Genomic DNA, 55438 nt, shown 5'->3' on the forward strand with positions numbered 1-55438 from the left:
GTTCTTCCATGCACGCCGACCGGCCAGCAAGATCGTTCGAGGCATCCCCCGCCAGCCCCACCCACCGAACACTGTCCGGTTCACCACCACGCTCTCATAGCCTCGGCGCCTGGACGGGACTTGTTGACAAGCTGACCAGCACGCAGCGCCACGAAGTCAGCGTCGCCCCACGCCTTGCACGTGAGGTCCGGTCTGCACCGCTCGACCAAACCAGCCAGGCGTTCCCTACCTCATCCTCGAGGGCGCCACACCACGGTCAGTTCGCAGCAGGGGAAGCCGTGTCGTCGGCCTTGAAATCGAAATTGATCTGGTCTCCGTCTACAGAGGACACCGTGACCGATACGCCCAAGGTGCTGCCGTCGTCCGCTGCGAGCTTGCACCGGGTGGTGGTACCGACCTTGCCGACAATGTCCTCGGGACAAGTGATGAGCGGCTTTGGCCGGCCTGTTGTGGCGGCAAGTCTTTCGGCGAGTATGCCGGCCAGCTTGTTCGCAGACATTTTCGGCGTGGACTTTTCAACGCTGACCGAGGCTGAGCAGCCGATGAGCAACACGCTGGTGGCAACGGCCGAGAGGATCGAAGTCGCCGCGGACAACCGGGTCATGTTCATGGTGGACTCCGATCCAGCCGGTCATGACAAGAAACGCAGGAAGCATACGTGGCAAGGGTGCTCGGGGCAGGTGGCAGCCTCCACCTGCCCCCGGGGCGGTTCAGTAGGGTCGGGGACTGACGCGGTGGTCCGTGAGGGCTCCGTTTCCAGCTCCCGCCCGTCAAACCGTGCATGCGCTTCTCGCGCACACGGCTTACCGACATCGTTCACCGGCTGGCATGCGCTGCCACCCTGCGTACGTTCCCGGACAGGCGGAACACCCTGAGTCGGTTGAACCAGGCGCCGTCATGGCGCTCGCCCTAATGGTGGCCGGGGATGCCGCGCTTGCGATTGTCGAAGATCGCGAGTCGCTCGTGGACGTAGCTGTCGATCGTGAAAAACTTCCCGGCCGAGTTGCCCCAGCGGAAGTACGCTGGCCAGCCCCGCAGCACGGGCCGGCCTCTTCCGTAGCTGGTGAGATCGCACCGGAAGCACTCGTCGCCCCCAAGCACTGGTCAGGAGACGCAGCCACCGCCTACACCACGTCGGTCAAGGGCCAGCCAGCCGCTGCCACTCAGATCGAGACAAGCGCCGACAAGATCGCCGGAGCGCTCAACATCTGTGCGGTCGCCGGCATGGCGTTCTACGTGGCGCTCGGCGCGATCCTTGCGAAGTTCATCACCGTCACCATCGCAGCCATCGCGGCCCTGGGGTCCGTGGTGTTCTCCTGGGCCGGCGCTGTCATGATCGTTGAAGAGGCTGGCGTGAACGCGGCGTTGATCACCGCCGCTGTCGCCGCGCTGGTAGCGGTCATCGGGGCCCAGGCGCAGCAGATGGCGATCATTGAGGGGGAGGCGGTGGACAACAGCGCGTTCCCTGGTGGTCATTGGCCTGACGCCCTGGCTTGATGCCCGGCAGCGGCCAAGTTTCCATCCGATCCGCCCATACTCCAGCCACCGGAAGGCGGCAAGTACATGTACGGACCCCGTGCGGCGATGTGGGGCCTGGCGGGATTCTTTTTCTTCCTGGCCTTCCTGTCCATCGCCAACTGGCCGATGGTGCTTGGCGAGATGTTCTTCGTCGTTGCAATCATGCTTGTGGGGAGTGCGGAGGTGTATTCCGACCGTAGAAGGAGGCGCGAAGAGTTCGATCGCCAGTTCGCGAGCTTTGACGACTTCTTCCAGGCAGTCGACAAAGAAGCGCTGCTCCGGATCCGCGAGGAGCGAGGGGTGGCGGTCGCAGTGCGCGAACTGCGGCGCCAGTATCCGTCGGTCTCGCTCGCTACGGCGGCCCAGCTGGTCAAAAAGCTTTGAGAGGGTGCCACTCACCAGCCCGGCGGACTCAGGGGCGGTGCTTTTGGTTGTGGTGCCGGCGCAGCAGGACGTTGGCGTCCGTTTCCGCGCTGCCGTCGTACTCCGCCCGCGCGGCCTCCCGTAGTCCGTCCAGTTCCGTGCACGTCGCACAGCCGCGCACCGGAAGCGGCGGGCGGCTCGTGTCGCCGGCCGACCGGGTGCGTGCGTTCGCCGCTGTCACCCCGGCGCTCAGCCGCTCCCGGGCCGTCGCCGGGCGCAGCGCCGCGGGGTCGGCCTGCCACTCCCGGCCCCCGCCGACGGGGCGCAGCATCGCGTACGGCCCCGACCGGTCCTGGTAGGCGCCGACCTTGCCCGTCGCCGGGTCGTAGAGGAGCGTTCCGCGCTCGGGGGACTTGGCCGTCATGGGTGCGTTCCTTTCCGCCAACGCCTGCGCGCCGCGTGACAAGTGGACTACGCTGCGTGTTCCGACGTAATGAGCATGGCCGCTGAGCAGGGCCGGAACGCCGTGGACGAGATCTTCTGCACCGCCGGCCGGCGCTCCTTCCACACCTTCCACGGCCGTCTTCCACGTAAGGAGCGCTATGCCGCCGCGACGGGTGATCACGGGACGCAGCCAGGAACCGAGGAAGCGGTTCGCCGAGGAACTCCGGTTACTGCGCACCGAGCGGGGCGAGAGCCTGCGGAAGCTCGGAGAGGTGCTGGGCTGGGACTGGTCCCTGTTCGGAAAGATGGAGAGCGGCCAGACCCTGGGCAGCCCCGAGGTGGTCCAGGCCCTGGACCAGCACTACGGAACCCCCGGGCTGCTGCTGGCACTGTGGGAGCTGGCGGTGGGGGACCCCACGCAGTTCAAGGAGCAGTACCGGCGGTACATGCTGCTGGAGGCCGAGGCGGTGAGCCTGTGGCAATACTCGGTGAGCATCGTTCCAGGGCTGCTTCAGACGGACGGGTACGCACGTGAGGTCCTCGCGCTGGGCGGCGCCAGGGGCAAGGTGCTGGACCAGCAGGTCGAAGCCCGCACGGGGCGACAGAAGCTGCTGGAGGGGGACGAGGCACCACCATTCCGTGCGCTCCTCGCCGAGACGGTGCTGCGCTCCCCGCTGCGCGACGTGGAGGAGTGGCGGGACCAACTGGAGTACCTGTCGGAGGTCTCGGAGCGCCCGAACATCACCATCCAGGTCCTGCCGCAGGAAACCGGGCTACATGGCCTGGTTAGCACCGATGTGATGTTCCTGCGGCTGCTGGACGGCAAGGCTGTGGCATACACGGAGAATGCCCACCGGGGTGAACTGATCGAAGAAAACAGCTCAGTTGAACTCCTGCAACGTGCGTACGATGCGATGCGTGACCTGGCTCTGAACCCGGCCGAGTCGCGGAAGTTCATCCTGCGGATGTTGGAGGAAATGCCGTGCGAGCCATCGACCTGAGCACCGCGACGTGGCGCAAGAGCAGCTACAGCAATCCGGACGGCGGCGAGTGCGTCGAGGTCTCCGAAGATTTCCTGGCAGGCGCCGACTGGCGCAAGAGCTCCTACAGCAATCCGGACGGCGGCAACTGCGTAGAGGTCGCTAAGAACCTCCCCTCCGTCGTCCCCGTCCGTGACAGCAAGGACCCCGCCCGCGGCGCCCTCGTCTTCGAGGCCGCCGCGTGGTCCCGCTTCATAGACGACGTCAAGCGCTGACCCCGAGCGGCGCGACCCCTCACCGAGAGTCCCGGGTTCCGGCCACGTAAGCTGGGACCTGGCTCTTGTGTACCCATCCTCGCTCAAGGAGCACCCCGTGGAGATCTTCTTCGAAACCCTGCTGGTCCTGGTCTGCGTCGGCGTGCTCGCCTTCGCCGGGCTGGCCGTGAAGAAGCTGTACCAGGGCCAGCGCTGACCTCCGCATACCCGACGCACACGACGAAAAGCTGCTCATGATCGAGATCCCGTCCGACCTCCACAAGGACCTCGTCCCGCTCGCCTTCCTGCTCGGCACCTGGGCGGGCGCGGGCGTGCACGACTTCCCCGGCTCCGAGAAGGGCAACTTCGGGCAGGAGGTCTCCTTCACCCACGACGGCCGGGACTTCCTGGAGTACCACTCCCACACGTGGCTGCTGGACGCCGACGGGAGCAAGGTCAGGCCGCTGGAGTCCGAGTCCGGCTTCTGGCGGATCGACAAGGCCCGCGACGTCGAGGTCACCATGGTCCGCGACGACGGGGTCGTCGAGGTCTGGTACGGCGAGCTGGCCGAGAAGAAACCACAGGTCGACATCGCCACGGACGCCGTCGCCCGGACGGCGGCCTCGGGTCCCTACACCGGCGGCAAGCGGCTGTACGGGTACGTCAACAGCGACCTGATGTGGGTCGGCGAGAAGCAGACCCCGGAGGTCCCGCTGCGCCCCTACATGTCGGCGCACCTGAAGAAGGTCGTCACCCCGGAGGACGTCGAGCGCTGGGCCAGGGCCCTCCCGGACGACCTCCCGGACGACGGAATCGCCTTCTTCAAATAGATCCAGGCAGATCCAGACCCACGAGCGATTCGCCGGTCGCTCTCCCAGGGCCTCGCGGACCGTACCGCGGGGCCCTGTTTCGTCCCCCCTGGGGGCTCCGAAAGCCGTGCCCCGGGCGGCATGCACAGGCAGAGGCGGACCCAGGGCGTACCGACCAAGGTAGCAAGCCGTAGCGCACGGTGCACCGGCGTGGGACGCATTGTTTCCGTGACGAACGTCCAGGTCATCAGGGCGCGCGCGGCCGACGGGGTGATCCCCTCGGTGAGCGCGGGAACCCTGGGCGATCTGCCGGTGCTGCCGCCGCCGGCGGAACAGGCGCCGCGGCGGCTTCGGGTGGCGGAAAACCGCCCCGGAGAGCGGCTTCGTGTAGCCGCATACCCGCACGGGACGGAATAGTCCTCACCATGGTTCCGCAGCCGTTGTCCAGTTCCTCGCCCCCCGCCGCAGACGTGCTTCGGCAGCGTTACGCGGACCGGCTCCCGGACTCGATCGACGATCTCACCGGGCCGACGCATGGCCAGGTCGCGCTGCCGCTGCATATCGCCTGGTCCGGCCTGCGCACCTATGATCTTGACCGTCCGCGCCAGGGCATGAGCCTGTACCGTACGGTCCTCGCCGAGGGGCAGAGGGACGACCTCATCGCCTTCCTCGACCGGGGGCTGTTGACGGAGCACTGGCCTGTCCTGCGCACCCTCATCAGCAGGCACATCCGCACCGTGTGGGAAGAAGCCTTTCCCGAGCTCGCCCACCGGGCGTCCACCGCGGCGTGAACCTCAGCGCACTGCAGGTGCCCCTGCCGTGCTCGCCGACGTATCGCCAAGCGGTGTGTTGACGGCGGGTCGCGACGCGGGCCCCCGGTCCTACACTGGGTGCTGTGGTGAGCACCGACTGGAAGAGCGATCTGCGGCAGCGCGGCTACCGGCTGACCCCGCAGCGGCAACTCGTGCTCGAAGCCGTGGACACCCTGGAGCACGCGACCCCCGACGACATCCTCATAGAGGTGAGGAAGACCGCGTCCGGGGTCAACATCTCCACCGTCTACCGCACCCTGGAGCTGCTGGAGGAGCTGGGGCTGGTCAGCCATGCCCATCTGGGGCACGGCGCGCCCACGTACCACCTCGCGGACCGGCACCACCACATCCACCTGGTCTGCCGCGACTGCACCAACGTGATCGAGGCCGATCTGGAGGTCGCCGCCGAGTTCATCGCCAAGCTGCGCGAGACGTTCGGTTTCGACACGGACATGAAACACTTCGCGATCTTCGGCCGGTGTGAGGACTGTTCACTGAAGAGTTCAAATACCGCGTCGTAGGCTTGGATCCATGAAGAGTCCCCTGCTGTCCCTGCCCGGCGCCGTCCCCGCCGAGGGTGTGGACGAAGGCGTCGCCGCCCACTACGGCGACTTGTTCCGCGAGCAGCGAGCCCTCGCCGAGGGCTCCGGATTCGTGGACCTCTCGCACCGCGGTGTCCTGACCGTCAGCGGCGAGGACCGGCTGAGCTGGCTGCACCTGCTGCTCACCCAGCACGTCAGCGAACTGCCCCCGCACCAGGCCACCGAGGCCCTCGTCCTCTCCGCGCACGGCCACATCGAGCACGCGCTGTACCTGGTCGACGACGGCGAGACGGTCTGGGCCCATGTGGAGCCCGGCACCCAGGACGCGCTGATCGCGTACCTGGAGTCGATGAAGTTCTTCTACCGCGTCGAAGTCGCCGACCGCACGGACGAGTTCGCGGTCGTGCACCTGCCCGCCGGTTCGATCGCCGAGGCCCCCGAGGGCGTCCTGGTCCGCGAGACGCCGTACGGCCGCGACCTCTTCCTGCCGCGCGGGGACCTTGAGTCCTACGCCGGGAAGAACGGCCCCGCGGCCGGCCTTCTGGCGTACGAGGCGCTGCGGGTCGAGCAGCACCGGCCCCGCCTCGGCTTCGAGACCGACCACCGCACCATCCCGCACGAACTGGGCTGGATCGGGACGGCCGTGCACCTTCAGAAGGGCTGCTACCGCGGTCAGGAGACGGTCGCGCGGGTCCAGAACCTGGGCAAGCCGCCGCGCCGCCTGGTCTTTCTGCACCTCGACGGCAGCGAGGTGCATCTGCCGCCGCACGGCACCGAGCTGCGGCTCGCGGACGAGGGCCCCGAGGGCCGCAAGATCGGGTTCGTGACGACGTCGGTACGCCACCACGAACTGGGCCCCGTCGCTCTCGCCCTGGTCAAGCGGAACATCCCGGTGGACGCCCCGCTCATGGCGGACTCGACGGCTGCGGCGCAGGAAGTCGTCGTGGAGCCGTAGGACCCGGATCTCCGGGCGCCGCAGGGATCGGGTCTCCGGGTGCCTAGGACCCGGGTCTCCGGGCGCCGCAGGGCTCAGATCTCCAGGAGCACGGTGAACGGGCCGTCGTTCGTCAGCGACACGCGCATCCGCGCACCGAACCGGCCCGTCGCCACCGTCGCGCCCAGGGCGCGCAACCGGGCGACCACCTCCTCGACGAGGGGCTCGGCGACATCGCCCGGGGCGGCCGCGTTCCAGGTGGGGCGGCGGCCCTTGCGGGCGTCGCCGTAGAGCGTGAACTGGCTGATCACCAGCAGCGGCGCGTCGATGTCGGAGCAGGACTTCTCGTCGTGCAGCATGCGGATCGACCACAGTTTGCGGGCGAGCTGGGCCGCCTTCTCCTTGGTGTCCTCGTGCGTGACCCCGACGAGCACGCACAGCCCCTCGCCGTCGATCTCGCCGACCGTCTCGCCGTCCACGACGACGCTCGCGCCGTCCACTCTCTGCACCACCGCACGCATGGGGTCCATGATGCCGTGCGGCCGAAACGCGCTGCGCGGGTGCCCGGGAGAGCGTTCCAAGACCCACCGGCAGGAACCAGGCAGGAACCGGACCGGTGATCTCTTATGAGGGCATTCTTATTGCCCCTTAACGCCTCCATCCGGGGCAGATCGGTGGCACTCGGTCACGTGAGGGCGGCACGGGGTGGCACGATGCGTCTGTCGCGGCCCATCCATGGGGGGTGCCGCGCTGGTCGAGGGGACGGTAGAGGTACATGAGCACATCGAGTACCGGGCAGCCGCCCGGGGTTGTGGCGCCCGCCCTGTCGGACGTCCTGGCACAGCACCGGCCGCCCGTGCAGCGCACGGACAGCCCCCTGGCCGTCGATCCGCCCGGGCACGATCTGTCCGCGCTGCGGCTGAGTGAACTGCGCGCCGTGCGCCGGGACGCCCAGCGGGACGAGGCCGATCTCAGCTACGTACGGCGGCTGCTCCAGGGCCGTATCGACATCCTGCGGGCGGAGCTGGCACGGCGCGGCGGCCGGGCGGCCCCCGAGGGCGTCATGGAGCGGCTCGCGGAGATCCTCAAGGACACGCCCGCCCGCCAGCGCTCCTCCGCCCGCCATGTGACGCTCGGCACACCGCACGGAGAGGAGTACCGGCGGCTGGCGTCCCGGATGCTCAGCGAGGTCGAGCTGTCGGACCTCCAGGCGCGCACGGACGAGGAGTTGGGCGCGGGGATGATCCGGCTCGTGGGGTACGAGCGGCAGGTCTCCCGGCGGCGGCAGCACCTGCAGCGCACGGCCGATGATTGCAGTGCGGAAATCGCACGCAGGTACCGTGAAGGAGAAGCGCAAGTAGACGACCTGCTCATGTGACGTGAGGGCCCCGGCGAACCCGGGGCCCCGAGTGTGCACGGGGGTGTTCGCCCCGGCCGGAGAACCTCCGGGCCGGGCGTCGCCGGGCGGGTCCCCGTCCCGGAGGCCACCGCCCATGTCGACGTCCGCCCAGCCCACCTCGTCCGCCGAGCCCACCACGTCCGTTCCGTCCCCCGCGCCCCCGGTGCTCGCCGAGGTGGTGCGCTCCGGGTTCGTGGAGGGGCGGCACCGCGGAAGCCTGGTGCTGCTGGCCGCCGACGGTTCCGTGGAGTTCGCGCTCGGGGACGCGACGGCACCGGTCTTCCCCCGCTCCGCCAACAAGCCGATGCAGGCGGCCGGGGTGCTGCGCGCGGGGCTGGAGCTGGCCGGGGAGCGCCTGGCGCTCGCCGCCGCGAGCCACTCGGGCGAGGCGTTCCACCGGGAGCTGGTGCGGCGGATGCTGACGGAGCACGACCTGAGCGCCGAGCAGCTCCAGTGCCCGCCGGACCTGCCGCTGGACCCGGCGGAGGCGGAGGCGTATCTGGCGTCGGGGGCCGTGCGGGAGCGGATCACCATGAACTGCTCCGGCAAGCACACGGCGATGCTGGCGGCGTGCGCGCTGCGGGACTGGCCGCTGGACTCCTACCTCGACCCCGCGCACCCGCTGCAGCGGCTGATCCACTCGGTGGTGGAGGAGGCGGCCGGTGAGCCGGTGGCGGCGACCGGCACGGACGGCTGCGGTGCCCCGCTCATGGCGATCAGCCTCGTCGGCCTGGCCCGGGCCTTCCGCTCCTTCGTTCTCGCGGCACCGGGCACGGCGGAACGCCGGGTGGCGGACGCGATGCGCGCGCACCCGGAGTACGTGGCCGGCACCCGGCGGCCCGACACCTGGCTGATGCGCGAGATTCCCGGCGCCCTGTCGAAGATGGGCGCGGAGGCCGTCCAGGCGGTGGCGCTGCCCGAGGGCCGGGCCCTCGCGTTCAAGGTGGACGACGGCGGCACCCGGACGCTGGGCCCGGTCCTCGCCCGGGCCCTGACCCTGATGGGAGTGGACGCCCCGGTGGTGGCCCGGATCGGCCGGGCACCCCTGCTGGGCGGAGACCGGGAGGTCGGCGGGATACACGCGGTCTTCTAGTCGGGCCGCCTGACGAAGCCCTGTCAGGGGGTGTGGCTGTTATCGTCCCTCGCATGGCTGAACTGCTCGCTCCCACCGGACGGTTGCATTCCTCGTGGCTCACGGCGCGTGACGAGTGGCAGCCCGGTGCTCACCAGGACGGGGCCGGGCTGCGTCTGGTCGGTGACGACGACCTCGACAGCCCGGAGGGGTTCGCCTCGTGGGTCGAGCGACTGCGACAGCAATCGGACCGGTCGCTGCCCGTCGGGGAAGGACGCGTCCACGCCACCCACTGGTGGATCGTCGACGGCGAGACGTACCTGGGGGCCATCGACCTTCGGCACTATCTGAACGCCTTTCTGCTGGAAGGCGGCGGACACATCGGCTACAGCGTTCGGCCTTCTGCCAGGAGACGCGGACTGGCCACGTGGGCGCTGGAAGCGGTTCTGCTCAAGGCGCCGACGCTCGGTCTGGACCGGGTCCTCCTCACCTGTGACGAGGGCAACGTCGGCTCGGCGCGCACCATCGAAAGCAACGGCGGCGTCCTCGAAGACGTACGCAGCACCGCATCCGGGGTCAAGCGCCGCTACTGGATCACGCTCGATGACGCTGGGCACAGCCGTTCATCGATGGCCGCGACGAGGACGGCCGCCTCGTAGCGGACGGCTGGTTTGTGGTACCTGGTGGCCACGGCGCGTGGTCTTCCAGCCACCCGCCGGCCGGCCCCGGACCAGTCGTAAATTCACACGACGCCCGGGCCCGCCGACCCCTAGCGTGGCCGCATGAGCCACGCTGAGGACATCGACGTACGGAGCATCACCGAGCCCGATATCAAGGAGTGGAGCCGCGCCTTGAACGCCGGCTTTCTCCGGCCTCCGGGTCTCTCCGATCACGACGTCGCCGACCTCGCCACGCGCCTCACCCTGTCCCGCACCCTCGGCGCCTTCGACACCGGCGCCCCCCGCTCCCCGGACGGGGGGACCCCGATCGTGGCCACCTTCCGCTCCTTCCCCCAGGAGCTGACCGCGGTCGGCGGCGCCCCCGTCCAAGCCGACGCGATCACCAACGTCTCCGTCACGGCCACGCACCGCCGCCGTGGTCTGCTGAGCCGCATGATGGCCCTCGACCTCGCCGCCGCGAAGGAACGCGGTGACGTCGTCGCCACGCTCATCGCCGCGGAGTACCCGATCTACGGCCGCTTCGGCTTCGGTCCGGCCACCCACACCGCCCAGTGGTCCGTCGACATCCCCCGCACCGGCCTCGACCGCCACCGCCCCGTCCCGGACGACGGCGGCCGTATCGACCTCGTCGACGGCGCCGACGTCCGCAGGCTGGGCCCGGGGCTGCATGAGCGCCTCCGCGGCGGCCAGGCCGGCGCCATCGACCGCTCCGAGCGCTGGTGGCGGTTCATCACGGGCGCGATCCGCTTGGACGCCCGGCCCTGGACCGAGCCGTTCCACGCCGTGTACCGCGGGCCCTCCGGTGAGGTGGAGGGCCTGGTCAGCTATGTGTGCGAGAACCGGTGGGGCGACGACAAGCGGCCCGGTGGCGAGGTGACCGTCAAGAGCCTGATCGCGACAGGGCCGGCCGCCGAGCGTGCCCTGTGGCACTACCTCTGCTCGATCGACTGGGTCACGACGGTACGGACGGACGACCGCGCCCCGGACGACCTGCTGCCGCACCTTCTGCCCGATCCCCGTGCCGCCCGTCTCGTCACGCACGCGGACTGGCTGTGGGTGCGGATCCTGGATGTCGTACGGGCCCTGGAGGCACGGACGTACGACACCGCCGGCACGCTCGTCCTGGAGGTCGTGGACAAGGCGGGGCTGGCCGGCGGCCGTTACCGGCTTCAGGCCGGACCGGACGGCGCGCAGTGCACGCCGACCGGCCAGGAGCCCCAACTGACCCTGCCGGTAGGTGAGTTGGCGGCCCTGTGGCTGGGTGACGAGTCCGCCGTGCGGCTCGCGGCGCTCGGGCGGCTGAGCGAACAGCAAAAGGGCGTCGCCTCCGTGGCCGACGCCCTGCTGCGTACGTCCAGGCGGCCGTGGTGCCCGGACTCCTTCTGAGCCGTCGCAGGCTCGCTCGCGGATGGTGCTCCTTCCCGTGCGGTGGTGGCTGCCGTGCTGTGCATCCGTAGCTATTCGGTTGTGAGCTGTTCGGTTGTGGTGGTGCGGGTGGTGCAGGCCGACCGGGCTCCCGGCTCCCCTCCGGAAGGGAGCCCGGTCGGCCGGACTGCCGGAGCCTGAACCTCCGGTCAGCCGGGCTGGGCGAGCGGCGTCACGACGTCACGGTGACCAACCTTCCCAAAATGTGACCATGTCACTCAAGACCGCTCAAGTTTGCTCAACTTCTGTCGAAGTTGGCGACCAACTTCGACTTACTTATCTCCACTTGGAGTCGTCTCATAACCACCTTCCACTGAACTGCCAAAAGATGGCGTGAAGTTGTAACGTTTGGCCGTGGAAGCGGAACACGCTGACGCCCATGGGCGGATGAGGTCACCACAGCCACAGAGGTCCCACCACGACGTGGCCGAAGCACTGCGCAGCCGGATCAGATCCGGGGTGCTGCGACCGGGCCAGCGGATGCCCACTCAGGCCGAGCTGGCGGACGAGTTCGGCGTGGAGCGGGGTGCCGTACGCCAGGCGCTGCGCATCCTGCAGTCGGAGCATCTGCTCACCGATGTCTCCCGGGGAAGCCCGGCGACCGTGGCGCGGCAGGCGGTCGAGGCGCCGGCCGGACCCGGGGACCCGCCCCAGCCCACGACGGTGGCGCTCGCCCCGCGGATATCCGCCGCGTTCACCGCACCGCACGTGAAGATCGACGCCCTGTGCCTGACCTCGGTATCGCTGACCCTGGCGATGGGCGGGCCGCTGCGCGAGATTCACGCGGGACGCATAAAACCGGCCAGAGTCGATGTGCGCGTGCTGCTGCCGAGCGGCCGGATCGACCTGGCGTTCCCCACCCCGGTGGAGGGCCCGGACGACGACCGGCTGCACGGGCGCTGGCTGGCGCAGCGCAACGCACAGGGCCACGTCCTGCGGCACAACCTGCTGGCGCTGCGCCGTACGCACGGCATCGACGTGCACGTCTCCTTCCGCGCGCTGCCCTTCACCCCGCCCGTCAAGCTCTACCTCCTCAACGGGTCGGAGGCGCTGTTCGCCTACTACACGCTGACGCGCCACGGCCACGAGATCGACCAGAAACACCTGGACGTGTACGACGCCGAGGGCACGCGGTCCCTGCTGTTCTGCTTCGCGCGGGGGCCGGACCTGCTGGACACGACGTTCGTGGAGCAGTCGCACGCGTGGTTCGACGCCCTCTGGGAAACGATCACCACGGACCTGACACTCTCCTGATGACCTCTGATACGACGCGGACCATGCCGGTGACAGCAGAGACCGAGAGACTGCGCGAGCTGGTCGAGAGCGCACGCTTCGTGCTCTTCGACTTCGACGGACCGATCTGCCATCTGTTCGCGCGCCACCCGGCGGCCGAGGTCGCACGGGCGATGAAGGAGTGGCTGCGCGGGCAGGGACTGGGCCCGCTGCTGACCGAGGAGGAGAGCGCGCAGCCCGACCCCCAGGTGCTGCTGCGCACGGTCCACCGGCGGCACCCGGGGAGCGATCTCGTGGCCGAGCTGGAGGAGATGCTCACCCGGCACGAGTTGAGGGCCGTCCCCAGCGCCATGCCCACCCCGTACGCCGATCCGCTCATCCGCACCTGGACCGCGTGCGGCGCCCGGCTCGCGATCACCACCAACAACTCGGCGCGTACGGCCTCCGCGTATCTGGCCGGCCGGGGACTCGTCGGCTGCTTCGCCCCGCACATCTACGGCCGTACACACGCACTCCACCAGCTGAAGCCGGACCCGTACCACCTGAACCGGGCCCTGCGGGCGATGGGCGCGGCCTTGGGGAACAGTGTGATGATCGGGGACGCACCGTCCGATCTGCGGGCCGCGGAGCAGGCCGGGGTGCCGTTCCTCGGCTACGCGCGCAACGAGGAGAAGGAGGCGCGCCTGCGCGAGGCGGGCGCGGAGGTGATCGTGCGCTCGCTGGAGGCGGTGCTGTGGATTCTGCGGGGGCGGGCCCGGGCCGGGCGCCGCACAGGGCCGGCTGCGTGAACAGCGCGGCGAGGACGAACGCGGCGTGATCCGAGGGTGCGGGCACGAAGGAATCAGCCATCTGCGGGGAATGACTATCTGCAGATGATGCGCGAGAGGAAGCACGCCTTCCACCAGCTCTGCCAAGTTGGTGACCAACTCTCCCTTAACTGTCCTTAGTTGGTCGTGAGTAATAAGCGAGTCTTAAACAACTCCTTCTAGATGGACGGAGGTTGTAACGTTTGGTCGTGACCCAGGAGAACGTCGTAGCGAACGGCAGCAGAAGGTCTTCACCTCGGGAGATCGCCGACGCGCTGCGGTCCCGTATCCGTACCGGCGACCTGAAGGCCGGCGACCGGCTGCCCACCCAGGCCGAGTTGGCCGAGGAGTTCGGGGTGGAGCGGGGCGCGGTCCGCCAGGCCGTGCGCGCCCTCCATGAGGAAGGCCTGCTCAGCAACGTCAGCAAGGGCAGCCCGCCACGGGTCGCCGGACCCCCGCCGGTCAGCGACGAGCCGCAGCCGACGATGGTCGCACTGGCGCCGAGGCTCACGGAGGCGTTCGCGGCGCCGCATGTCCGCATCGACGCGGCCTGCCTGACCGCCGAGACGCTGATGCTGGCCCTCAGCGAACCGGTACGGCAGATCCACGAGGACCGTATCCGCCCCCAGTCGATCGACGTGCGGATCCTCCTGCCCTCCCGGGAGATCAACCTCGCGTTCCCGATCTCCGTCACGAGCCCCGGCGACGAGGACCCGGTCCACCAGCGCTGGCTCGAGCAGCGCAACGCCCAGGGGCACGTCCTGCGCCACAACCTCCAGGCCCTGCGCGCGACGCACGGCATCGACGTCCGGGTGACCTTCCGCGCCCTGCCCTTCACCCCGCCCGTGAAGCTCTACCTCCTCAACGGCGCGGAGGCCCTGATCGCGTACTACATGCTCACCAAGCGGGAGGAGGAGGTGGGGAGCCGGACCCTGGAGATGTACGACACCCTGGGTGCCAAGTCGCTCCTCTTCTCCTTCGAGCGCCGGACGGGCACCCGGGACGCCGCGTTCGTGGAGCAGTCCCAGAAGTGGTTCGACGCCCTCTGGGAAACCATCACCACGGACCTGACACTCTCCTAATGACCCTTGATACGACACAGACTGATCAAAACGCGGAAGAGACGGAAGAGACGGAAGGGAACGAGCAGGTGCGGGAACTGATCGGTCCCGTGCGTTTCGTGCTCTTCGATTTCGACGGGCCGGTCTGCCGCCTGTTCGCGCGGCACTCGGCCGAGGGTATTGCGAAGGACCTGGTCGAGTGGCTGGCGGGGCGGGGGCTGCAGGACCTGCTGACGGAGGAGGAACGCGTCCACCCGGATCCCATGGCCGTCCTCCACGCGGTGAACCGCCGGCGCCCGCACAGCGATCTGGTGGCCGAACTGGAGGAGCGGCTCACCCGGCAGGAGCTCAAGGCGGTGGTCTCCGCCCGGCCCACCGCCTACGCGGATCCGCTGATCCGGACCTGGGCCGCCCGTGGGGCGAGACTGGCCATCACGACGAACAACTCGCCGCGGACCGCCGCCGGCTACCTCGCCGACCGCGGCCTGACCGGCTGCTTCGCCCCCCATGTCTATGGCCGCACCCGTGATCTGCACCAGCTCAAGCCGGACCCGCACTGCCTCAACCGTGCCCTCGGCGCGCTGGGCGCCTCGCTGTCCTCCGCCCTGATGATCGGCGACACCCCCTCCGATCTTTACGCGGCCCGGCAGGCCGGGGTGCCGTTCCTCGGCTACGCGGGCAGCGGCCGCCAGAAGGAGGCGCTGCGGGAGGCGGGAGCCGAGTGCGTCCTGGTCTCGCTCGAACCGGTGCTGCGGATCCTGCGCGAACGCATCTGACGCGCGCGCAGGGCTCCGTGTTCATGGAGAGCATGCGGGGGTGGTTCGACTCCCGCCGACCGCTGCCGGCCGAGGAGATCCGACCTGCGCCCCGGGCCTGTGCGGGCTCACGGCGCGTGCACCTTCCGAGTGCCGCGAGCGCCCGAATCCGCGGGGAATGCCGTGCCCGTTCTTCGGTATGGGGACCGATGCCCTAGGGTGTGCCCACCTCGTTCGCGGCGCATGAACATCGAGGATGCCGCACAGTCATGCAGGAGTCATCGTTGGGCGGTCCGCCACAGCCTGACCACCGCGCTCTCGGGCGGTCGCCGGACGACGCGTACGCAAGGTTTCTGCGCTACGCCCGGGCACTGGGCTCCTTCGACCGCGGCCATCACCACCTGAACTACACGGTGAGGCCGCTGACCGAGCAGGACTCCGCTCTGGTGGCGGGAGACGACGGCGCGGCGGTCACGGTGCGGCAGCGGATCCCGTCCGCGCTGCCCGTGGCCATCAGGACCTGGCAGGACGAGTCAGAGATCCTCGACGCGGTCCGGGGCGTCCTGCCGCACGTGCCGCGCTGTCTGGCCAGGCACCAGGACATCGTCGTACTCAGTCACGTCGAGGGCGTCCCCCTGTCGAGCATCCGCCCCGACGGCACCCCGCTGGACTCCGGCCTCATCACCGCCCTGGCGGGCCTGCTCGCGGACATGACCCAGGTACCGCGACGGCACCTGCCGCCGCTGCCCGTGTCCTGGCCGCGGTCCAGCCGGGACGGCAGGGCCTTTCTGCGCGCCCTCGCCCGTGCGGCGGAGGAGCAGATCAGAGTGCGCAACTGGCCCCGGTTCGGCGGTCTGTTCGCGATGCTGGGCATCCCCGAGGACGCCATGGTCCGCTTCGCGGAACGGGTGCCCGCGCTCATCAGCCGCCCCTTCAGCCTGCTCCACACCGATCTGCACCGGGACAACGTCATCGTGTCCCTCCCCGGTGATCGGCCGCTGGTCTGCGTCGACTGGGAGCTGGCCACGTACGGCGATCCCCTGCACGACCTCGCCACCCACCTGGTGCGCATGCGGTACCCGAGCCATCAGGGGGACGAGGTCGTCGAAACCTGGCGCACGGTCATGGGGGAGCGGCGCGGCAGGGCCGTCCACGGACTCGACCGGGACCTGAAGCACTATCTGGCCTTCGAACGCGCCCAGTCCGTCTATCCGGACGTGATGCGCGCCGCCGAGTCGCTCGGCGACTCCTTCGACCAGCGTGACCTGGATGCCGCCACCCAGGCGGTGCACGGGGCGCTGGTGGCGGCGCAGGAGCCGCTGTGTCTGAAGAACGTGCCGGACGAGCGGCAGATCGAACGCGTCCTCTTCCGGTGGAACGAGTCCCACAGCGTCCGGCCCCGCCGGGAACACACCACGTCCCAGCTCGTCTGGGAGCGCGACCAGCGGGTTCCCCTCCGTCCGGACTTCCCCCTCTGGGCGGTCAGCCGCGCGCTGTTCGAGGAAGGGGCCGCGTCGGCGGACCAGGTGTTCAAGGGCACGGCCCACCTCAACACGGCCGTGCGGGTGCAGGGGGTCGACTTCCCGGTCATGGTGCGCCGCAAGGCGGGATCGTCGGTCCCCCTGGAGCGGCGCTTCCTCAACGAGCACGTGGTGCTGGGCGCGATCGAACAGACCGGGGTCCGGGTGCGCGCGCCGCGGGTGCTGGCCCTGGGCACCAGCGGACTGCGCGAGCAGTTCACCATCCACACCTACGAGGGGCCGGTGGGCGGCATCCGGCCGCCCGCCCACCCCGAGGACGGACTGCTGCCGCACGAGGCGGACGACCTCGTCGACCAGCTCGCCGAACTGACGGCCGTCCCCCGTGACCGGGTGGACCCCGTCTTCAGGGACGTGGACTTCTACTCCTGGCTGCGGGCCGAGCTGGTCCGCCTGGTCGGTGAGCTGCCCAAGGGCACCAGGGACCTGGCCCGGGAACTGGGACTTCCGGACAGTGTCCGGCTCGACGAGATCCTCACCCGCCACATCCTCGCCCCGCGCCGGTCGGTGCTGCTGCACGGCGACCTCAACCCGTGGAACCTCGTACGCCGCGCGGACGGCGGCCTCACCCTCATCGACTGGGAGATGGCCATGATCGGCGACCCGCTGTACGACCTGGTCCGCCATATGCATCTGACGCCCACCCGCCCGGACATCCGCCGGCGGCTGCTGAGCCGCTGGTCACGCCGGTTGCCGGACGACTGCACCAAGGGCTGGCAGGACGACTGGCGGGTGTACCGGTGGATCGAGATCATCCGCTCCGCGTACGTGGACCTGGACCGCCTGGTGGCGGGCGAGGGCCTGGCGGCCCCGAACGTGCGCCGGGCGGTGGACACCTACGCGATGACGCTGGTGGAGGCGACGGCCGCGCTGGGCCTGCGGGACAGATCCACCATCAACCCGCACCTCGCCCGAGCACTGCCGTACGGGCGCCACAGGGACCACGGGGACCACAGGTCGCACCGGGCGGTGGGCACCGCGCCGGGCACCTGACGCGCCCCGCTCGCCCGGTGCCGAGTGACCACCACCCGAGCACGCCGCCGAGGGACGCTTCGCCAAGGCTGAGGTCGGTGGCAGAGGCGACGCTGAAGCGGCATTGCGGATGAAGACGGCGCGCGTTTTCGATCACGCCGGGTGAGAGATCGACGCCGGACACGTCGAGTCCGCGCTCCGCGAGGTAGGCGGTCACCGTTCCGGGCCCGCATCCGACATCGAGGACCGGTCCAAGCCCGCTCACTGTGTCAGCGAAAGCGTCGATCGACGCCTTGAGCCAGGGGTGCCTACGGATGTCGCCGACTCCCGTCGTCACCACCATGTGGGCGTAGTTGTCCGCCACCCGGTCATAGGACTCACGGACCGCGTCGAGATCGGCCGGGCGGCCAATACGGCGTGCGCGCATCCGCCAACGATAGGACGACGGGTCCGCTGTGATGACGCTCGTTGAAACCGACCACCCCCTGCTCGGGGGTGGCCCCACGCCTGCTCAGTGGATCTCCCCCGCTCATACGCACCTGACCTGCGGACGGGCGCCACAAGGAAGGGCCGCCCGACAGCCAGCTAGGCCGGTTCTGATGGATCTTGGACAGTGCTGGTCCACCGCATTCGACGGGAGGCGAAGGTGGCGCGAAGTCGGGTGGCCCATGTGCGAGTGTCGTCGTTCACGGTGGGATCATCGGCGAGGGCTGCGAGCAACTGCGCGGCGCGTTCGTTGGTTCGGACGAAGGAACCAGCCTCATAGTGACCCTCGAGGTCGGCTAGAGCCCTGGCGGCCTTGAGCCGGGCCTTATCGTCCAGGCCAGTGTCGCCGGCGATGGCGGCCAGGGACTCGATGCCCTTCTGCTTGTGGCCGGTTCCTCCGTAGCCGTGGCTCCCGCGCCTGTGTTCCGCCGCGCGGACCAGGAACCGGGCAGCCTCCGCGCGGGTGTCGGCGTTCTGGGTGGCGTCATCGGCGAGGGCGGCGAGCAGGCTCGCGCCTTCCTCTGTATTTCCCTCGATGATCAGGCCGTGGGCGACCCAGACGAGGGCGTGACTGTCGAAGGCGCTCTCTTTGGGAAGGGCGGCGCGCAAGGCAGGGGCTCGTTCGTCGCCGAGGAGGACGAGCGCCCGGGCAGCCGGTACGCGTCCGTCGGTGTGCAGGGTGGTGTCGCCGCAGCAGCGGGCGAGGCGGGCGAGGAGCCGAGTCCCCTCCTCCAGGTGTCGGTACCCGTTTACCTTGGCCATGGCCCAGGCGGCCACGACGCGGTGTTCACCATTCAGGTCGGCGTCGCGGGCGATGGCCGCGAGTAGGTCGGGGGCACGTGGGTCACCGAGGCGGGCCAGGCCTCGGGCGGACGCCAGGCGGATGGCGCCCCGCAGGCGTGCGTCAACGGCGAATTCGGCCAGGCACTCGGCTTTCAACTCCCTGCGCCCCGCCCCGTCGGCCAGGGTCTGAACGGCACTCAGCGCGATACTGCCGTCCAAGGATGTGTCGGCGGCGAGGGCCGCGAGCACCGCGGTGGACTCGTCGTCGCCAAGCTGGGCAAGGCGTTCCGCGGCGGCCCCACGGTCATACGGGTCCACTCCGGTGTCCCTGGCGATGGCCGCGAGCAGGGCGGGCGCGCGCTCGTCACTGATCTGGGTCAGCCCCCTGGCGGCCTGTATGCGGAACTCCCCGGCCAAGGCGGTGTCCCCAGCGAGTTGGGCCAGCTGTTCGGCCGCGCTATTGCCCAGGTTGGACAGGCACCAGATTCCCTTGACGAGGTGGGGATCGTGCTGGGCAGGGGTGCGAATGGCAGCGGTGAGCAGCCTGACGGTCCGGGCGTCGCCGACCTCTGCGAGGGTGCGGGCGGCCTTCGCTCGCGTAGGGGCGTCCAGGGCGGTGTCACCGGCGATGTCGGCGAGGAGATCAGCGCCAAGTTCTCGGGAAACGTACTTGGCCAGGTCCCAGGCGGAGTCCATGCCGTGGTCATATTCGAGCGAGGGGGTGTTGACGAGGGCGGCGAGCGGCGCGGCGGCGCGCTCGTCACCGAGGAGGGCGAGGGTCCGAGCGGCAAGCACCCGGTGAACGGCCTTCAACGTGCCGTCGTCGGCGAGAGCGGCGAGCAGCTCGGTGCTCTCGTCCCGGTACCCGGGTACCTTGGCCAGGGACCAGGCAGCTGATATGCGGTGTGCCTGCGGCAGGGTCGCGTCGTTGGCGAGGGCGGAGAGCAGCCGGGCGCCTTCCTCCCGGTACACGGGCAGCGTGGTCAACTTCCGGGCGGCTCGGGCGCGTTGGCCGGCTTTCAAGGTGGGGTCGTTGGCGATGTCAACGAGTGGGGCGGCTGCCCGCGGGTCTGCAAGGACGGCCAGGGCCTGGGCCGCCGTGATGCGGCTGTCCCTGGGCATACCGGTGTCGTTGGCGAAGCGCATGAGCAATGTGGTGCCGTCGTCTCTGCGGCCGTCGATCTCGGCCAGGAACCGGGCCGCCAGGATGCGGAGGGTGTCGCTCAAGGTGGCGCGGCGGGCGAAGTCAGCGAGCTGGTCGGCCGCCGGTTCGCGGACGATCTCGGCCAGTGTGCGGATGGCAGTGGCGCGAGTCTGGGCGTTCAGCGTGGTGTCGTCGACGATGGCGGTGAGTAATGTGGCGCTGCGCGGGTCGTGGAGTCGGGCCAAGGCGAGGGCGGCGCGCAGCCGGTTGCGGCCCTGGGTGGCGTAGGAGACGAGCAGAGCGGCGCCCTCTTCTCGGTGTCCCTCGACCTGAGCCAGCGCTTCGGCAGCCGCCAGGCGGTGGTCGGCGTGCAGGTTGGTGTTCTCGGCGAAGCGGACGAGCAGAGCGGCGGTGTTTCCGGATGGAAGGTTGGTCTGCAGGCGTACCTGTTCGACGAGGAACGAGCATGCGAGCCTCCCTCCGCGCGTCCCGAGGCGCTCCAGCACCCGGATGATGTCGCGCGCTGTGTGATCGCCGGCCGCGAAGAGGCCGTCGAGGAGGAAGCCGAGGTAGGACGAGCTCATACGGTGCAGCTTCCAACCCTCGAAGACCCTGGCCTTGAAATCCGCACGCAGGAAGGGGAACAGGTCGTGTACCAGCTGGGCGCGTGCCCGTTCGTCTCGGGTGGCGTGGCGGGCGGCGTGGTACTCGAGGAGGGTCTGGTGTGGGAAGTCGAAGTGGCCCGCGCGTTGCACCAGCAGACCGGTGGAGCGCAACAGGTCGCCCAGGAACGCGTTCCAGAGTGGTTCTTGCAGCCGCGTCGGCCGCCTCACGTCGAACTGGGCAGCCAAATAGGAGGCCAGGATCCGGAGGGCCGGGGAGCTGTCGCCCTTGATCCGCTCATGGGCCAGGTGGTCGATCAACTCCGGCAGGTGGTCGCGTACCTGCTGGGCCGCCTGCTCAGCCGCCCGGTTGTCCCGAGGAATCTGGTGACGGTCCTTGAGTTGGCGGATCGCCTCCTCATGGGTGCGTGCCACGTGCTTGTGAGTGTTCTGCGCGTACAGCATCTCGACGAATGCCTGGTACGCCCCGGTACGGCCGTCGGGGAGGGGCTTGGTCGGGTCGGCGGCATAGAGCTGGCACAGCATGGAGGCCATCAGCGGGATGCGGGCCAAGCTGATCAAGCCGGTCCGTTGCAGGTGAGCCGTGAACTGCCGCACATGGCCCCCGGCGTCCGGCAGGTCACGGAACCATCTTTGTGCATACGTGCGTACGTCGGCGGCGGTGAAAGGTTGCAGTTCGAAGTGGGCGGCATCGGGGCCGAGGCGGTCAAGCTCCCCCTCGGGCAGGGGGCGGGTCGCGACAACGAATCGGTACACCAGCGGCTTCTGTACGGCCTCCCGGGCCAACCGCTCAAGCAGGTCGAGACGGCTGGCGTGGTCGGGAACCTCGTCGAGTCCGTCGACCAGCACCAGCCAGGGAATGCCGGGCAGTGGATGGCGGCCGAAGAATTCCTCGGGCAGTTCTGCGCGCAGCCCGTACGGGCCGAGTTCTTCTGTGACGGCGCGGGCCAAGACCCGGGGCAGAAGGGGGGCACCCACCAGGCTCGTGGCACGGATCAGGACAGGAACCGCAGTGAGACCCTGACCGCCGTCTCCGCTCCCTCCGCGTTCCGCGTCATCTGCCCGGTTCAGCCAGTGGCTCGACGCCAGCGCCAAGTGGCGGCGCAGCAAGGTGGACTTGCCGCCCCCGGGGCCGGCCGAGAGCACGCGCAAGCGGTCACCATCGGCGAAGACGGTTTCGGTAGCCATCAGCGGCCCGCCCCGAGCCTCAGCCACTCCGGCCCGCCCGCCTGCCTCAGCCGGTGAGCGGACGTCGAGGGGCAGCGGGTCGTCATTGTGGCCGAGCCCACGGCCGGCCCACTGCTGCAGATAGACCTCGGCCAGGGATGCGGCGGCAGCACCATCGACGAGGCCGGGGTATGGGTGGTGGTCGGCGGCGAGCCGAGCGGCCCGCAAGTACCGGTCAAGGTGTGGCTCGGGGGCGTCGGCACGGCTGTTGCAGGCGGCGTGATCCGGTTGCGGCGGTCGGACGTAGTACGTGACGTGGTCGGCGTGGCCGACGGCGAGCCCTCCGCCGGATGCGCTGATGACGGTATGAGCCGAGATGATCTGTGGGGCTTCGGAGGAGCCGGGTCCGTTCAGCCTTGTGTCGGGCCCGGCGTCGGAGGGGTTCCCAATGTCACGTCCCCAACGCGCAAGGCGGCTACGGAGCCATGGTCGGCCCTGATATCCACATCGCCGCCGATGGCCTGTCCACGGTCACCGGCGGACACGGTGCCCGGGGCGACCTGAGCGTCGAGCAGAGCACGCAGTTCCTCGGCGGCCCGCTCCTGCTCGCACTGACTCAGACTCTCCAGGGCCCGCTCGAAGTGCGCCTGCCACGCGGCCTGTTGCCTGATAGCGACCGTGTCGGCTTCACTGCCCCCGGCGGCGGCCATGAGCGCGTCCGCGCTTCGATCGAGGCGCTCCAACTCGACACGCTCTCGCTCCTCATCTCCGTGCCCGAACCATCGGGCGACCGCATGCTGGAATCCCGTCCAGGTACTGGTTCCTGCCGCCTGCACCACCGCGGTACCTCCCGCTGCGGCCAGTGCCGTGAACGCCTCCGCCAGCATCCGCCGTCCTCTCGTCCGCCGATTCAGTCGGAGATTCCGCGTCCGACGCCTGAGATCGTATTGCTCGGTGCCGTCCGGTCGCAGAGCCTCGGCCAAGACAATGTCCCACGGCGCTCGACGGTTCCCAACGCCCGCTGGGGCTGGGCAAGCGCATCATAAGGTGCGGCATTATGAACTGACTGTTGCGCAATAGTAAACCTCGTCCCCCGCGACGCCAGGGTTCTCGGGCCGCCCGACAACCCGCCCGCCGTTCGGGCTGGTCAGGCCTGTCCAGGGTGGGCAACGCGCAGCGTGGAGCGCCGCAATGCCGCCGCAGGTGCCCTGGGGCTCTGACTGCGGTGCTTACGGTTGAGTGGGACGAGCGGGCTCCTCCTCTCCCGCTCAACCGTGGGCAGCCGCCTCTGGGGGCGTGCATCGCGAAAGTCCACCGATCGCCCCGGCGTTCCTGGTGGGGTGAGCCTGCGGGATCCCACTGGACTTGGGCGTGCCGGTGCGCCGGCCTGAGCTTGCTCACGCGATGGGGTCCGGTGCACCTGCTGCAACACCGCCAAGCGCCGGGTGGAGTGTCAGCGCGCTGCGAGGTCTGCGAGCAGCTCGGCGGCGGGCTTCGGGTGGACGAGCCAGCGCAGGTGACTCCCCTGGAGTGTCCGGACGTCGAAGGGGTTGTCCGGTGTGAGCGCGTCGGCTTCGCGAATCATGCGGTCCTGCACGGCGGGCGGAACGCTGGCATCGGCGGCCAGGCGCACATAGGGCGGCTGGTGTTCGGACGACGGATTCTGCTACTTCGGCCTGTGGATGGTGGGGATCGGTCGGGAAGCCTTCGTGCGGGCAGTGATCGATCCCGACGCTCTGGCCGACACTCCAGAGGTTCAGTGCCTGGTGGGTCGCCCTCGGGAGCTCTGGAACGACGACTGGCCGGAGTGGGAGTCTCTCGACTACGTCGCCATGGAGGCGTATGGGCTACTCACCCGCGCGGATGACGACTGCGGCGACGCATTCTATGAAGCGGTCGAAGCCGAGCAGGGCGCTGTAGGCGGCAATCCAGGGGCGCGCGGCGAGCAGTGGGACGTGCGATGCGAAGACGAGGCGATGCGCAAACTGCCGAGGCTGAGCGTGATGTTTCCCCTCCGGCCACTGGCCCGGTAGGCGCGAAAGCGCGAGGCATCAGGCCGAGGCTTCGGGGGTGTCGACAGACAGGCGATGCCACGCGTGGCCGCAACCGTCGGAGCAGAAGCGCTCTCGTCGGCGTTCGTCGGCGACGGCCAGCACCGCGATCAGTAGCCGGAATGACTTGAGGCGCTCGTCGTGCGGGGTGAGACTGGCGATCTTTCCGAGTTGCTGGTCGATCCGCCCTCGTGTGATCAGAACTGCCGGTGTGTGCGTGGCGCGGAGTCCGGCGCGTCGGATACTTTCCGGGCCGTCCTCGGCGGTGGCGCGGGCCTGAATTCAGAAATGTGACAGGAGGCGCAGGGTGTTGGACTGCTCTCAGTCGAGAGGCCCTCGAACCACTCGATTTCCTGTGGCATCGGCCGAAGCTCCTGGGCGAGTTCGTTGAGAATGATGTACGGATCAGTCATTCTCGCGCCCCCGTTGCGCTCGATTCACAGACTTTCCCGGTCATCCAAGCAGACCATCGGGTGCCTAGAAAGGCAGTTCGTCGGCTTCCAACGGCTCTGAGTACCTGTTTTCGATGCTGACATGACAGGATCTCGGCAGGGTTGCGAGCACCCTGGCGCAAGGTCCGAGGCGCTGTTCTACAACGGCATGAACCAGTGGATATCGAAGTATTTGGCGGTGGAGAGGGTGTGCTGCCTGTCGGTGAGCATGCGGTAGATGAATTCGGTGGTTGAGCCGTCAAACCGCTCCCAGACGTCACGGGCGTCATCGGTTACGAGGACGGGCCATTGGTCAGGGTCGGTGCCCTGTGCGAGCCAGAAGACCTCATCGGTCCCGTCGGGGGTTGTTCCCCATTTCAGCAGCCCACCTGGGGCCGGGAACACGTCGTACGGTTCCCAGAGGTTGCGGTGCTGCTCACGCCACTGGGCCAGCCATTCGGTGTCCCGGACAATGTCGGGAGCCGTTCCGATGTTGCGCTTGTGATGTCGTCCGCTCGGGACAGACAAGCTCAGGTAGCCGTCGAAGGCGCCGTATCCGAATAGTTCTGCCAGCTGCTTGTAGTCACTCGGTAGCGCGGTGCCCAGTCGGCTCTCGACATCTGCCCAGTCCACCGTGTGGGGCACATCCGCGCTCCATCCCGTGATGGCGACGACCTTGTCCAACCATGAGGCGTCCGGTGGCAGCCCGCCGGCCGCGGGGTCCGCTCGCTCGGCAATGAGTACCCCCGGTTGTATGCCGTCTCCAATACGGGTGGTACCGCAGCCGATCCACCGGCTCCGGCACGCCCAGGCGTGCATCTCAACCAGGTCCTGGCCGAACGGCTCGACAAGTGGCAGCCCGGTCCCCTCAGTCGTCTTCGGATCGGTGTGCCCGTTGTCGACGAGCGGGCGTGGACGCCCGTACCAGTTGCCCAGCTTCTCCAGTAGCGCGGGGAAGGTCATGTCTTGGGGCAGTGGTAGACATACATGGCCTGGCGCGTGCCCCGCCTCCTGGCATTCCAGGTGCCCGGTGTCTACCCACGCCAGGTGGTGCACCTTTTCGAGAAGGTCCTGCTCAGTCATGCCAGGACAGTAGGACAGGGCACGGACAGTCGTCGTTACAGCGTGAGCCCCAGCGTCTCCTCGGCTCGCTCCAGCTCCTCCGCTCGCGTACCCGCGCCGTCGGCGAGCGGCTCCGCACACGCTGCGGCAAAGTCCCGAACGAAGGCCCAGGCTCGCGCCCTGCCGGGTATCCCACCGCGCAGAGCTTGAGCCACGTCGAACTCGTCAACCATGCGGTGGACCGTACAGGCCGACCAGCTTCGCCGGGACTCCGCCAGGTCGTTTGCCGGAACCGCTGAGACTCGCCACATCTACTGAGAACGGACAACAGGACACTTCAAGACATCCCGGCCCCCGCGGCGCGGCGCACTCTTGCAAGCGGGTTGCTTGCAATTGTTAGCGGGGGTGGGGCACAGTGGAGGCATGGCATCGCTCAACGTCGGCAATCTCGGCGAGTACCTGCGCGAACAGCGGCGCAACGCGCAGCTCTCGCTCCGGCAGCTCGCCGAAGCCGCCGGGGTGTCCAATCCGTATCTGAGCCAGATCGAGCGCGGGCTGCGCAAGCCGAGCGCGGAGGTGCTGCAGCAGGTCGCCAAGGCGCTGCGGATCTCCGCCGAGACGCTGTACGTGCGGGCCGGCATCCTCGACGCCGAGCGGGACAGGGGGGAGGGCGCGACGTACGCCGTCATCCTCGCCGATCCCACGCTCACCGAGCGGCAGAAGCAGGTGCTGCTCCAGATCTACGAGTCCTTCCGCAAGGAGAACGGGTTCGAGATCGCGGCGGGCACGGCGGACGAGAACGGCCGGGTGGCCCCGAAGGCTCCGGACACGGACGACGTCCAGGACACCGACACCTCCGGCCCCCGCACGGCCGACGACAGCGATGCCGGTCCGCGGCGCGACACCCGTCGACCGGGCCGGCCGGCATGACCAGGCCGGTCGGGGCGACCGGAGCGCGAGCGGCGGACCGCCTCAAACCCTCAGTCGAAAGCCGAACCGGGAGGACTGTTCCCATGGCCATCACCGACGACCTGCGCAAGACCCTCAGCGACCCGACCCCGCTCTACTTCGCCGCCGGCACCGCCGACCTGGCCATCCAGCAGGCCCGGAAGGTCCCCGGTCTGGTCGAGCAGCTGCGCACCGAGGCCCCGGCCCGCATCGAGGCGGTGCGCAACACCGACCCGAAGGAGGTCCAGGAGAAGGCCGCGGCCCGTGCCAAGGAGGCCGGCGCCCGGGTGAAGGTGACGCAGGAGACCATCCAGGCGAGGGTCGGCGAGTTCCTGACCTCGCTCGACTCGGACCTGAAGAAGTTCGGGGGCACCCTCGACGCCGACCTGAAGAAGCTCGGTGAGACCGCCCAGGACATCGCCCTGCGTGGCGTCGGTGTCGCCGCCGAGTACGCGGTCAAGGCCCGGGAGACCTACGAGAAGGTCGCCGAGCACGGCGAGCAGGCCGTGAAGACCTGGCGCGGCGAGGCCGCCGACGAGATCGAGGACCTCGCCGTCGTCGTCGAGGGCAAGGCGGAGCCCGTCGAGGTCAGGGACGAGCAGAAGCCGGGCGAGGCCAAGGCCGAGCCCGCCGACGACAAGAAGGCCGCGCCGAAGAAGCCGGCGCCGGTCCGCAAGCCGGTGGCGAGGAAGACCACCCCGCCGGCCAAGTAGGCACCGCATGAGCGGCCCCGTGTGCGGCGGGCCACCGGTGACGGGCCGGGCACTTCGCCGGTGCTCGGCCCGTTGTACGGATACACGGCGGCCGGACACGGGTACGGTGGCCGTACAGAGGACTCGACCCGGGTGGTGGGCATTGTGCTGATGACGGCATTCGGCGGCTTCTTGTCGCTGCTCTATCTCGCCATGCTGGTGCTCGCCGTGGTGGCACTGGTGATGGCCACGCTGTACCGAGACGACGCGTATCGCGCCGCCGACAAGCAGAACAAGGGCTTCTGGCTGATCATCCTCGGTATCGCGGTCGCTGTGAACCTGCTGGTGCCGATGCTCTTCCTCCAGCTCGCCGGTCTGGTCGCCACGATCGTGTTCTTCGTGGACGTCCGGCCCGCGCTCAAGCAGGTCTCGGGCGGCGGCTGGGGCCGTCGCCGGCGCGGAAGCAGCAGCGACGGACCCTACGGCCCGTACAACGGCGGACGGTAGCCCCGGCCCGTTCGCACCCGGGGTTACGGCGCGCGGTCGAGCAGGACGACCGCCACGTCGTCCGTCAGCTCTCCGCCGTTGAGGTCGCGGACCTCCCTGACCGTCGCGCGCAGCAGCGCCTCGCCGGTCAGGCCCTCGGCCAGCCGGCGACGGACGAGTTCCACCATGCCGTCCTGGCCTAGGCGCTCCCGGCCCTCGCCGACGCGCCCCTCGATCAGACCGTCCGTGTAGAGCATCAGGCTCCAGGCAGAGCCCAGCTCGACCTGGGTCCGCGGCCAGCGGGCGCGCGGCAGCAGGCCGAGCGCGGGACCGTTGTTGCCGTACGGCAGCAGCTCGGCCGTGGGCGGCTCGCCGGACGGGCCCGGCCGTGCGATCAGCGGGGCCGGGTGGCCGGCCAGGCACAGCCCGGCGCGGCGGCCGTCCGGCGCGATGTCCACCGTGCACAGCGTCGCGAAGATCTCGTCGTTGTCCCGCTCGTGCTCCAGGACCTGCTGGAGCGTGGACAGCAGCTCGTCGCCGCACAGGCCCGCCAGCGTCAGCGCACGCCAGGCGATGCGCAGTTCCACACCGAGTGCGGCCTCGTCCGGGCCGTGCCCGCAGACGTCGCCGATCATCGCGTGCACCGTGCCGTCCGGCGTACGCACCGTGTCGTAGAAGTCACCACCGAGCAGCGCGCGCGAACGGCCGGGGCGGTAGCGGGCCGCGAAGCGCAGCGAGGAGCCCTCGAGCAGCGGGGTGGGCAGCAGACCGCGTTCCAGACGGGCGTTCTCCTGCGCCCGCAGCCTGGACTCCGTCAACCGCCGCTCGGCTGTGTCGGACCGCTTGCGTTCGACCGCGTAGCGGATCGCGCGGCTCAGCAGGCGTCCGTCGAGCTCGTCGCGGAACAGGTAGTCCTGGGCGCCGACGCGTACGGCCTCGGCGCCGCGCTCGGCGTCGCCGGACGCGGTGAGGGCGAGCACGGCATGGCGGGGCGCGAGCTGGAGCACGTGCCGCAGCACGGCCAGCTCGTCGTTCTCCTCGGCGGCCCGGCCGGGAGCGGGCAGCGCGAGGTCCAGCAGGATGCAGTGGACGTCGTCGGTGAGCAGCCGCTCGGCCTCGGTGAGGTTACGGGCGGTGCGCAGCCGGATGGGGCGGCCCGCCGAGTCGAGCAGCTCGGGCACGATGGGCGCGCCGGTCGGGTCGTCCTCGATCACCAGCAGGGTGAGCGTGTCGGCCGGGGCCTTGGTGCGGGTGGTCGGCCCCGGTGCGGCCTGGGTCCCGGGCAGGGACGCGGCTTGAGCCTGACCACTCTCCACGGCCGGGATCACTCTCTGCCGCGGTACGGGTACGGGCATCGTCTTGGGTTCCTTCCCTCCCCCCGAGGGCACCGGTGGGGCGAGGGACCTCGACCCACCGACGGGGACCTTAGCGGTAGCCGAGGCCGCAGCGGAATGCCCGGTGGCGTGGTATTGGGCGACGGGCCGCTGTCATATGCCGCATCCCGTACCGCAGTTGGACTCGGGTGACGTCACCGGGGATGACGAATGTCACGTAGGGCGGGGGCCGGGGGTGGCGTGCGCCGTGTCATGTGGGGCCCGTCACGGGGGACGGCCCGGCCCTCACGCCGTGTCCGGGCGCACCACTCCCAGGATCGGCATCGTGCCGGCGCCCGCGATCGTCACCGTGCGTCCCGGGCGCGGTGCGTGGACGATCGCGCCGTTGCCGACGTACATCGCCACATGGCTGGCGTCCTGGAAGTAGATGATCAGATCACCGGGGCGCATGTCCTTGACGTCGACGTGTCTGAGCCGCTTCCACTGCTCCTGCGAGGTGCGCGGGATGGTGGTGCCCGCCGCAGCCCAGGCCTGGGACGTCAGCCCCGAGCAGTCGTAGGACTTCGGGCCCTCGGCGCCCCACACGTACGGTTTGCCGATCTGGTCGGTCGCGAACTGCACCGCCTTGCGGCCCTCCGCGGAGGCCTTGGTGCTGATGTCCTTGAGTATGCCGGTGTCGAGCCAGGCGGTCTGGGCCTGGTGCGCGGCCTGTTCCTCCAGCTTCCGCAGCTGCTCCCGTTCCTGCTTCTTCAGCCGGGACTGGAGTTCCTCGGCGGCGGCGATCTCCTTCTCGATCTTCTTCTTGGCCTCGGCCTTGGCCTTGCGGTGGGCGTCGAGTGCCTTCCACTGGTCGGCGGCGTCTCGCGCGTACTGGTTCAAGTCCTCCTGGGTGCGCGTCATCTCGGTGAGCAGTCCCTCGGTCGCGTGCTCGCCCTGGCGGACGGTGCCCGCGCCGTCGAGGAACTTCTGCGGGTCGTTGCTCAGCCAGAGCCGGACCTCGGGCGGCAGCCCGCCGCCGCGGTACTGGGCGCGGGCCGCGGCACCTGCCCGGTCCTTCAACTCGGCCAGCCTCTGCCGGCCCTCGGTGATCCCCCGGGCCAGGTCGACGATCCGTGCCGACTGCTGCTCGGTCTGCTCCTCGGCCGCGTTGTACGCGTCTGTGGCGACCGCGGCGTCGTGGTACAGCTTGTCCAGTTTTCTGCGGACCGCTTCCAGGTCCTTGCCGGCCACCGGAGTTGACCCGTCGGCCGACGCAGTCGACCCGTCGGCCGCCGGGGCCGGATCGTCGGGCGGAGTGGGTGCGGGGGCCGGCCGGCCCGGGCTCGCATACGCGGCGCCCGGTGCGCCCAGCACGGTGACCGCGCAGACCAGGGCGATGGCCGCCGTGGTCAGGGCCCGCTTCCCGGATCCCATACTTCGCCCCCACATCTTGTTTACCGTCAGTAACTTGCAATGCCTGGGGGATCGTGCCATGTCGGCGGGCAAAGTGACAGGGACGGGACTTGGCCGCACAGAAATTCCCCCGCCTGCCGCACCTGGTACGACGATCTCCCTGCCTTCTCGGCCGCTCTCGTACGGCCGTTTCCCTGTTCTTGCGGCCACTCTCGTGCGGCTGTCTCCCTGCCCTGCCGACCGCTCCCGTATGGCCGTCTCCCTGCCCCTCGGTCACCCGCGCCCGGTGCTCTACCTGCCCCTCGGTCACCCACGCCCGGTGCTCTTCCTGCCCCCTTGGCCACCCCCGTACGGCGCTCTCCCGCGAATGTGACGAAGGGCGCAGGGGAATCGTTCCCCTCTCGCGGGTCGGGAAGCGTGTCAGGCGCGAGGCGCCAAGGCTCCCCAGGCGACCGTGACTTCGCCCTGGCGCCAGCGCGCCGGGCCGTCGGTCACCGGCCAGTCCGCCGTCAGCCGGCGGGCCGTGCGTATCCAGCGCTGGCGCGCGCCGTAGGACGCGAAGGGCGCGGAGGCGGCCCAGGCGCGGTCGAAGTCGCGCAGGAAGGCGTGCACCGGCTCGCCCGGGACATTGCGGTGGATCAGTGCCTTCGGCAGTCGCTCGGCCAGGTCGGACGGGCGGTCCAGGGAACCGAGGCGGGTGGCGAAGGTGACCGTGCGCGGCCCCTCCGGGCCGAGGGCGACCCATACGTGACGGCGGCCGATCTCGTCGCAGGTGCCGTCGACGAGCAGTCCGCCGCGGGAGCCGGTCGCCGGGTCGGCGGGGGAGAGGCGGGCGCACAGCCGCTCCCAGACGGCGGCGACCTCTCCCTCGTCGTACTGCCGCAGGACGTTGGCGGCGCGGATGAGGCAGGGGCGGCCGGGCACCGGCACCTCGAAGCCGCCGTGCCGGAAGGTCAGGCCCTCGCGGGCGTACGGCCGCGCGGCCGCGACCCGGGCGGGCTCGATCTCCACCCCGACCACCCGGGTGCGGGGCGCGGCCGTGCGCAGGCGGTGCAGCAGCTCGACCGCGGTCCAGGGGGCGGCCCCGTACCCGAGGTCGACGGCCAGGGGGTCCGCCGTGCGGCGCAGCTCGGCGCCGTGGACGGCGGTGATCCAGCGGTCCATCCGGCGCAGCCGGTTCGGATTGGTGGTCCCGCGCGTCACCGTACCCACGGGGCGGGACGCGGCGCGGGTTGACATGCGTACGAGAGTAAGCGGCGGCGCGGGGGTGGCGGGCGGCCTGTGGATAACGAGGGGGCGGGCGGCCTGTGGATAACTGGGCGACCAAGATCCCTGTGTACCCGCCCGTCGAACGGTTGATCGGAAATCGGTAATGATTCGGCAAAGCCATCCGCGGGGGAAATGGAGCGCCCCGCCCTGGCGTTCCCACCCTGAGGAGGGTGTGCGCTCCTCGCACACGGCATGCACGCAACAAGGAGGAACGCGACGTGAGCCAGTACGCCAGCAGGCTCGGGCGTCGCTCCCCGGCGGCTTCCCCCCGGCTTCGGCTGCCGCACCGCAGGCCCCGTCGCATTGCCATGCTCTCCGTGCACACCTCGCCGCTGCACCAGCCCGGCACGGGCGACGCCGGAGGCATGAACGTCTACATCGTGGAGCTGGCCCAGCGCCTGGCCGCGATCAACATCGAGGTCGAGATCTTCACCCGGGCCACCACGGCCGCCCTCCCGCCGGCCGTCGAACTCGCGCCCGGCGTCCTCGTCCGGCACATCGACGCCGGACCCTACGAAGGGCTCGCCAAGGAGGACCTGCCCGCCCAGCTGTGCGCCTTCACCCACGGCGTGATGCAGGCCTGGGCCGGCCACCGCCCCGGCTACTACGACCTCGTGCACTCCCATTACTGGCTCTCCGGCCATGTCGGCTGGCTGGCCGCCCAGCGCTGGGGCGCCCCGCTGGTGCACGCCATGCACACCATGGCCAAGGTCAAGAACGCCTCCCTCGCCGAGGGCGACACCCCCGAGCCCGCCGCCCGTGTGATCGGCGAGACCCAGATCGTGACCGCCGCCGACCGGCTCATCGCCAACACCGCCGAGGAGGCCTCCGAACTCGTACGGCACTACGCGGCCGACCCCGGCAAGGTCGCCGTCGTCCACCCGGGGGTCAATCTGGAGCGCTTCTGCCCCGCCGACGGCCGCGCCGCCGCCCGCGCCCGGCTCGGACTTCCGCAGGACGCGCTGATCCCCCTCTTCGCGGGCCGCATACAGCCCCTCAAGGCACCCGACGTGCTGCTGCACGCCGTCGCCGTCCTCCTCGACGAGCGCCCCGAGCTGCGCTCCCGCATCGTCGTACCGGTCGTGGGTGGCCCGAGCGGCAGCGGTCTCGCCAAGCCGGAGGGGCTGCAGAAGCTCGCCGCCCGGCTCGGGATAGCCGACGTCGTGCGTTTCCGGCCGCCCGTCGGACAGGAGCAGCTCGCCGACTGGTTCCGTGCCGCCTCCGTCCTGGTCATGCCGTCCTACAACGAGTCCTTCGGACTCGTCGCCATCGAGGCGCAGGCGGCCGGTACGCCGGTGCTGGCGGCCTCGGTCGGCGGGCTGCCCGTCGCCGTCCGGGACGGGCGGACCGGATTCCTGGTCCAGGGGCACGACCCCGCCGCCTACGCGCGCGTACTGAGCGGCTTCGCCGACGACCCGCTGCTGTGCGCCCGGATGGGCGAGGCCGCGGCCCGGCACGCCGAGTCGTTCGGCTGGGACACGGCGGCCGCGGCGACCGCCGGGGTGTACACGGAGGCCATGGGGGCCCACCGGCGCCGGGTGCGTGCGCACCACGGCTGACGCCCGTCGCGTTACGCTGCCCGCATGGCTGAGGAACAGCGGGCGGCGCAGGTCATCGAAGGGGTCCTCAAGGACGCCGAACTGGAATGGGAGAGCCCTCAGTCGGGCTCGTACGTCGTGAAGCTCCCCGGGACGCGCAAGCTGTCGACGACCGTCTCCCTGATCGTCGGCAGGCACTCCCTGTCCCTCAACGCCTTCGTGATCCGCCACCCCGACGAGAACGAGTCCGCGGTCCACCGCTGGCTGCTGGAGCGCAACCTCAAGCTCTACGGCGTGAGTTACGCCGTCGACCCGCTCGGCGACATCTATCTGACGGGCAGGCTGCCGCTGGCCGCGGTCACCCCCGAGGAGGTGGACCGGTTGCTCGGCTCGGTCCTGGAGGCGGCGGACGGCAGTTTCAACACCCTTCTGGAACTGGGGTTCGCCTCCGCGATCCGCAAGGAGTACGCCTGGAGGGTGGCGCGGGGGGAGTCGACGCGCAACCTGGACGCGTTCAGCCATCTGACTCGACGCTCCGGGAACTGACCCTCTGGACCGTACCCGCCAATCCCTGCACGACCCTTTCTCGGTCGGTGGGGCCCGTGGCATGCTCACTGCTGACGCAGATATGAACGTCGTTCATATCCATGGACGCTCTATGGGTGCTCCATGGATACGGCGATGGACGCTCCATGGCCGTTCCACGGGTACGGCGATGGAAATTCGCGTCTCTGAGAGTCCTCGGAATCCTGGGAAGGCGGTTCGGGCATGGGCATGGGGCACGCGGACATCAGCAGACGGAGCCTGCTCGGCAGCGCCATCGCCGTGGCGGCCGTCGCCGTAACCGGAACGACGGCGACGGCCGCCGCACCCGCCTCGCCGCGGGGTGAAGTGCCCCCGCTCTGGCGCGAGTTCGTCCGCGCTCCCTTCACCCACCCGCAGATCCCCTACGTCGGCCGGGCCGGCCACCGCCGCGGGGCGGCGCACTTCCCCCGCCGCCCCGTGGTGGCCGACGTGACCGCGTACGGAGCCGTGGCGGACGGCACGACCGACTGCGCACCCGCGATCAACCGTGCCATCGCCGCTGCCGGGAGGGCCGGCGGTGGCACGGTCATCATTCCGCCCGGCACCTTCCGCATCGACGGCCTGATCCGCATCGGGTACGACAACGTCGTGCTGCGGGGCGCGGGCAGCGGCCGTACGACGCTGTACGCGACGAAGAACCTCACCGAACTGATCGGCGTCTACGGCTCCCGGTACGGCGGCGACAAGTCCTCCTGGTCCTGGGCCGGCGGCCTCATCTGGCTGGCACCGACGGCCCGTTGGGACTCCCTGGTCTCGGCCATCCAGGCGAAGGCGTGGCCGTTCGAGGGCTGGACCGGCAACAAGCGCGACGAATGGGAGACACTGACCACGGTGTCCCCGGCCCGGCAGGGCTCCTGGACGGTGACGGTCGCCGACGCCCAGGGGCTGAGGCCGGGACAGCTCGTCCTGCTCCGCCTCGCGGACGACGCCGGGCACACCCTCCTGGAACACATGTCCGGCGGCGGGCCGGGCCCGGAGGCGTACGTCTGGGACGACAAGACCAAGCTGACGTCGTACGTCCCCTATGAGTGGCCCGTGCGCATCGCGCGCGTGTCGGGCCGGAAGGTCACGTTCGAGCGACCCCTGCCGCTCGATGTGCGCCCGGAGTGGGACCCGCGTCTGACGACACTCGTACCGGCGCTGACCGGCGCCGGCGTGGAGGGACTGACCCTCCGGGCGGTCGAGACCCCGCAGGCCCCGCACCTGCTCGACAAGGGCTACAACGGGGTCGTGTTCCAGTGTGCGTACGACTGCTGGGCCGACGATGTCGTCGTCACCGATGTGGACAACGGCTTCGGCCTGGTCGCCGCCTCCTCCTGCACCCTGCGCCGCACCCGTGTGACGGGCCGGGGCTCGCACCACCCGTACTTCTGCCGGGAGGGCGCGCACGACAACCTGATCGAGGACTTCACCATCGAGCAGCGCACGGTCCCGGCCCCGCCGAACACCCAGCTCCACGGCATCAACGTGGAGGGACTGTCCTCGTACAACGTCTGGTCGCGCGGCGAGATGCAGATGGGCACGTTCGACTCGCACCGCGGGCTGCCGTTCGCGAACGTCCGCACGGACATCACGGTGAACAACAACGGCCGCCACGGCGGGGACGCGTCCGCGGGGCCCCTCTTCGGCGCCCGCTTCACCCACTGGAACATCCGCGTCACCAACGGCCGCGCCGGCCTGATGAAGATCGACGGACTGGCCCCCTGGTCGGCGACCGTCGGCCTGAACGAGGTCAGCGAGTTCGACCAGATCGACGTGCCCGACTTCACGGGCGACCTGCACTCCCGGCTGGAGCTGTACGGCACGACGGACGTGGTCCGGCCGCGGAACCTTTATGAGGCTCAGCGGGAGCTGTAGCCCTCGAACTCCTACGAGGCCCAGCGGGAGCTGTAGCCCTCACTCCCGCGGTGGGCTGAAGCGGCCGGTCAGCAGGGCGAGCCGGCGGTGGTGCTGCTCGCCGATGTCGGCGTGGGCCCGGCCCACCGCGGCGAGGGCCTTGCGCGGGGAGGGCGCGGAGGGGCGCGCGGCTTCCTCCGGGCGCGGAGTGCCGCTCGGGCCGGGTCGGCCTCCGGCGGGGCGTTTCAGGTGCGGAGCGCCGCTCAGGCCGCGCCGACCTCCGTGCCCGCCGTCTTGGCCGTCGCCTTCGCGCCCGCCGCGGCCTCCTGTGCCGGAAGGCCGCGCATCAGCGCCCCGTACCCGGCCGCGGCGCCCGTGCCGACCGCCGCGCACAGGGCCCACAGCCACTCGGCGCCGAACCGGTCGATGACGAGACCGGACATCAACGGGGCGACCAGGCCGGCCACGGACCACGACAGGCTGTACATGCCCTGGTAGCGGCCGCGTCCGTGCGCCGGGGAGAGGCGGACGACGAGGCCCGTCTGGGTGGGCGCGTTGACGATCTCCGCGAGTGTCCACACGCACACCGTCAGCGCGAAGGCGCCGATCGACCCCGCGAAGGCGGTCAGCCCGAAGCCGTAGCCCGCGAGCAGGGACGAGGCCACCAGCAGCCGGCGCGGGTCGCGGTGCTCGATGAACCGGGTGACCGGGATCTGGAGTGCCACGATCAGCACGCCGTTGACGGCGATCGCCAAGCCGTAGTCCGCGGGCGTGAACCCGCCCCGGCCCATCGCCACCGGCAGGCCCACGGACCCCTGCTGGAAGACCAGGGCGACGAGGAAGGACAGCCCGACCACGCCCATGAAACGGCCGTCACGCAGCACGGTCCCGAGACGCACGTCGTCGTCGGCCTCCTCGGGGAGCGGCGCCGGCCGCGACTCGGGCAGCTTCACGAAGATGACGACCGCGCAGATCATCGTCATCCCCGCCTCGATCAGGAACCCGGCCAGATAGCTGAACTCGGCGATGAGCCCCGCGGCCATGGAGGAGACGGCGAAGCCGAGGTTGATCGCCCAGTAGTTGAGGGAGAAGGCGCGGAGCCGGTCCTCCGGCCGGACGATGTCGGCCATCATCGCCTGCACGGCCGGGCGGGAGGCGGTGGAGGCCATGCCGACGACGAACGCGACGGCGGCGATGGCGACCGGGTCGCGCATGAAACCGAGCAGGGCCACGGAGAGGGCCGTGGACGACTGGGCGATGAGGAGGGTCGGCCGCCGTCCGAGCCGGTCGGCCATCACCCCCGCCCCGAGGGAGGAGACGACTCCGCCGAGCCCGAGCAGCGAGGCCACGAGCCCGGCGTACGAGGCGGAGTACCCGCGGTCCAGGGTGAGGTAGAGCGCCATGAAGGTGGCGACGAAGCCGCCGAGCCGGTTGACGAGCGTGCTGGTCCACAGCCACCAGAACTCCCGGGGAAGCCCGGAGACGGTCTCCCGGGCGGCGCGCCTGAGGGCGGCGAGTGACATGCGTGATCCCCCACGTGTGTAAGCGGCTCCAGCGGTGAGCACAACTTACTGGGGTGGTGCTCGGGGCGGCCACTCGATTAACAGATGCCGTCAACTGTCGTACGGGCGAGGGGGCACCCGTCCGCCCTCCGGGCGGGCAGGCAGGGCGGCGAACGCGTGGATTACGCTCTGAGGCATGGCCGACGCACCGTACAAGCTGATCCTCCTCCGCCACGGCGAGAGCGAGTGGAACGCGAAGAACCTGTTCACCGGCTGGGTGGACGTCAACCTGAACGAGAAGGGCGAGAAGGAGGCGGTCCGCGGCGGTGAGCTGCTGAAGGACGCCGGCCTGCTGCCCGACGTGGTCCACACCTCCCTCCAGAAGCGCGCGATCCGCACCGCGCAGCTCGCCCTGGAGGCGGCCGACCGCCACTGGATCCCGGTCCACCGCTCCTGGCGCCTGAACGAGCGCCACTACGGCGCCCTCCAGGGCAAGGACAAGGCGGCGACGCTGGCCGAGTTCGGCGAGGAGCAGTTCATGCTCTGGCGCCGCTCGTACGACACCCCGCCCCCGCCGCTGGCCGACGACTCCGAGTTCTCCCAGGCGAACGACCCGCGCTACGCGTCGATCCCGCCGGAGCTGCGCCCGAACACGGAGTGCCTGAAGGACGTCGTCCTCCGCATGCTGCCGTACTGGTACGACGGCATCGTCCCGGACCTGCTGGCCGGCCGCACGGTCCTGGTCGCGGCCCACGGCAACAGCCTGCGGTCCCTGGTCAAGCACCTCGACGGCATCTCGGACGCCGACATCGCGGGCCTGAACATCCCGACGGGCATCCCGCTCGCGTACGAACTGGACGCCGACTTCAAGCCGGTCACCCCCGGCGGCACATACCTCGACCCGGAGGCGGCCGCGGCGGCGATCGAGGCGGTCAAGAACCAGGGCAAGAAGAAGTAAGCCGAATTGATAAAGGCCCCTACCTGGGCTTTCGTCCCTGGTAGGGGCCTGGTCAAGGGCGGCCTGGGCAAGCTGCGCGAGCGCCCGCGCGGCGAGGGCTGGAGGCCCGGCCAGCCGTGGCGGGCGTCGTCCCGCCCGACGTGGCGGCCGGACATCCGCGCAGCGGTTATCTCCCGCACCCGGATCAACCTGCACCGCAAGATCGTCAAGCACGCGGCGTTCGCCGGCGAGTACCCGGTTGCGACCCTGTCCGACTGCGTCGTGTACGCGGCCGACGGGCCGTCGCCGCTGGACTTCCTGCCCTATCGGAACCGGCTCCGGCACCTGACCGTCGCCCTGCCGCCCCGAGAGGCCCGGGTGCTGCGGCAACATTATCGAGACCGGCACCGACGGAGTTGCGACGCTCTGTGATCACGGAGACCTGTGCCCCCCTCGCTGCCCAGGTCTCCATCCTGCCTATCTGCGCGATCTAAGTACAGAGCCGGATCGCCCGCCTTCCGAACCTCCCACAGGCCAACCGACTTGAGGATGGTCATCTGGGCCGGATCACACTGCCCATCGGTGGCGGGCGGTGTGATCCGGCGGTCGCGGCGGCGCTATCTCACTTTGCCGCGACATGCACAGCTTTCGCGGCGGCCGGTCTGAAACAGGCGGTTCAGTAGAACCGCGGGCTCTCCACATCGCCGACGTAGCTGCCGTTCACCCAGGCTCCCGCGGAGATCACATAGGGGTCGTTCGTCGGCGGGGTAAAGGTTTGGCCGCCATTAGGCGGCGCGTAGTAGGTGCCCGGGTAGGCGGTGCCGTTCTGGGCCGCGGTCGGGGTGGAGCACCCGAAGTCCCAGGCCCAGGGGCCGTTGGGGTTGAGGGCGTCGATGGCATGTGCGCAGTACGTGACGGTCTGGCCGGTGTAGTTTTCGAATCCGAAGACGCTGCTGACGCTTCTGTCGGACCAGGCGCGGAAGCAGGAGTCGATCTTTATGCCGGGTACGATCTGCGCGAAGGAGCCATTCGTATTGTCCGACCGACATACATTGGGTGCCTGGGCGCTGGCGCTGGGCGCCATGAACAGGCTGCCGCCCAGCGCGGCGGCGAAAGCCGCGGCGGTCGCGACAAGGGATTTCATCGAACGCATGGTTTCTGACTCTTCCTGTGATGACTGATTGACCGTACGTGTGCCCGCTTGCCCGCGCCTCGCTCGAGCGCCATCGAGCCCGCATGCGCCTGACTCACTCGTCGCTGCGCCCACCGGTCACGGCTTCCGATCCGCGCTGAGCGATCAGCCGACGTGTCACACCCGGCGGGCGTGCGGAGCCGGGATGGCTGGGAGCGCTTACATGCCCGGCGGGATGCCGTCGCGCTCAGCTGGTTGTGCAAAGCGGCGCGACCAGGTTGCCCGAGTCGGCTCGGTGGAGTCCCCTTTCCCACACGGCCCCGCACACCTGGCCCCCAGACGCTGCGTGCCAGGGCACGACTTCGCAGGTGGCACCGGTGAACAGGGCGCGGTTTGCGTTCGAACGCCAATCTAGGACCGGCAACGCATCGTGTGGAGTGCCAAGTTGCACAGTGAAGCGGGGGTTCCGGTGCCGCAGTGCACAGCGAGCCCGGGGAAGCGCAGGTGGGACGGCGCAGGTGGGACCATCACCTACCTCCGCCAGGAGGTGAGGGAGCACGCCGCCCGTGCTGAGAGGTGCGCCGATGCAGCCGGTCGGCAACCCCGAGCTGGCGCCAGGGTCTCGATCCGGACCGGACGGTCGTCGTCGGTCACAGCGGTATGGGTGGCCGGCCCCGGGAGCCGTAGCGGGGCGTGATCGGCGAGCGGCGGCGTGGCTGTGGGCGCACAGTGGAAGCAGTGGTGGGTGGCTTTCCGGTCCGGGTTCGGGTGGCGGGGCGCGATGCGCGACAGCCGAATACGCGACAGGAGGCCATCATGAGCAGGAAGACCGTGCACAATCCGGTCACCCCGGGCGTTCTGGCGGATCCGTTCCGCAATCACGGCGTGGCGTTCACCGAGGCGGAGCGGGACGCCCAGGGGCTGACCGGGCGCCTGCCGTCCGGGGCGCTGACACTGGAGCAGCAGGCGCAGCGCGCGTACCGGCAAATGCAGTCCCAGGGCAGCGACTTGGCCAAGAACGTCGACCTGGAGCAACTGCACGACCGTAACGAGACCCTGTACTTCAAGGTGCTGACCGAGCATCTGGTGGAGCTGCTGCCGATCGTCTACGACCCCACGGTCGGTGAGGCGATCGAGAAGTACTCCCATGAATACCGCCGCCCGCGCGGCGCCTTTCTGTCCATCGACCGGCCCGATGAGATGGAGCAGGCCTTCGCCACGTTCCAGCTCGGGCCCGAGGACGTGGACCTGATCGTGTGCACCGACGCGGAGGAGATCCTCGGCATCGGCGACTGGGGTGTGGGGGGAGTCCAGATCGCGGTGGGCAAGCTCGCGGTGTACACCGCGGCCGCCGGAATCGACCCGCGCCGGGTGATCCCCGTGTCGCTGGACGTGGGAACGGACCGTGAGTCTTTGCTGAACGACCCGCTGTACGTGGGCAATCGGCACCGTCGGGTGCGCGGCGCCGACTACGACGCGTTCATCGAGAAGTACCTGCGGACCGCGTCGTCGATGTTCCCGGACGCCCTGCTGCACTTCGAGGACTTCGGCCCCGGTAACGCCCGGCGGATCCTTCAGACGTACGGGAACACGTACCGCATCTTCAACGACGACGTCCAGGGCACGGGTGCGATCACCCTGGCCGCGGTGCTGTCGGCGATCAAGGTGAGCGGTGTGCCGATGCGGGACCAGAGGCTCGTGGTCTTCGGCGCCGGCACCGCCGGCGTGGGTATCGCCGACCAGTTGCGGGACGCCATGATCCGCGACGGTGCGAGCCGCGAGCAGGCCACCGCGCAGGTCTGGCTGATCGACAAGCAGGGCCTGCTCATCCGTGACATGACCGACCTGCGGGACTACCAGCAGCCCTACGCGCGCGACCGGGCCGAGGTCGCCGGCTGGGCGGCCGACGGCGGCGCGATCTCGCTGCCGACGACCGTGCGCCAGGTGAAGCCGACCATCCTGCTGGGCACCTCCACGGTGCACGGGGCGTTCACCCGTGAGGTCGTCGAGGCCATGGCCGAGGGCACCGAGCGGCCGATCATCCTCCCCATCTCCAACCCGACCTCGCGGATCGAGGCCATGCCCGCCGACGTCATCGCCTGGTCCCGGGGCAAGGCCCTGGTCGCGGTCGGCATCCCCGTCCCGCCCGTCGAGTTCGACGGGGTCACCTACACCATCGGCCAGGCCAACAACGCGCTGCTGTACCCCGGGCTGGGGCTCGGCACGATCGTCTCCCGCGCGTCGAGAGTGACGGCGGGCATGCTTCTTGCGGCCGCGCGGGCGGTGGCGGAGCAGGTCGACGTGTCCGCACCGGGCGCCTCCCTGCTGCCGCCCGTGGAGAACCTGCGGGAGTCCTCGGCCCTGACCGCCGCCGCCGTGGTCGGCGCGGCGGTCGACGAGGGTGTCGCGGCCCACAAGCCGGCCGATCCCGGGCAGGCCGTCCGGGAGGCCATGTGGGAGCCCGGCTACACCGACGGAGCGGCGTCATGAGCGGGCGCTCCGGCACGGACCGGTCCGCCCCGGCCCCGCACGAGCCCGCACCGAAGATCCTCGACGTGCCCATCGGCCTGCACGCGAGCGGCACCCGGCGGGAGACCGACTCCATGGGCGCCATCGAGGTCCCGGCGGACCGGTACTGGGGAGCGCAGACGCAACGGTCCCTGATCCACTTCTCCATCGGGGACGACCGGATGCCGAAGGCGGTCTACCACGCCTACGGGTACGTCAAGAAGGCCGCCGCGCTGGTCAACGGCCGGGCCGGGCGGCTGCCCGGCTGGAAGTCCGAGCTGATCCAGAAGGTGGCCGACGAGGTCATCGCCGGCAAGCTGGACGAGAACTTCCCGCTCTATGTGTGGCAGACCGGGTCCGGGACGCAGTCCAACATGAACACCAACGAGGTGATCAGCAACCGGGCGATCCAGCTCGTCGGGGGCGAGCTGGGCAGCAAGTCCCCGATCCACCCCAACGACCACGTCAACATGGGCCAGTCCTCCAACGACACCTTCCCCACCGCGATGCACATCGCCGCGGTCAAGGCGGTGCACGAGCGACTGCTGCCCAGCGTGCAGGCGCTCCAGCAGGCGATCGAGGCCAAGGCGGAGCAGTGGCGCGACGTGGTGAAGATCGGCCGCACGCATCTGGAGGACGCGGTCCCGCTCACCGTCGGGGAGGAATGGTCCGGCTACGCCCGCCAGCTGACGCAGGCCGTCGACCGGGTCGCCGTGTCCGCGGAGGGCCTGTTCGAGCTGGCCGCGGGCGGCACCGCCGTCGGCACGGGGCTCAACGCCCCACCCGGGTTCGGCGAGCAGGTCGCCGCCGAGATCGCCACCGAGACCGGCTACCCGTTCATCACCGCCGAGAACAAGTTCGCCGCCCAGGGCGGCCTGGACGCCATGGTCGGCGCGTCCGCCGGGCTGCGCGCCGTGGCCGTGTCGCTGATGAAGATCGCCAACGACCTGCGGTGGCTGGCCTCGGGGCCGCGCTGCGGCCTCGGCGAACTGGTCCTCCCCGCGAACGAGCCGGGTTCCTCGATCATGCCGGGCAAGGTCAACCCGACCCAGTGCGAGGCGATGGTCATGGTCTGCATCCAGGTGCTGTCCGAGGACACGGCCGTCGCCTTCGCCGGCTCCCAGGGCAACTTCGAGCTGAACGCCATGCGCCCGGTCATCATCAGCAACTTCCTGCACGCGGCCACCATCCTCGCGGACGCCTGCACCAAGCTGCGCCGGTACTGCATCGAGGGCGCCCAGCTCGACCGCTCCCGGATCGACGAATTCGTCCACCGGTCCCTGATGCTGGTCACCGCGCTGTCACCGGCGATCGGCTACGACAAGGCCTCGGCCATCGCCCACAAGGCCGACGACGAGGGCACCACCCTGCGCGAGGCCGCCCTGGCCACCGGCTACGTCAGCGCCGAGGAGTTCGACCGCATCGTCGACCCGGCCGCCATGGTCGGCCATGCGGCGGGCGGCGCATGACACGGTGGCCCCGGACCTCACCGGCGGCCGGACCTCACGGGCGGCGGCATGGGCGGGATATACACCTGCTGACCCCCGGCCGGTCACCAGATGGACAGCGGCACCGGGTGGATCTCGTCGGGCGCGTGGCCGGCGCGTTCGTGGACGCGGCGGACCGCTTCGGCCGAGGGTGCCTCGGAGAGGCAGTACACCGTGCCCGACTCCGGGTCCGCCCAGGCCCGCTCGAAGTGCACGCCCTCCTCCTTCTCCACGGCGAGGTCGGCCCGGTGAGCCTGCTTCAGCTGCTCGTCCGTGATGCCCCGCATGCCGTGGTGGACGTCCATGAACTGCGTCATGGTCCGCACCTCCTTCCGGGTGCGCACGCCTGCTTCCTCCTCCATGTTGCGCCCGTACGACCCGGGCGGCCAGGGAGACATGGAGGAGGAGCCCCGCGTCCGCCGGGCCCCTCCTCCTCGTGCTCCGTATGCGGTTGTCGGTTGTCGGTTGTCGGTTGCCGGTTGTCGGGCGAGGTCGTGCGTGCCGTACGTCGTCAGCCGCACTGACAGGGCGCGCCCGACTGGCATCCGCATCCGCAGCCGGAGCCGCAGCCGCATGCGCCGACCAGGGGGAGGCTCTTGATCTCGGTGGGCTGCTCGGTCTCGCGCACCTGCGTGGGGTCGGGCGTGCTGGGGGCCTCGGCCATGGGTCCCTCCTCGGGTCTGACGAGACTGTGCCTGTGCCCATTCCATGCCCGCTACGGCAGGCGCATCAACGGCGCACGGAGGCTCGCCGACTCCCGGCCGGGCTCCTTCGACCCCGGCGCGGCCCCTTCCGCCCCGGCAGGTCCGCAGGCGTCGGTCAGGCGCCTTCGCCGCCCGTCACCGGCTGGATGTCCGGCTGGGTGTCGGACTGGAAGTCGTCGGCGTGCTCACCCGTCACCAGGTACACCACCCGCTTCGCCACCGCCACCGCGTGGTCGGCGTAGCGCTCGTAGTAGCGGCCCAGCAGGGTGACGTCCACGGCCGTCTCTATGCCGTGCTTCCAGCGGTCGTCGATCAGGTGCTGGAACAGCGTGCGGTGCAGGAGGTCCATCTCGTCGTCGTCCTGCTCCACCTGCATCGCCAGGTCGACGTCCTTCGTGATGATGACCTCCGTGGCCTTCGCCATCAGGCGCTGCGCGAGCTGGCCCATCTCCAGGATCGTCGCGTGGAGGTCGTGCGGGACGGCGCGCTCCGGGAAGCGCAGCCGGGTCAGCTTCGCGACGTGCTGGGCGAGGTCGCCCGAGCGCTCGAGGTCGGCGCTCATCCGCAGCGACGTGACGACGATGCGCAGGTCCGTGGCCACCGGCTGCTGGCGGGCGAGGAGGGCGATCGCGCGCGCCTCCAGGTCATGCTGAAGATCGTCGATCTTCTTGTCGCCCTCTATCACTGCTTCCGCCAGCTTGAGGTCGGAGTCGAGGATCGCCGTCGTGGCGCGTCCGATCGCCGACCCGACGAGCCGGGCCATCTCGACCAGGCCCTCGCCGATCGAGTCAAGTTCCTCGTGGTACGCGTCCCGCATCAGGATGTCCCTCTCTTACGTCTGCTTCGGGGGGCCGGGGGCCGGGGCCCGTCGTCGTCACCATGGCGAACACGGCGAACACGGCGCCCTTCCGGTCCCCACACTTCCACGTTCCGGTCCGTACGCGACTGTTTCCGGCATCCCAAATGAATCAGTACTGGCTCCAAGGTGAACTCTGAGCGACGAGTGTTCGAGGTCGCACGCGCATGGCTGTGGGTAAGCCTCAGGACGTGCCTAACCTGGGTGCATGGACGTGAACGCGGCGGTCGCCGCAGCGGCAGCGATCGCCGGAGTGCTCACCGGCGTCATCGCCATGCTGGCGTTCCGCTGGAGCGAGCGCGACCAGAAGCGCCCCACCCGCAGTTCCCTGCACACCGACGCCGTGCTTCCGCCGGGCGTGGACACGGTGCTGTCCGTGCTGCGGTCCTCGGCCGTCGTGCTCGACGAATCCGACGCCGTCGTCAAGGCCAGCTCCGCCGCCTATGCCCTCGGCCTCGTGCGCGGCGGCAAACTCGCGGTCGACCCGATGCTCCAGATGGCACGCGACACCCGGCGCGACGGAGAGATACGCCAGGTCGAGCTGGACCTGCCGCGCCGCGGCACCGGGCGCGGAGAGGCCCTCGCCGTCTCCGCGCGCGTGGCCCCGCTCGGCTCCCGGCTGGTGCTGCTGCTCGTCGAGGACCTCACCGAGGCCCGGCGGATAGAGGCGGTGCGCCGCGACTTCGTGGCGAACGTCAGCCATGAGCTGAAGACACCGGTGGGCGCCCTGTCGCTGCTCTCCGAGGCCGTGATGGACGCCTCCGACGACCCCGAGGCCGTGGACCGCTTCGCGGGCCGTATGCAGATCGAGGCCACCCGGCTGACCAATCTGGTGCAGGAACTCATCGACCTGTCACGGGTGCAGAACGACGATCCTCTCGAGGACGCCGAACCCGTGCGCGTCGACGAACTCGTCGCCGAGGCCGTCGACCGCTGCCGCCACCAGGCCGGCACCAAGCAGATCACGATGGCCGCCGGAGGCACCGCGGACCTGCATGTGTGGGGCAACCGCGGTCAGCTGGCCGCGGCCCTCGGCAACCTCGTCGAGAACGCCGTCAACTACTCGCCCGCCCGTACCCGCGTCGGCATCGCCGCCCGCAGGCTCTCGGCGACCGGCGGGGACATGATCGAGCTGGCCGTGACCGACCAGGGCATCGGCATCTCCGACAAGGACAAGGAGCGCATCTTCGAGCGCTTCTACCGCGTTGATCCGGCCCGCTCCCGTGCCACGGGCGGTACGGGCCTGGGTCTCGCGATCGTCAAGCATGTGGCCGCCTCGCACGGCGGGGAGGTCACGGTGTGGAGCTCGGAGGGACAGGGCTCCACGTTCACCCTGCGGCTGCCGGAGGCGGGTGCGGCCCGCGACCGCGCGACCGATCATCCGGCCGACCTCGAAGACGAGGACGGCCGGCCCGACGGGACGACCACCGTCTCATCCCCGTACGAACCGCTTCCCGCTCCGGAGGTCCTTCCGTGACCCGTGTGCTCGTCGTCGAGGACGAGGAGTCCTTCAGCGACGCCCTGTCCTACATGCTCCGCAAGGAGGGCTTCGAGGTCGCCATCGCGACCACCGGGCCCGACGGCCTCGACGAGTTCGAGCGCAATGGCGCCGATCTCGTCCTGCTCGACCTGATGCTGCCCGGCCTGCCCGGCACCGAGGTCTGCCGGCAACTGCGCGGCCGGTCCAATGTCCCGGTGATCATGGTGACCGCCAAGGACAGCGAGATCGACAAGGTGGTCGGTCTGGAGATAGGGGCCGACGACTACGTCACCAAGCCGTTCTCCTCGCGTGAGCTGGTCGCCCGTATCCGGGCCGTCCTGCGCCGCCGCGGTGAGCCGGAGGAGGTGGCGCCGGCCGCGCTGGAGGCCGGGCCGGTCCGCATGGACGTCGACCGCCACGTGGTGACGGTCGCCGGCTCGAAGGTCGACCTGCCGCTGAAGGAGTTCGACCTCCTGGAGATGCTGCTGCGCAACGCGGGCCGTGTCCTGACCCGTATGCAGCTCATCGACCGCGTCTGGGGTGCCGACTACGTCGGCGACACCAAGACCCTGGACGTCCACGTCAAGCGGCTGCGCGCCAAGATCGAGCCGGACCCGGGCGCCCCGCGCTACCTGGTCACGGTCCGTGGCCTCGGTTACAAGTTCGAGCCGTAAACCGGCCCACGGCCGCACGGTCCTCCTGACCGCGCGGCCCGACGACCGCACGACGAAGGGCGGCACCCCCGGCGGGGTGCCGCCCTTCGTTCGCGTCGTTCGCGTGTACGGGGCCGGACGTGCAGATGTCGCGTACGGCCGTACGTCCGTACGGACGGGGCCGCGGCCCCGTCCCGGTGTCAGTGGCCGGCGGAGCTGGAAGCGGTCGCCGTCGCGCTCGAGGACGCGCCGTGCCCGGGCTTGCCGGACGAGCCCGGCGCCGGCTTCGAGGGCTTGGCGCTCGTGCTCTGCGTCGGCGAGGCGGCGGCGGTGGCGGGCGGCGTGGGGATGCTGCTCGGTCCCCACGTGGTGAAGTAGCTCTCGGCCGGCACCACGAACGCCTGCAGGCTCACGTCACCGGTCTTGCTGAAGCCGAACGTGACCTTCTGCGCACTGCCGTTCTGGACGGAGGTGCCCAGGTTGTCCAGGACGGCGGAGGCGCTGTTCTTGCCGCCGATGACGAGGGAGCCGCCGGCCGGGACGGTCAGCGCGCCCGAGCCCTTGGCGGGGGAGAGGGTGGCGGTGCCGACGCCGTCCACGCTGATCGAGTCCAGCGTCTGGGCGGTGCGGCCGGTGTTGAAGACGGTCGCCGAGACCACCGCGGGGCCGGTGGCCTTCGGGTCGGGCTGGGTGATGACGAGAGCGTTCTGGACCTTGATGTCGCCGACGCTGGTCGCGGCGTTGTCCGGCTTGACCTCCAGCGTCTGGCTGCTGTTGCCGGCGCCGCAGGCGGCGAGCGAGGCGATCGAGAACGCGATGGCGGCGGCGGCGAGAGCGCCGCGTCGAAGGCTGCTGCTCACGGCGGCGGCAACTCCTTGAACGTGGGCGGAGTAGGGCGACTCCCTGATAAAGCCACCCTAAGTGTCTGTCAGCGGCCTTAGGGTACCGAGCCGTTCCCGGGCGGCTTCACCCGACCCTCCCCAAGGGCCCGGGTTCGTTCGGGAAGGGGGGTCCGGCACGGGTCCCCCGGGATGCGGCGCGGTCCCCGGAGGCCGTCCGCCGGGCCCGCCCCCACCCACCACTGTGACCTCACCGTTCGCACCTGTCTCAACAGCCACGTTGACCTCGGCTTGGTCATTCATTCACATAACCGCCCGGGGATCCGCCTGCGGATTTCCGCTAAGGAATGCGCGGCGGTCCCGAAAATCGATCACGAGGGCAACAAGCGGGGATCGGTGCCTGGCTTGATCAATTCCCGATTCGGCCCGTACGCGACCACGGGCACCGAACGGAGTAGTGTAAGTCGAGCGCTTGGGGCCGGACAAAAGGGGACGTTCAGGCGTTGGCTGGAGGCCCCCGCAGCGTGTAGCGTACGGGTTTCCCTGCGCCCGCAGAGCCGCTCCCACCTGCGAATACCCTCTTCCGCTCACCCCTCGCAGCACGTTCCTGTCGCGGTTGTCAAGCCCCGAGATATGCCCTGACCTGCGAAAACGCCATTCAGAAGACGCGGTTTCCGTGTTACCCTGGATAGCCACGGAAGGGGTACCTGTCACATGACGTTCAAGGTTGGCGACACCGTGGTCTATCCCCATCACGGGGCCGCGCTGATCGAGGCCATCGAAACTCGCCAGATCAAAGGCGTGGACAAGACCTACTTGGTGCTGAAGGTCGCCCAGGGTGACCTGACGGTGCGTGTGCCAGCGGACAATGCGGAGTTCGTCGGCGTACGTGATGTGGTCGGTCAGGACGGGCTGGACCGGGTCTTCGAGGTGCTGCGCGCGCCGTACGCCGAGGAGCCCACGAACTGGTCGCGTCGCTACAAGGCAAATCTGGAGAAGCTCGCCTCCGGCGATGTCATCAAGGTCGCGGAAGTCGTGCGTGACCTGTGGCGTCGCGAGCGCGAGCGCGGACTGTCCGCGGGTGAGAAGCGGATGCTCGCCAAGGCTCGGCAGATCCTGGTGAGCGAGCTGGCCCTCGCGGAGAACACGAACGAGGACAAGGCCGAGGCGCTGCTCGACGAGGTCCTCGCGTCCTGACGCCCTTCCGTTCCGTCCGGCTCCCCCCGAGGGCCTCGCCCGGCCCGTGGGAGGCGCGTGGCGGACGGACCGGTGCACAGCACCCATGCACATGCCGTGGTGCCCGATGACGCAAGAGCTGTCGCCGGGCACTGCGGCATGTTCGTACCCGGCTGTGGCATGTCGTCCTCACAAGCGCGCGTCCTGCCCGCGGGCACGCGTCGTACTCGCAGGCACGCGTCCTCCCCGCGGGCAGATGCGCACAGCGGGCAGATGCGCACAGGGAGCCTCGCCGGGATGTGAAGTCCTGCCCGGGTGTCGTACGCCGGGAGGAAACCCCGATACTTGGCGTGCCGGGCCCGGGCAGCTGGCTCGACCAGATGTCACGGAAGGGTCCGGTCAAGGCTCGTGCCCGGCACTCCCCCCAGGCTCTCTGCCGTGTTCGAGCAGGGGGCACCCCCAGGGCCATACCCATCCCCGCCGAGCACACAAACCTGACAGGAACCGATGTCTGACGAATCGCGCCCTTCACCCACCGGAGCCCTTCCCCACGCGGGGACCCGCATCGCCGCGGTGATTCCGGCCGCCGGCCGGGGAGTTCGCCTCGGTCCGGGCGCCCCCAAGGCGCTTCGCATGCTGAACGGCACCCCCATGCTCATCCACGCGGTGCGCGCGATGGCCGCGTCCCGCGCCGTCTCCCTGGTGGTCGTCGTGTCCCCGCCGGACGGCGCCGCCGAGGTCAAGTCGCTCCTCGACGCGTACGCGCTGCCCGAGCGCACGGACTTCCGGGTCGTGCCCGGCGGGGACACGCGTCAGGAGTCCGTGAAGCTGGGTCTTGACGCGCTGCCGCCGGAGTACGAGATCGTCCTCGTCCACGACGCGGCCCGCCCGCTCGTCCCGGAGGACACGGTGGACGCGGTGATCCAAGCGGTACGGGACGGCGCGCCCGCCGTGGTGCCGGCGCTGCCGCTCGCCGACACCGTCAAGGAGGTCGAGCCCGCCGCCGCACCCGGGGAGCCGGAACCGGTGGTCGCCACCCCGGAGCGGGACCGGCTGCGCGCGGTGCAGACACCGCAGGGCTTCGACCGCGCCACGCTGGTCCGGGCGCACGAGACGGTGACGGACGACGTCACGGACGACGCGAGCATGGTCGAGCAGCTCGGGCTGGGGGTCGTGGTGGTGCCCGGCCACGAGGAGGCCTTCAAGGTGACGCGGCCCCTGGACCTGGTGCTGGCGGAGGCGGTCCTCGCCCGCAGGAGGCTGACCGATGGCTTCTGAGCCACCGCCGCTGCCGCAGGTGGGCATCGGCACCGACATCCACGCCTTCGAGGAGGGGCGGGAGCTGTGGTGCGCGGGCCTGAAGTGGGAGGGCGAGGGACCAGGGCTCGCGGGCCACTCGGACGCGGACGTGGTCGCGCACGCCGCGTGCAACGCGCTGTTCTCGGCGGCCGGTCTCGGCGACCTGGGGCAGCACTTCGGCACGGGCCGCCCCGAGTGGTCGGGCGCCTCCGGCGTCGCGCTGCTGACCGAGGCGGCGCGGATCGTCCGCTCGGCCGGCTTCCGGATCGGGAACATCGCGGTGCAGGTCGTCGGACCCCGCCCGAAGATCGGCAAGCGCCGCGAGGAGGCGCAGAAGACCCTCTCGGAGGCGGCGGGCGCTCCCGTGTCGGTCTCGGGCGCGACGACGGACGGCCTCGGCTTCCCGGGGCGCGGCGAAGGACTGATGGCGGTCGCGACGGCGCTCGTGGTGCGGGTGGACTGAGGGCGTGCGAGGGTACCCGAGGAGTCACCAGTGACCGAGGTCCCGGAGGTACCCCATGGCAGCCGCCGCTCTGTCCGACCGGCTCAAGGCCCTGCTCGACCGCCCCGTCTTCGTCGTCGTCGGCACGATCCAGCCCGACGGGGGCCCGCAGCTGTCCCCGGTGTGGGTCAAGCGCGAGGGTGATCACCTCCTCGTCTCCACCACCGTGGACCGGCGCAAGAAGAAGAACCTGGACCGCGACGCCCGGGTGAGCGTCGTGGTCCAGGACCCCGACTCGCCGTACGAGTACGCGGAGATCAGGGGGACCGCGGAGCTGACGGCTGAGGGCGCCCGGGACCTCATCGACGAGCTGTCGCTGAAGTACACCGGCAAGAGGTACGCGGAGTTCAACCCGGAGTCGGTGCGGGACGCGGAGCGGGTCGTGGTGCGGATCGTCCCGCGGAAGGTGGCCGGGCAACTGTGATCCCGGGTCCCCGGCGCCCTTGCGGTAGGTCACGAATGTGCGGCCGTCGGGCGCACCGGGCGTGGCACTCCCCATGGCCCACTACCCTGGACACGTGACTATTCGCCTGTACGACACCAGCGCCCGGCAGATCCGTGACTTCACCCCGCTCCAGCCGGGTTGCGTCTCGATCTACCTGTGTGGTGCCACCGTGCAGGCGCCGCCGCACATCGGGCACATCCGCTCCGGCCTGAACTTCGACATCATGCGCCGCTGGTTCGAGTACCGCGGCTTCGACGTGACGTTCATCCGCAACGTCACGGACATCGACGACAAGATCATCAAGAAGGCGCGCGAGCAGAACCGCCCGTGGTGGGCCATCGGCTACGAGAACGAGCGGGCCTTCAACGACGGCTATCGCGCCCTCGGTTGCCTGCCGCCCACCTACGAGCCCCGCGCCACCGGCCATGTGCCCGAGATGATCGAGATGATGCGCGGGCTCATCGAGCGGGGACACGCCTACGAGGCCGACGGCAACGTCTACTTCGACGTGCGCTCCCTGCCCGGGTACCTGTCGCTGTCCCGGCAGGACCTCGACGAGCTGCGCCAGCCCGCCGAGGAGGGCGAGAGCGGCAAGCGCGACGCGCGTGACTTCGCCCTGTGGAAGGCCGTGAAGCCGGGCGAGCCGAGCTGGGAGACGCCCTGGGGGCAGGGCCGCCCGGGCTGGCACCTGGAGTGCTCAGCGATGGCGCACAAGTACCTCGGGTCCGTCTTCGACATCCACGGCGGCGGGATCGACCTGATCTTCCCGCACCACGAGAACGAGATCGCCCAGGCCAGGGCCTACGGTGACGAGTTCGCCCGGTACTGGGTGCACAACGCCTGGGTCACGATGAGCGGCGAGAAGATGTCGAAGTCCCTCGGCAACTCGGTGCTCGTCTCCGAGATGGTCAAGCGCTGGCGCCCCATCGTGCTGCGCTACTACCTGGGCACCCCGCACTACCGCTCGACGATCGAGTACAGCGAGGAGGCCCTGCTCGAGGCCGAGTCCGCGTTCGCCCGGATCGAGGGCTTCATGCAGCGCGTGGTGGAGAAGGCCGGCGGCGCCGTCGAGCCCGCCGGCGAGGTGCCGCCCGCCTTCGCCGAGGCGATGGACGACGACCTGGGCGTACCGCAGGCGGTGGCCGTGCTGCACACCACCGTCCGGCAGGGCAACAGCGCGCTGGCAGCCGATGACAAGGAGGCCGCCGTGGCGCGGCTCGCCGAGGTGCGGGCCATGCTCGGCGTCCTCGGCCTCGACCCGCTCGATGCGCGGTGGTCCGGGGAGGACGACCGCGGCGAGGCTGTGTTCAATAAAAAGGTGCACGGGGTCGTCGACAGCCTCGTGGGCCTGGTGCTCCAGCAGCGTGAGGCGGCCCGGGCCCGCAAGGACTGGGCCACCGCGGACGCCATCCGCGACCACCTCAACCAGTCGGGGCTCGTCATCGAGGACAGCCCCCAGGGCCCGCGCTGGACGCTCGGCCCGCGCTGACCGCGTCCCGGCGACTCCTTGATCGATTGTGCCGTCCGGCCCTCCGGGCGGCACACTGCAGAGACGTACATACGAAGGCTTCAACAGACAGGTAGGTCATGGCCGCGAACAACCGCCGCATGTCCGGCAAGAAGGGCGCGCAGGTCGGCAGCGGCGGCAAGCGGCGCCGCGGACTGGAGGGCAAGGGCCCGACGCCGCCCGCCGAGATGCGCAAGGGGCACGCCAAGCAGCGCGCCGCCCAGGCGAAGGCGCGCCGCGTCCAGGTGCGCCCCCAGCGTCGTACGGGCGGCAAGGCGTCGTCCGAGCTGGTCGTGGGGCGCAACCCGGTCGTCGAGGCGCTCCGCGAGGGCGTGCCCGCGTCCACGCTGTACGTCCAGCAGTTCATCGACAGCGACGAGCGGGTGCGCGAGGCGCTCCAGCTCGCGGCGGAGCGCGGCGGGATCAACCTCATGGAGGCCCCGCGTCCCGAGCTCGACCGGATGACGAACGGCCTCAACCACCAGGGCCTGGTCCTGCAGGTCCCGCCGTACGAGTACGCGCACCCCCAGGACCTCGTCGACGCCGCGTTCGCCGAGGGCGAGGACCCGCTGATCGTCGCCCTCGACGGGGTGACCGACCCGCGGAACCTGGGCGCGGTCGTGCGGTCCGTGTCGGCCTTCGGCGGGCACGGGGTCGTCGTGCCCGAGCGGCGCGCGGCCGGGATGACCGCCGGTGCGTGGAAGACGTCCGCCGGTACCGCCGCTCGTACGCCCGTCGCGCGCGCCACCAATCTGACGCGCGCCCTGGAGGCGTACAAGAAGGCGGGCATCACGGTCGTCGGGCTCGCCGCGGACGGGGAGGTCGAACTCGGCGACCTCGACGCCCTCCAGGGGCCGGTCGCGATCGTGGTCGGCAGCGAGGGCAAGGGCCTGTCGCGGCTGGTGGGCGAGACGTGCGACGTCCGGGTGCGGATCGCGATGCCGGGCGGCGCCGAGTCGCTCAACGCGGGCGTGGCCGCGGGGATCGTGCTGTACGAGGTGGCCCGCAGGCGCGCCTGACGCCGGCGGCCGCCGGGCGTGAACCGACGTTTCCGGCAGGTCCGGACGGCCGTTCGCATGCTCGCCCGTACGGGGGAAAGCGGTCGTACCGGATGAGCTTGACGGGGTCCGGACAGATCCGCGCGGTCAAAGCAGTGTCCTAACCACACGTCACTCGGTTAGATGAGTGTGGACACCAGAACACGCCGCACACCCACGGGGGAGCGGTCGTCGGGATTCGACGACACCCCCGCGCTGAGCATGGTGAAGGTGCCGAGCGACCCGGCGCAGGTCGTCGTCAACCATGCGAGCTTCCGCGTGCAGTTGGGCGCGTCGACGCGGCGCGCTCCGTCCCCGCGCGCGGCGCGGCAGTCGAGCGCCCCCCAGGATGTCGCGCACCTGCCCCTCGTCGGCCAGGCGGACGGAACGGGCGTCCCGGGCCGCCGTCGCCCCGTCGTCTGGAGCGGGAGGTCCGCGCCCGGCGACAGCGGAGCCCACCGGCTGCTCCAGGCCGTACGGAGCCAGAGCCTGCTCAACGGCGAGGAACCGGCCGGCGACCCGGGCGCGACGCAGTTCCTGTCCCGCCTCGGTATGCGGGACCTGCCCGGGAGTCATGGCCTCGACGCCGGCGCGACCCGGCTGCTGCCGCACATGCGGAGCGCGGGCAGCGCCTACGACGAACACGTCCACGAGGCACCGCTCTACGGCGGACCGGCCTACGACGAGCCGCCCTACGACGGCAGGGCCTACGGAGGCAGGGCCTACGACGAACCCGCCTACGACGAACCCGCCTACGACGAACTCGGCGCGCCCGGCCACGGGGAACCGGCCTACGGCGGCCCCCTGTTCAGGGACGAGGTCCCCGCCGCGGAACCGGAGTCGCGGGGCAGGCGGCGCGGGGGCACGCCGGCCGCGTCCGCCGCCGCGGCCGGGGTGCGGCACGCCTACTATCCGGGCCGCCGGATGAACCTCGGCGTCGTGCTGCTGCCGCTGCGTATCTTCCTGGGCTCCATCTCCGCCTACGCCGGCATGGGCAAGCTCTGCGACCCCGTCTACTTCGACGGCGGGAAACGGGGCTCCATGGTCACCTGGCTCAGCACACTCCACCCTTGGCAAGTCGCCGAGCCGCTGCGCCAGTTCGCGCTCCAGCACCCCGTCGGGACCGGGCTCGTCGTCGCCTTCCTCCAGGTGATCGTGGGCGTGCTCACGGTTCTCGGCCTGTGGCAGCGGGTCGCGGCCGGGTTCGGCGCGCTGCTGTCGGCGGCGCTCATCGTCACCGTGAGCTGGCAGTCCGCTCGGGCGTACGACGTGCCCGACATCATCTACCTCGCGGCCTGGTCGCCGCTCGTCATCGCCGGGGCGCCGGTGTACTCCGTGGACGGCCGTCTCGCGGGCGGCGCCTGGCGCAGGCTCGGTCCGCGGGCGGACATCTGGGAGCTGCGGCGGTACGTGCTGCGCCGGGGCGCGCTGGTGACCGCGCTGGTGACCGGGGTGACGCTGCTCGTCGGGTCCCTGCTCGGCGGGGCGGTGCGGGACGCGGACCGCGTGGTCGTCCCCGGACCCGGGGAGGCGCCGCGCAACGAGCTGCCGGGCTCGCCGCTGCCCGTGACGCCGAGCGGGCGGCAGCACACGTCGAGCCCCTCGGCCTCGCGGCCCTCGGTGACGCACGGGGCGACCTCGTCGTCGCCGTCGAGCGCGGTCACCACGCCGGGTACGGCCGGGGCGACCGGCACCGTCACCGGCGGCCAGCCGAGCCAGACCCAGGGCACCGCGGGCCAGGCCCCGCCGCAGCACTCGGCACCGGTGCGGCAGGCCCCGAGCACCACCGCGGGGCCATCGTCCTCGGGCGGCAGCGGCACGGGCGGCCCGACGGGCGGGGCGAGCGGCAGCAGCAGCGGCGGAAACAGCTCCGGAGGCGGCTCGGGCCATCTGGTGGGCGGCCTCCTGGGCTGACCCCGGCCGGCCCCGGGACGACAGAGCCCCGCACCC

At 70.4% G+C, this 55438-nt stretch carries 51 protein-coding genes and 4 pseudogenes; 37 read left to right on the forward strand and 18 right to left on the reverse strand.

Features of this window, described 5'->3' with window-relative positions; all coding sequences use genetic code 11:
• Window positions 1-256 precede the first annotated feature (256 nt).
• Complete coding sequence (locus ACWD5Q_RS23535) at window positions 257-610, reverse strand: DUF4333 domain-containing protein (RefSeq protein ID WP_451429000.1); 354 nt, start codon at window positions 608-610, stop codon at window positions 257-259.
• Window positions 611-897: 287 nt separating this feature from the next.
• Between ACWD5Q_RS23535 and ACWD5Q_RS23540 the strand changes: the two genes are divergently transcribed.
• Together ACWD5Q_RS23540 and ACWD5Q_RS23545 are read left to right on the forward strand one after the other, a co-directional pair.
• The gene (locus ACWD5Q_RS23540) at window positions 898-1497 is read left to right on the forward strand and encodes a hypothetical protein (protein WP_451429001.1); all 600 of its coding nucleotides are present in this window, start codon (window positions 898-900) and stop codon (window positions 1495-1497) included.
• A gap of 66 nt (window positions 1498-1563) precedes the next feature.
• A complete protein-coding gene (locus ACWD5Q_RS23545) occupies window positions 1564-1902 on the forward strand; it encodes a hypothetical protein (RefSeq protein WP_451429002.1) in 339 nt (112 codons plus the stop codon).
• Window positions 1903-1930: 28 nt separating this feature from the next.
• Here the strand turns inward: ACWD5Q_RS23545 and ACWD5Q_RS23550 are convergent, their stop codons facing one another.
• Entirely contained in the window at window positions 1931-2305 is a 375-nt protein-coding gene (locus tag ACWD5Q_RS23550; protein ID WP_451429003.1) for a hypothetical protein, read from the reverse strand.
• Window positions 2306-2483: 178 nt separating this feature from the next.
• Here ACWD5Q_RS23550 and ACWD5Q_RS23555 point away from each other — a divergent pair, with 178 nt between their 5' ends.
• The 6 genes from ACWD5Q_RS23555 (at window position 2484) to ygfZ (ending at window position 6677) form a co-directional block, all read left to right on the forward strand.
• Entirely contained in the window at window positions 2484-3326 is an 843-nt protein-coding gene (locus ACWD5Q_RS23555) for a helix-turn-helix domain-containing protein (protein ID WP_451429004.1), read from the forward strand.
• Window positions 3308-3580: a DUF397 domain-containing protein gene (locus tag ACWD5Q_RS23560; RefSeq protein ID WP_451429005.1), complete on the forward strand. Its 273-nt coding sequence runs from the start codon at window positions 3308-3310 to the stop codon at window positions 3578-3580. Before ACWD5Q_RS23555 ends, ACWD5Q_RS23560 begins: the two co-directional genes overlap by 19 nt.
• A gap of 233 nt (window positions 3581-3813) precedes the next feature.
• Window positions 3814-4389, forward strand: a complete 576-nt coding sequence (locus tag ACWD5Q_RS23565) for an FABP family protein (RefSeq protein ID WP_451429006.1) — start codon at window positions 3814-3816, stop codon at window positions 4387-4389.
• A 404-nt stretch (window positions 4390-4793) separates the two neighbouring features.
• Window positions 4794-5159 (forward strand): hypothetical protein, encoded by a 366-nt coding sequence (locus ACWD5Q_RS23570; protein ID WP_451429007.1) that lies wholly within the window; start codon window positions 4794-4796, stop codon window positions 5157-5159.
• 104 nt (window positions 5160-5263) lie between these two features.
• A complete protein-coding gene (locus ACWD5Q_RS23575; protein ID WP_451429008.1) occupies window positions 5264-5701 on the forward strand; it encodes a Fur family transcriptional regulator in 438 nt (145 codons plus the stop codon).
• A gap of 10 nt (window positions 5702-5711) precedes the next feature.
• Window positions 5712-6677, forward strand: coding sequence for a CAF17-like 4Fe-4S cluster assembly/insertion protein YgfZ (ygfZ, locus tag ACWD5Q_RS23580; RefSeq protein WP_451429009.1), 966 nt, complete (start codon window positions 5712-5714; stop codon window positions 6675-6677).
• 74 nt (window positions 6678-6751) lie between these two features.
• On the opposite strand, the gene dtd is transcribed toward ygfZ, so the two are convergent.
• Window positions 6752-7177: a D-aminoacyl-tRNA deacylase gene (dtd, locus tag ACWD5Q_RS23585; protein ID WP_402434430.1), complete on the reverse strand. Its 426-nt coding sequence runs from the start codon at window positions 7175-7177 to the stop codon at window positions 6752-6754.
• 254 nt (window positions 7178-7431) lie between these two features.
• Here dtd and ACWD5Q_RS23590 point away from each other — a divergent pair, with 254 nt between their 5' ends.
• The 9 genes from ACWD5Q_RS23590 (at window position 7432) to ACWD5Q_RS23630 (ending at window position 17618) form a co-directional block, all read left to right on the forward strand.
• On the forward strand, window positions 7432-8034 hold the full coding sequence (locus ACWD5Q_RS23590) for an RsiG family protein (protein WP_451429010.1): 603 nt from the start codon (window positions 7432-7434) through the stop codon (window positions 8032-8034).
• Between the two features lie 115 nt (window positions 8035-8149).
• Window positions 8150-9148: an asparaginase gene (locus tag ACWD5Q_RS23595; protein ID WP_451429011.1), complete on the forward strand. Its 999-nt coding sequence runs from the start codon at window positions 8150-8152 to the stop codon at window positions 9146-9148.
• A 53-nt stretch (window positions 9149-9201) separates the two neighbouring features.
• Window positions 9202-9786, forward strand: a complete 585-nt coding sequence (locus ACWD5Q_RS23600; protein ID WP_451429012.1) for a GNAT family N-acetyltransferase — start codon at window positions 9202-9204, stop codon at window positions 9784-9786.
• A gap of 123 nt (window positions 9787-9909) precedes the next feature.
• Window positions 9910-11193, forward strand: coding sequence for a GNAT family N-acetyltransferase (locus ACWD5Q_RS23605; protein WP_451429013.1), 1284 nt, complete (start codon window positions 9910-9912; stop codon window positions 11191-11193).
• 387 nt (window positions 11194-11580) lie between these two features.
• Window positions 11581-12486 carry a winged helix-turn-helix domain-containing protein gene (locus tag ACWD5Q_RS23610; protein ID WP_451429014.1) on the forward strand — a complete coding sequence of 302 codons (906 nt, stop codon included), beginning with the start codon at window positions 11581-11583 and terminating at the stop codon, window positions 12484-12486.
• Window positions 12486-13253, forward strand: coding sequence for an HAD family hydrolase (locus ACWD5Q_RS23615; RefSeq protein WP_451429015.1), 768 nt, complete (start codon window positions 12486-12488; stop codon window positions 13251-13253). The genes ACWD5Q_RS23610 and ACWD5Q_RS23615 overlap by 1 nt, the downstream gene beginning before the upstream one ends.
• 221 nt (window positions 13254-13474) lie before the next feature.
• Window positions 13475-14353 carry a GntR family transcriptional regulator gene (locus ACWD5Q_RS23620; RefSeq protein ID WP_451429016.1) on the forward strand — a complete coding sequence of 293 codons (879 nt, stop codon included), beginning with the start codon at window positions 13475-13477 and terminating at the stop codon, window positions 14351-14353.
• Window positions 14353-15108 carry an HAD family hydrolase gene (locus ACWD5Q_RS23625; protein ID WP_451429017.1) on the forward strand — a complete coding sequence of 252 codons (756 nt, stop codon included), beginning with the start codon at window positions 14353-14355 and terminating at the stop codon, window positions 15106-15108. The genes ACWD5Q_RS23620 and ACWD5Q_RS23625 overlap by 1 nt, the downstream gene beginning before the upstream one ends.
• Window positions 15109-15356: 248 nt before the next feature.
• Window positions 15357-17618 (forward strand): phosphotransferase, encoded by a 2262-nt coding sequence (locus ACWD5Q_RS23630; RefSeq protein WP_451429018.1) that lies wholly within the window; start codon window positions 15357-15359, stop codon window positions 17616-17618.
• Window positions 17619-17640: 22 nt separating this feature from the next.
• Here ACWD5Q_RS23630 and ACWD5Q_RS23635 read toward each other — a convergent pair.
• The 4 genes and pseudogenes from ACWD5Q_RS23635 to ACWD5Q_RS23650 all read right to left on the reverse strand — a co-directional run.
• Window positions 17641-18024, reverse strand: a pseudogene (locus tag ACWD5Q_RS23635) (class I SAM-dependent methyltransferase); the annotation flags it as partial.
• A 158-nt stretch (window positions 18025-18182) separates the two neighbouring features.
• Window positions 18183-21821, reverse strand: a complete 3639-nt coding sequence (locus ACWD5Q_RS23640) for an NACHT domain-containing protein (protein WP_451429019.1) — start codon at window positions 21819-21821, stop codon at window positions 18183-18185.
• A 389-nt stretch (window positions 21822-22210) separates the two neighbouring features.
• On the reverse strand, window positions 22211-22687 hold the full coding sequence (locus ACWD5Q_RS23645; protein WP_451429020.1) for a hypothetical protein: 477 nt from the start codon (window positions 22685-22687) through the stop codon (window positions 22211-22213).
• Window positions 22688-23253: 566 nt separating this feature from the next.
• A pseudogene (locus tag ACWD5Q_RS23650) lies at window positions 23254-23436 on the reverse strand (alpha/beta hydrolase); the annotation flags it as partial.
• Between the two features lie 16 nt (window positions 23437-23452).
• Between ACWD5Q_RS23650 and ACWD5Q_RS23655 the strand changes: the two are divergent.
• Window positions 23453-23833 (forward strand): annotated as a pseudogene (locus ACWD5Q_RS23655) (DUF4240 domain-containing protein); the annotation flags it as partial.
• A gap of 18 nt (window positions 23834-23851) precedes the next feature.
• Here ACWD5Q_RS23655 and ACWD5Q_RS23660 read toward each other — a convergent pair.
• The 3 genes from ACWD5Q_RS23660 to ACWD5Q_RS23670 form a co-directional block, all read right to left on the reverse strand.
• Window positions 23852-24133 (reverse strand): DUF5958 family protein, encoded by a 282-nt coding sequence (locus ACWD5Q_RS23660; RefSeq protein ID WP_451429058.1) that lies wholly within the window; start codon window positions 24131-24133, stop codon window positions 23852-23854.
• Window positions 24134-24441: 308 nt separating this feature from the next.
• Window positions 24442-25365 carry a hypothetical protein gene (locus tag ACWD5Q_RS23665; protein WP_451429021.1) on the reverse strand — a complete coding sequence of 308 codons (924 nt, stop codon included), beginning with the start codon at window positions 25363-25365 and terminating at the stop codon, window positions 24442-24444.
• Window positions 25366-25400: 35 nt separating this feature from the next.
• A complete protein-coding gene (locus tag ACWD5Q_RS23670; RefSeq protein ID WP_451429022.1) occupies window positions 25401-25577 on the reverse strand; it encodes a hypothetical protein in 177 nt (58 codons plus the stop codon).
• Between the two features lie 190 nt (window positions 25578-25767).
• Here ACWD5Q_RS23670 and ACWD5Q_RS23675 point away from each other — a divergent pair, with 190 nt between their 5' ends.
• The 3 genes from ACWD5Q_RS23675 to ACWD5Q_RS23685 all read left to right on the forward strand — a co-directional run bounded on the left by ACWD5Q_RS23675 (window position 25768) and on the right by ACWD5Q_RS23685 (window position 27491).
• Window positions 25768-26274, forward strand: a complete 507-nt coding sequence (locus ACWD5Q_RS23675; RefSeq protein WP_451429023.1) for a helix-turn-helix domain-containing protein — start codon at window positions 25768-25770, stop codon at window positions 26272-26274.
• A gap of 83 nt (window positions 26275-26357) precedes the next feature.
• Window positions 26358-27005: a hypothetical protein gene (locus tag ACWD5Q_RS23680; protein ID WP_451429024.1), complete on the forward strand. Its 648-nt coding sequence runs from the start codon at window positions 26358-26360 to the stop codon at window positions 27003-27005.
• A gap of 150 nt (window positions 27006-27155) precedes the next feature.
• On the forward strand, window positions 27156-27491 hold the full coding sequence (locus tag ACWD5Q_RS23685; RefSeq protein WP_451429059.1) for a DUF2516 family protein: 336 nt from the start codon (window positions 27156-27158) through the stop codon (window positions 27489-27491).
• 23 nt (window positions 27492-27514) lie between these two features.
• On the opposite strand, the gene ACWD5Q_RS23690 is transcribed toward ACWD5Q_RS23685, so the two are convergent.
• The 3 genes from ACWD5Q_RS23690 to ACWD5Q_RS23700 all read right to left on the reverse strand — a co-directional run bounded on the left by ACWD5Q_RS23690 (window position 27515) and on the right by ACWD5Q_RS23700 (window position 31435).
• A complete protein-coding gene (locus ACWD5Q_RS23690) occupies window positions 27515-28825 on the reverse strand; it encodes a PP2C family protein-serine/threonine phosphatase (RefSeq protein ID WP_451429025.1) in 1311 nt (436 codons plus the stop codon).
• A 264-nt stretch (window positions 28826-29089) separates the two neighbouring features.
• Window positions 29090-30217 (reverse strand): C40 family peptidase, encoded by a 1128-nt coding sequence (locus ACWD5Q_RS23695; protein ID WP_451429026.1) that lies wholly within the window; start codon window positions 30215-30217, stop codon window positions 29090-29092.
• Between the two features lie 399 nt (window positions 30218-30616).
• Entirely contained in the window at window positions 30617-31435 is an 819-nt protein-coding gene (locus tag ACWD5Q_RS23700) for a class I SAM-dependent methyltransferase (RefSeq protein ID WP_451429027.1), read from the reverse strand.
• Between the two features lie 248 nt (window positions 31436-31683).
• Between ACWD5Q_RS23700 and mshA the strand changes: the two genes are divergently transcribed.
• The 3 genes from mshA (at window position 31684) to ACWD5Q_RS23715 (ending at window position 35445) form a co-directional block, all read left to right on the forward strand.
• The gene (mshA, locus tag ACWD5Q_RS23705) at window positions 31684-33024 is read left to right on the forward strand and encodes a D-inositol-3-phosphate glycosyltransferase (RefSeq protein WP_451429028.1); all 1341 of its coding nucleotides are present in this window, start codon (window positions 31684-31686) and stop codon (window positions 33022-33024) included.
• A gap of 24 nt (window positions 33025-33048) precedes the next feature.
• Window positions 33049-33549 carry a YbjN domain-containing protein gene (locus tag ACWD5Q_RS23710; protein WP_451429029.1) on the forward strand — a complete coding sequence of 167 codons (501 nt, stop codon included), beginning with the start codon at window positions 33049-33051 and terminating at the stop codon, window positions 33547-33549.
• A gap of 228 nt (window positions 33550-33777) precedes the next feature.
• Window positions 33778-35445 carry a glycosyl hydrolase family 28-related protein gene (locus ACWD5Q_RS23715; protein WP_451429060.1) on the forward strand — a complete coding sequence of 556 codons (1668 nt, stop codon included), beginning with the start codon at window positions 33778-33780 and terminating at the stop codon, window positions 35443-35445.
• 242 nt (window positions 35446-35687) lie between these two features.
• On the opposite strand, the gene ACWD5Q_RS23720 is transcribed toward ACWD5Q_RS23715, so the two are convergent.
• The gene (locus tag ACWD5Q_RS23720) at window positions 35688-36947 is read right to left on the reverse strand and encodes an MDR family MFS transporter (protein ID WP_451429030.1); all 1260 of its coding nucleotides are present in this window, start codon (window positions 36945-36947) and stop codon (window positions 35688-35690) included.
• A 175-nt stretch (window positions 36948-37122) separates the two neighbouring features.
• On the opposite strand from ACWD5Q_RS23720, the gene ACWD5Q_RS23725 reads away from it, so the two are divergent.
• Window positions 37123-37884 (forward strand): phosphoglyceromutase, encoded by a 762-nt coding sequence (locus ACWD5Q_RS23725; RefSeq protein WP_451429031.1) that lies wholly within the window; start codon window positions 37123-37125, stop codon window positions 37882-37884.
• 42 nt (window positions 37885-37926) lie between these two features.
• A pseudogene (locus tag ACWD5Q_RS23730) lies at window positions 37927-38193 on the forward strand (telomere-associated protein Tap); the annotation flags it as partial.
• A gap of 346 nt (window positions 38194-38539) precedes the next feature.
• On the opposite strand, the gene ACWD5Q_RS23735 reads toward ACWD5Q_RS23730, so the two are convergent.
• Entirely contained in the window at window positions 38540-39007 is a 468-nt protein-coding gene (locus ACWD5Q_RS23735; protein ID WP_451429032.1) for a hypothetical protein, read from the reverse strand.
• Window positions 39008-39811: 804 nt separating this feature from the next.
• Here ACWD5Q_RS23735 and ACWD5Q_RS23740 point away from each other — a divergent pair.
• Both ACWD5Q_RS23740 and fumC read left to right on the forward strand, forming a co-directional pair.
• On the forward strand, window positions 39812-41485 hold the full coding sequence (locus tag ACWD5Q_RS23740; RefSeq protein WP_451429033.1) for an NAD-dependent malic enzyme: 1674 nt from the start codon (window positions 39812-39814) through the stop codon (window positions 41483-41485).
• Entirely contained in the window at window positions 41482-42972 is a 1491-nt protein-coding gene (gene fumC / locus ACWD5Q_RS23745) for a class II fumarate hydratase (protein ID WP_451429034.1), read from the forward strand. Before ACWD5Q_RS23740 ends, fumC begins: the two co-directional genes overlap by 4 nt.
• A gap of 83 nt (window positions 42973-43055) precedes the next feature.
• On the opposite strand, the gene ACWD5Q_RS23750 is transcribed toward fumC, so the two are convergent.
• Together ACWD5Q_RS23750 and phoU are read right to left on the reverse strand one after the other, a co-directional pair.
• Entirely contained in the window at window positions 43056-43307 is a 252-nt protein-coding gene (locus ACWD5Q_RS23750) for an SCO4226 family nickel-binding protein (protein WP_451429035.1), read from the reverse strand.
• Window positions 43308-43809: 502 nt separating this feature from the next.
• Window positions 43810-44511, reverse strand: coding sequence for a phosphate signaling complex protein PhoU (phoU, locus tag ACWD5Q_RS23755; protein WP_451429036.1), 702 nt, complete (start codon window positions 44509-44511; stop codon window positions 43810-43812).
• A gap of 247 nt (window positions 44512-44758) precedes the next feature.
• On the opposite strand from phoU, the gene ACWD5Q_RS23760 reads away from it, so the two are divergent.
• A complete protein-coding gene (locus ACWD5Q_RS23760; RefSeq protein ID WP_451429037.1) occupies window positions 44759-46027 on the forward strand; it encodes a sensor histidine kinase in 1269 nt (422 codons plus the stop codon).
• Window positions 46024-46704 (forward strand): response regulator transcription factor, encoded by a 681-nt coding sequence (locus tag ACWD5Q_RS23765; RefSeq protein WP_176101913.1) that lies wholly within the window; start codon window positions 46024-46026, stop codon window positions 46702-46704. The genes ACWD5Q_RS23760 and ACWD5Q_RS23765 overlap by 4 nt, the downstream gene beginning before the upstream one ends.
• Window positions 46705-46883: 179 nt before the next feature.
• On the opposite strand, the gene ACWD5Q_RS23770 is transcribed toward ACWD5Q_RS23765, so the two are convergent.
• Complete coding sequence (locus tag ACWD5Q_RS23770) at window positions 46884-47543, reverse strand: DUF461 domain-containing protein (protein ID WP_451429038.1); 660 nt, start codon at window positions 47541-47543, stop codon at window positions 46884-46886.
• A gap of 693 nt (window positions 47544-48236) precedes the next feature.
• On the opposite strand from ACWD5Q_RS23770, the gene ACWD5Q_RS23775 reads away from it, so the two are divergent.
• From ACWD5Q_RS23775 to ACWD5Q_RS23805, 7 genes are all read left to right on the forward strand, one after another.
• A complete protein-coding gene (locus tag ACWD5Q_RS23775) occupies window positions 48237-48719 on the forward strand; it encodes a CarD family transcriptional regulator (protein ID WP_003953493.1) in 483 nt (160 codons plus the stop codon).
• Between the two features lie 486 nt (window positions 48720-49205).
• Window positions 49206-49976 carry a 2-C-methyl-D-erythritol 4-phosphate cytidylyltransferase gene (gene ispD / locus ACWD5Q_RS23780; RefSeq protein ID WP_451429039.1) on the forward strand — a complete coding sequence of 257 codons (771 nt, stop codon included), beginning with the start codon at window positions 49206-49208 and terminating at the stop codon, window positions 49974-49976.
• Window positions 49966-50460: a 2-C-methyl-D-erythritol 2,4-cyclodiphosphate synthase gene (gene ispF, locus ACWD5Q_RS23785; protein ID WP_451429040.1), complete on the forward strand. Its 495-nt coding sequence runs from the start codon at window positions 49966-49968 to the stop codon at window positions 50458-50460. The genes ispD and ispF overlap by 11 nt, the downstream gene beginning before the upstream one ends.
• A 55-nt stretch (window positions 50461-50515) precedes the next feature.
• A complete protein-coding gene (locus ACWD5Q_RS23790) occupies window positions 50516-50923 on the forward strand; it encodes a PPOX class F420-dependent oxidoreductase (RefSeq protein WP_451429041.1) in 408 nt (135 codons plus the stop codon).
• Window positions 50924-51017: 94 nt separating this feature from the next.
• Window positions 51018-52433 (forward strand): cysteine--tRNA ligase, encoded by a 1416-nt coding sequence (gene cysS / locus ACWD5Q_RS23795; protein ID WP_451429042.1) that lies wholly within the window; start codon window positions 51018-51020, stop codon window positions 52431-52433.
• A gap of 98 nt (window positions 52434-52531) precedes the next feature.
• A complete protein-coding gene (rlmB, locus tag ACWD5Q_RS23800; protein ID WP_451429043.1) occupies window positions 52532-53470 on the forward strand; it encodes a 23S rRNA (guanosine(2251)-2'-O)-methyltransferase RlmB in 939 nt (312 codons plus the stop codon).
• 162 nt (window positions 53471-53632) lie between these two features.
• Complete coding sequence (locus tag ACWD5Q_RS23805; RefSeq protein WP_451429044.1) at window positions 53633-55402, forward strand: DoxX family membrane protein; 1770 nt, start codon at window positions 53633-53635, stop codon at window positions 55400-55402.
• Window positions 55403-55438 lie beyond the last annotated feature (36 nt).

It is taken from the genome of Streptomyces sp. NPDC002513, from assembly GCF_053595355.1.

Bases quoted from the DNA above. Each gene is read 5' to 3' on its own strand.
- ACWD5Q_RS23570 (WP_451429007.1), top strand. From the start codon at position 4,794: ATGGTTCCGCAGCCGTTGTCCAGTTCCTCGCCCCCCGCCGCAGACGTG.
- ACWD5Q_RS23805 (WP_451429044.1), top strand. From the start codon at position 53,633: ATGAGTGTGGACACCAGAACACGCCGCACACCCACGGGGGAGCGGTCG.
- ACWD5Q_RS23625 (WP_451429017.1), top strand. From the start codon at position 14,353: ATGACCCTTGATACGACACAGACTGATCAAAACGCGGAAGAGACGGAA.
- ACWD5Q_RS23720 (WP_451429030.1), bottom strand. From the start codon at position 36,947: ATGTCACTCGCCGCCCTCAGGCGCGCCGCCCGGGAGACCGTCTCCGGG.
- ACWD5Q_RS23600 (WP_451429012.1), top strand. From the start codon at position 9,202: ATGGCTGAACTGCTCGCTCCCACCGGACGGTTGCATTCCTCGTGGCTC.
- ACWD5Q_RS23750 (WP_451429035.1), bottom strand. From the start codon at position 43,307: ATGACGCAGTTCATGGACGTCCACCACGGCATGCGGGGCATCACGGAC.
- ACWD5Q_RS23685 (WP_451429059.1), top strand. From the start codon at position 27,156: ATGACGGCATTCGGCGGCTTCTTGTCGCTGCTCTATCTCGCCATGCTG.
- ACWD5Q_RS23595 (WP_451429011.1), top strand. From the start codon at position 8,150: ATGTCGACGTCCGCCCAGCCCACCTCGTCCGCCGAGCCCACCACGTCC.
- ACWD5Q_RS23775 (WP_003953493.1), top strand. From the start codon at position 48,237: ATGACGTTCAAGGTTGGCGACACCGTGGTCTATCCCCATCACGGGGCC.
- ACWD5Q_RS23790 (WP_451429041.1), top strand. From the start codon at position 50,516: ATGGCAGCCGCCGCTCTGTCCGACCGGCTCAAGGCCCTGCTCGACCGC.
- ACWD5Q_RS23535 (WP_451429000.1), bottom strand. From the start codon at position 610: ATGAACATGACCCGGTTGTCCGCGGCGACTTCGATCCTCTCGGCCGTT.
- ACWD5Q_RS23725 (WP_451429031.1), top strand. From the start codon at position 37,123: ATGGCCGACGCACCGTACAAGCTGATCCTCCTCCGCCACGGCGAGAGC.
- dtd (WP_402434430.1), bottom strand. From the start codon at position 7,177: ATGCGTGCGGTGGTGCAGAGAGTGGACGGCGCGAGCGTCGTCGTGGAC.
- ACWD5Q_RS23760 (WP_451429037.1), top strand. From the start codon at position 44,759: ATGGACGTGAACGCGGCGGTCGCCGCAGCGGCAGCGATCGCCGGAGTG.
- ACWD5Q_RS23710 (WP_451429029.1), top strand. From the start codon at position 33,049: ATGGCTGAGGAACAGCGGGCGGCGCAGGTCATCGAAGGGGTCCTCAAG.
- ACWD5Q_RS23615 (WP_451429015.1), top strand. From the start codon at position 12,486: ATGACCTCTGATACGACGCGGACCATGCCGGTGACAGCAGAGACCGAG.
- ACWD5Q_RS23665 (WP_451429021.1), bottom strand. From the start codon at position 25,365: ATGACTGAGCAGGACCTTCTCGAAAAGGTGCACCACCTGGCGTGGGTA.
- ACWD5Q_RS23540 (WP_451429001.1), top strand. From the start codon at position 898: ATGGCGCTCGCCCTAATGGTGGCCGGGGATGCCGCGCTTGCGATTGTC.
- ACWD5Q_RS23645 (WP_451429020.1), bottom strand. From the start codon at position 22,687: ATGCTGGCGGAGGCGTTCACGGCACTGGCCGCAGCGGGAGGTACCGCG.
- ygfZ (WP_451429009.1), top strand. From the start codon at position 5,712: ATGAAGAGTCCCCTGCTGTCCCTGCCCGGCGCCGTCCCCGCCGAGGGT.
- ACWD5Q_RS23590 (WP_451429010.1), top strand. From the start codon at position 7,432: ATGAGCACATCGAGTACCGGGCAGCCGCCCGGGGTTGTGGCGCCCGCC.
- ACWD5Q_RS23695 (WP_451429026.1), bottom strand. From the start codon at position 30,217: ATGGGATCCGGGAAGCGGGCCCTGACCACGGCGGCCATCGCCCTGGTC.
- ACWD5Q_RS23550 (WP_451429003.1), bottom strand. From the start codon at position 2,305: ATGACGGCCAAGTCCCCCGAGCGCGGAACGCTCCTCTACGACCCGGCG.
- ACWD5Q_RS23605 (WP_451429013.1), top strand. From the start codon at position 9,910: ATGAGCCACGCTGAGGACATCGACGTACGGAGCATCACCGAGCCCGAT.
- rlmB (WP_451429043.1), top strand. From the start codon at position 52,532: ATGGCCGCGAACAACCGCCGCATGTCCGGCAAGAAGGGCGCGCAGGTC.
- ACWD5Q_RS23640 (WP_451429019.1), bottom strand. From the start codon at position 21,821: ATGGCTACCGAAACCGTCTTCGCCGATGGTGACCGCTTGCGCGTGCTC.
- ACWD5Q_RS23545 (WP_451429002.1), top strand. From the start codon at position 1,564: ATGTACGGACCCCGTGCGGCGATGTGGGGCCTGGCGGGATTCTTTTTC.
- ACWD5Q_RS23555 (WP_451429004.1), top strand. From the start codon at position 2,484: ATGCCGCCGCGACGGGTGATCACGGGACGCAGCCAGGAACCGAGGAAG.
- ACWD5Q_RS23675 (WP_451429023.1), top strand. From the start codon at position 25,768: ATGGCATCGCTCAACGTCGGCAATCTCGGCGAGTACCTGCGCGAACAG.
- ispF (WP_451429040.1), top strand. From the start codon at position 49,966: ATGGCTTCTGAGCCACCGCCGCTGCCGCAGGTGGGCATCGGCACCGAC.
- ACWD5Q_RS23630 (WP_451429018.1), top strand. From the start codon at position 15,357: ATGCAGGAGTCATCGTTGGGCGGTCCGCCACAGCCTGACCACCGCGCT.
- ACWD5Q_RS23670 (WP_451429022.1), bottom strand. From the start codon at position 25,577: ATGGTTGACGAGTTCGACGTGGCTCAAGCTCTGCGCGGTGGGATACCC.
- ACWD5Q_RS23740 (WP_451429033.1), top strand. From the start codon at position 39,812: ATGAGCAGGAAGACCGTGCACAATCCGGTCACCCCGGGCGTTCTGGCG.
- ACWD5Q_RS23715 (WP_451429060.1), top strand. From the start codon at position 33,778: ATGGGGCACGCGGACATCAGCAGACGGAGCCTGCTCGGCAGCGCCATC.
- ACWD5Q_RS23680 (WP_451429024.1), top strand. From the start codon at position 26,358: ATGGCCATCACCGACGACCTGCGCAAGACCCTCAGCGACCCGACCCCG.
- phoU (WP_451429036.1), bottom strand. From the start codon at position 44,511: ATGCGGGACGCGTACCACGAGGAACTTGACTCGATCGGCGAGGGCCTG.
- ACWD5Q_RS23565 (WP_451429006.1), top strand. From the start codon at position 3,814: ATGATCGAGATCCCGTCCGACCTCCACAAGGACCTCGTCCCGCTCGCC.
- ACWD5Q_RS23690 (WP_451429025.1), bottom strand. From the start codon at position 28,825: ATGCCCGTACCCGTACCGCGGCAGAGAGTGATCCCGGCCGTGGAGAGT.
- fumC (WP_451429034.1), top strand. From the start codon at position 41,482: ATGAGCGGGCGCTCCGGCACGGACCGGTCCGCCCCGGCCCCGCACGAG.
- ACWD5Q_RS23700 (WP_451429027.1), bottom strand. From the start codon at position 31,435: ATGTCAACCCGCGCCGCGTCCCGCCCCGTGGGTACGGTGACGCGCGGG.
- ACWD5Q_RS23735 (WP_451429032.1), bottom strand. From the start codon at position 39,007: ATGAAATCCCTTGTCGCGACCGCCGCGGCTTTCGCCGCCGCGCTGGGC.
- ispD (WP_451429039.1), top strand. From the start codon at position 49,206: ATGTCTGACGAATCGCGCCCTTCACCCACCGGAGCCCTTCCCCACGCG.